General features: G+C 65.1%; 55 protein-coding genes (1 of these 55 cut by a window edge). 21 read left to right on the top strand and 34 right to left on the bottom strand.

Annotated elements, in window-relative coordinates:
* A protein-coding gene (locus C7402_RS38730) for a LysR family transcriptional regulator (RefSeq protein WP_279635600.1) crosses the window boundary here: on the bottom strand, positions 1-766 show its 5' portion. 212 nt of this gene lie to the left of the window's left edge; the window shows 766 of its 978 coding nt (coding positions 1-766); the start codon lies at positions 764-766; the stop codon falls past the left edge of the window.
* Entirely contained in the window at positions 763-1842 is a 1080-nt protein-coding gene (locus C7402_RS38725) for a tartrate dehydrogenase (RefSeq protein WP_116614297.1), read from the bottom strand. Before C7402_RS38725 ends, C7402_RS38730 begins: the two co-directional genes overlap by 4 nt.
* Before the next feature lie 372 nt (positions 1843-2214).
* Here C7402_RS38725 and C7402_RS38720 point away from each other — a divergent pair, with 372 nt between their 5' ends.
* Positions 2215-2712, top strand: a complete 498-nt coding sequence (locus C7402_RS38720) for a GAF domain-containing protein (protein WP_112172162.1) — start codon at positions 2215-2217, stop codon at positions 2710-2712.
* Between the two features lie 61 nt (positions 2713-2773).
* Here the strand turns inward: C7402_RS38720 and C7402_RS38715 are convergent, their stop codons facing one another.
* Together C7402_RS38715 and C7402_RS38710 are read right to left on the bottom strand one after the other, a co-directional pair.
* On the bottom strand, positions 2774-3508 hold the full coding sequence (locus C7402_RS38715) for a glycosyltransferase family 9 protein (protein WP_116614296.1): 735 nt from the start codon (positions 3506-3508) through the stop codon (positions 2774-2776).
* On the bottom strand, positions 3478-4431 hold the full coding sequence (locus tag C7402_RS38710; RefSeq protein WP_116614295.1) for a tetratricopeptide repeat protein: 954 nt from the start codon (positions 4429-4431) through the stop codon (positions 3478-3480). The genes C7402_RS38715 and C7402_RS38710 overlap by 31 nt, the downstream gene beginning before the upstream one ends.
* Before the next feature lie 179 nt (positions 4432-4610).
* Here C7402_RS38710 and C7402_RS38705 point away from each other — a divergent pair, with 179 nt between their 5' ends.
* Positions 4611-5021, top strand: a complete 411-nt coding sequence (locus C7402_RS38705; RefSeq protein ID WP_208949070.1) for a GFA family protein — start codon at positions 4611-4613, stop codon at positions 5019-5021.
* Positions 5022-5068: 47 nt separating this feature from the next.
* On the opposite strand, the gene C7402_RS38700 is transcribed toward C7402_RS38705, so the two are convergent.
* Entirely contained in the window at positions 5069-5983 is a 915-nt protein-coding gene (locus C7402_RS38700; protein ID WP_116614323.1) for a LysR substrate-binding domain-containing protein, read from the bottom strand.
* Between the two features lie 149 nt (positions 5984-6132).
* On the opposite strand from C7402_RS38700, the gene C7402_RS38695 reads away from it, so the two are divergent.
* Positions 6133-7041 (top strand): aldo/keto reductase family oxidoreductase, encoded by a 909-nt coding sequence (locus tag C7402_RS38695; protein WP_116614293.1) that lies wholly within the window; start codon positions 6133-6135, stop codon positions 7039-7041.
* Positions 7042-7044: 3 nt separating this feature from the next.
* On the opposite strand, the gene C7402_RS38690 is transcribed toward C7402_RS38695, so the two are convergent.
* A complete protein-coding gene (locus tag C7402_RS38690) occupies positions 7045-7950 on the bottom strand; it encodes a LysR family transcriptional regulator (RefSeq protein ID WP_116614292.1) in 906 nt (301 codons plus the stop codon).
* 94 nt (positions 7951-8044) lie between these two features.
* On the opposite strand from C7402_RS38690, the gene C7402_RS38685 reads away from it, so the two are divergent.
* Positions 8045-9325: an MFS transporter gene (locus C7402_RS38685; protein WP_116614291.1), complete on the top strand. Its 1281-nt coding sequence runs from the start codon at positions 8045-8047 to the stop codon at positions 9323-9325.
* 161 nt (positions 9326-9486) lie between these two features.
* Here the strand turns inward: C7402_RS38685 and C7402_RS38680 are convergent, their stop codons facing one another.
* Positions 9487-9711 (bottom strand): hypothetical protein, encoded by a 225-nt coding sequence (locus C7402_RS38680; RefSeq protein WP_112172168.1) that lies wholly within the window; start codon positions 9709-9711, stop codon positions 9487-9489.
* Between the two features lie 376 nt (positions 9712-10087).
* On the opposite strand from C7402_RS38680, the gene C7402_RS38675 reads away from it, so the two are divergent.
* The 3 genes from C7402_RS38675 to C7402_RS38665 all read left to right on the top strand — a co-directional run bounded on the left by C7402_RS38675 (position 10088) and on the right by C7402_RS38665 (position 12449).
* Positions 10088-10744 carry a LysE family translocator gene (locus C7402_RS38675; RefSeq protein WP_112172169.1) on the top strand — a complete coding sequence of 219 codons (657 nt, stop codon included), beginning with the start codon at positions 10088-10090 and terminating at the stop codon, positions 10742-10744.
* 107 nt (positions 10745-10851) lie between these two features.
* Positions 10852-11913, top strand: a complete 1062-nt coding sequence (locus C7402_RS38670; RefSeq protein ID WP_116614290.1) for a DMT family transporter — start codon at positions 10852-10854, stop codon at positions 11911-11913.
* A 143-nt stretch (positions 11914-12056) separates the two neighbouring features.
* Positions 12057-12449 carry an SRPBCC family protein gene (locus C7402_RS38665; RefSeq protein WP_116614289.1) on the top strand — a complete coding sequence of 131 codons (393 nt, stop codon included), beginning with the start codon at positions 12057-12059 and terminating at the stop codon, positions 12447-12449.
* Between the two features lie 36 nt (positions 12450-12485).
* Here the strand turns inward: C7402_RS38665 and C7402_RS38660 are convergent, their stop codons facing one another.
* Complete coding sequence (locus C7402_RS38660; RefSeq protein WP_112172172.1) at positions 12486-12701, bottom strand: DUF3079 domain-containing protein; 216 nt, start codon at positions 12699-12701, stop codon at positions 12486-12488.
* A gap of 301 nt (positions 12702-13002) precedes the next feature.
* Here C7402_RS38660 and C7402_RS38655 point away from each other — a divergent pair, with 301 nt between their 5' ends.
* Positions 13003-13434 carry a hypothetical protein gene (locus tag C7402_RS38655; RefSeq protein ID WP_116614288.1) on the top strand — a complete coding sequence of 144 codons (432 nt, stop codon included), beginning with the start codon at positions 13003-13005 and terminating at the stop codon, positions 13432-13434.
* A gap of 174 nt (positions 13435-13608) precedes the next feature.
* On the opposite strand, the gene C7402_RS38650 is transcribed toward C7402_RS38655, so the two are convergent.
* Positions 13609-13920, bottom strand: coding sequence for a hypothetical protein (locus C7402_RS38650; protein WP_116614287.1), 312 nt, complete (start codon positions 13918-13920; stop codon positions 13609-13611).
* Positions 13921-14180: 260 nt separating this feature from the next.
* On the opposite strand from C7402_RS38650, the gene C7402_RS38645 reads away from it, so the two are divergent.
* The 5 genes from C7402_RS38645 to C7402_RS38625 all read left to right on the top strand — a co-directional run bounded on the left by C7402_RS38645 (position 14181) and on the right by C7402_RS38625 (position 17588).
* Positions 14181-14813: a TetR/AcrR family transcriptional regulator gene (locus C7402_RS38645; protein WP_116614286.1), complete on the top strand. Its 633-nt coding sequence runs from the start codon at positions 14181-14183 to the stop codon at positions 14811-14813.
* Between the two features lie 46 nt (positions 14814-14859).
* On the top strand, positions 14860-15579 hold the full coding sequence (locus tag C7402_RS38640; RefSeq protein WP_116614285.1) for a Pr6Pr family membrane protein: 720 nt from the start codon (positions 14860-14862) through the stop codon (positions 15577-15579).
* 62 nt (positions 15580-15641) lie between these two features.
* A complete protein-coding gene (locus tag C7402_RS38635) occupies positions 15642-16652 on the top strand; it encodes a helix-turn-helix domain-containing protein (protein ID WP_244315037.1) in 1011 nt (336 codons plus the stop codon).
* Between the two features lie 33 nt (positions 16653-16685).
* Positions 16686-17195: a DUF1697 domain-containing protein gene (locus tag C7402_RS38630; RefSeq protein ID WP_116614283.1), complete on the top strand. Its 510-nt coding sequence runs from the start codon at positions 16686-16688 to the stop codon at positions 17193-17195.
* An 87-nt stretch (positions 17196-17282) separates the two neighbouring features.
* Entirely contained in the window at positions 17283-17588 is a 306-nt protein-coding gene (locus tag C7402_RS38625; protein ID WP_116614282.1) for an NIPSNAP family protein, read from the top strand.
* Here the strand turns inward: C7402_RS38625 and C7402_RS38620 are convergent.
* Positions 17569-18606 carry an alpha/beta hydrolase family protein gene (locus C7402_RS38620; RefSeq protein ID WP_116614281.1) on the bottom strand — a complete coding sequence of 346 codons (1038 nt, stop codon included), beginning with the start codon at positions 18604-18606 and terminating at the stop codon, positions 17569-17571. The two genes, C7402_RS38625 and C7402_RS38620, sit on opposite strands and share 20 nt — an antisense overlap.
* A gap of 100 nt (positions 18607-18706) precedes the next feature.
* Here C7402_RS38620 and C7402_RS38615 point away from each other — a divergent pair, with 100 nt between their 5' ends.
* Both C7402_RS38615 and C7402_RS38610 read left to right on the top strand, forming a co-directional pair.
* A complete protein-coding gene (locus C7402_RS38615; protein ID WP_116614280.1) occupies positions 18707-19633 on the top strand; it encodes a LysR substrate-binding domain-containing protein in 927 nt (308 codons plus the stop codon).
* 205 nt (positions 19634-19838) lie between these two features.
* The gene (locus tag C7402_RS38610; RefSeq protein WP_116614322.1) at positions 19839-21128 is read left to right on the top strand and encodes an MFS transporter; all 1290 of its coding nucleotides are present in this window, start codon (positions 19839-19841) and stop codon (positions 21126-21128) included.
* A 159-nt stretch (positions 21129-21287) separates the two neighbouring features.
* Here the strand turns inward: C7402_RS38610 and C7402_RS38605 are convergent, their stop codons facing one another.
* The 3 genes from C7402_RS38605 to C7402_RS38595 form a co-directional block, all read right to left on the bottom strand.
* Positions 21288-22484 carry an NnrS family protein gene (locus C7402_RS38605; RefSeq protein WP_116614279.1) on the bottom strand — a complete coding sequence of 399 codons (1197 nt, stop codon included), beginning with the start codon at positions 22482-22484 and terminating at the stop codon, positions 21288-21290.
* Between the two features lie 96 nt (positions 22485-22580).
* Positions 22581-23366 (bottom strand): SDR family oxidoreductase, encoded by a 786-nt coding sequence (locus tag C7402_RS38600; RefSeq protein WP_208949069.1) that lies wholly within the window; start codon positions 23364-23366, stop codon positions 22581-22583.
* 80 nt (positions 23367-23446) lie between these two features.
* Positions 23447-24832 (bottom strand): MmgE/PrpD family protein, encoded by a 1386-nt coding sequence (locus C7402_RS38595; protein ID WP_116614278.1) that lies wholly within the window; start codon positions 24830-24832, stop codon positions 23447-23449.
* Positions 24833-25309: 477 nt separating this feature from the next.
* Between C7402_RS38595 and C7402_RS38590 the strand changes: the two genes are divergently transcribed.
* From C7402_RS38590 to C7402_RS38580, 3 genes are all read left to right on the top strand, one after another.
* Complete coding sequence (locus C7402_RS38590; RefSeq protein ID WP_244315036.1) at positions 25310-26611, top strand: MFS transporter; 1302 nt, start codon at positions 25310-25312, stop codon at positions 26609-26611.
* Positions 26612-26833: 222 nt separating this feature from the next.
* A complete protein-coding gene (locus C7402_RS38585) occupies positions 26834-28015 on the top strand; it encodes a porin (protein ID WP_116614276.1) in 1182 nt (393 codons plus the stop codon).
* A gap of 113 nt (positions 28016-28128) precedes the next feature.
* A complete protein-coding gene (locus tag C7402_RS38580; protein ID WP_116614275.1) occupies positions 28129-28893 on the top strand; it encodes an SDR family NAD(P)-dependent oxidoreductase in 765 nt (254 codons plus the stop codon).
* 69 nt (positions 28894-28962) lie between these two features.
* Here C7402_RS38580 and C7402_RS38575 read toward each other — a convergent pair whose 3' ends face one another.
* The 17 genes from C7402_RS38575 to C7402_RS38485 form a co-directional block, all read right to left on the bottom strand.
* A complete protein-coding gene (locus C7402_RS38575) occupies positions 28963-29505 on the bottom strand; it encodes a nuclear transport factor 2 family protein (protein ID WP_116614274.1) in 543 nt (180 codons plus the stop codon).
* A gap of 107 nt (positions 29506-29612) precedes the next feature.
* Positions 29613-31004 carry an MFS transporter gene (locus C7402_RS38570; RefSeq protein ID WP_116614273.1) on the bottom strand — a complete coding sequence of 464 codons (1392 nt, stop codon included), beginning with the start codon at positions 31002-31004 and terminating at the stop codon, positions 29613-29615.
* A gap of 126 nt (positions 31005-31130) precedes the next feature.
* Positions 31131-32705 carry an MDR family MFS transporter gene (locus C7402_RS38565; RefSeq protein ID WP_116614272.1) on the bottom strand — a complete coding sequence of 525 codons (1575 nt, stop codon included), beginning with the start codon at positions 32703-32705 and terminating at the stop codon, positions 31131-31133.
* Positions 32706-32782: 77 nt separating this feature from the next.
* The gene (locus C7402_RS38560; protein ID WP_116614271.1) at positions 32783-33532 is read right to left on the bottom strand and encodes an SDR family NAD(P)-dependent oxidoreductase; all 750 of its coding nucleotides are present in this window, start codon (positions 33530-33532) and stop codon (positions 32783-32785) included.
* On the bottom strand, positions 33529-35190 hold the full coding sequence (locus C7402_RS38555) for an acyl-CoA dehydrogenase family protein (RefSeq protein ID WP_116614270.1): 1662 nt from the start codon (positions 35188-35190) through the stop codon (positions 33529-33531). The genes C7402_RS38560 and C7402_RS38555 overlap by 4 nt, the downstream gene beginning before the upstream one ends.
* A gap of 41 nt (positions 35191-35231) precedes the next feature.
* On the bottom strand, positions 35232-36455 hold the full coding sequence (locus C7402_RS38550) for a CoA transferase (protein ID WP_116614269.1): 1224 nt from the start codon (positions 36453-36455) through the stop codon (positions 35232-35234).
* Positions 36456-36489: 34 nt separating this feature from the next.
* Positions 36490-37905, bottom strand: coding sequence for an acetate--CoA ligase family protein (locus C7402_RS46570; RefSeq protein ID WP_165842098.1), 1416 nt, complete (start codon positions 37903-37905; stop codon positions 36490-36492).
* A 23-nt stretch (positions 37906-37928) separates the two neighbouring features.
* Complete coding sequence (locus tag C7402_RS38530) at positions 37929-38717, bottom strand: enoyl-CoA hydratase/isomerase family protein (RefSeq protein WP_116614266.1); 789 nt, start codon at positions 38715-38717, stop codon at positions 37929-37931.
* Positions 38718-38742: 25 nt separating this feature from the next.
* Positions 38743-39954 (bottom strand): acetyl-CoA C-acetyltransferase, encoded by a 1212-nt coding sequence (locus C7402_RS38525; protein WP_116614265.1) that lies wholly within the window; start codon positions 39952-39954, stop codon positions 38743-38745.
* Positions 39955-39965: 11 nt separating this feature from the next.
* Positions 39966-41123 carry an acyl-CoA dehydrogenase family protein gene (locus C7402_RS38520; protein WP_116614264.1) on the bottom strand — a complete coding sequence of 386 codons (1158 nt, stop codon included), beginning with the start codon at positions 41121-41123 and terminating at the stop codon, positions 39966-39968.
* Positions 41124-41167: 44 nt separating this feature from the next.
* Positions 41168-43123 (bottom strand): AMP-binding protein, encoded by a 1956-nt coding sequence (locus C7402_RS38515; protein ID WP_116614263.1) that lies wholly within the window; start codon positions 43121-43123, stop codon positions 41168-41170.
* Between the two features lie 3 nt (positions 43124-43126).
* Positions 43127-43603, bottom strand: a complete 477-nt coding sequence (locus C7402_RS38510) for a MaoC family dehydratase (RefSeq protein WP_116614262.1) — start codon at positions 43601-43603, stop codon at positions 43127-43129.
* A 29-nt stretch (positions 43604-43632) separates the two neighbouring features.
* Positions 43633-44529 (bottom strand): HpcH/HpaI aldolase/citrate lyase family protein, encoded by an 897-nt coding sequence (locus C7402_RS38505; protein ID WP_116614261.1) that lies wholly within the window; start codon positions 44527-44529, stop codon positions 43633-43635.
* Positions 44530-44636: 107 nt separating this feature from the next.
* Positions 44637-45440, bottom strand: coding sequence for an SDR family NAD(P)-dependent oxidoreductase (locus C7402_RS38500; RefSeq protein ID WP_116614260.1), 804 nt, complete (start codon positions 45438-45440; stop codon positions 44637-44639).
* Positions 45441-45527: 87 nt separating this feature from the next.
* The gene (locus tag C7402_RS38495) at positions 45528-46253 is read right to left on the bottom strand and encodes a GntR family transcriptional regulator (protein WP_224045335.1); all 726 of its coding nucleotides are present in this window, start codon (positions 46251-46253) and stop codon (positions 45528-45530) included.
* 40 nt (positions 46254-46293) lie between these two features.
* Complete coding sequence (locus C7402_RS38490; RefSeq protein WP_116614258.1) at positions 46294-47226, bottom strand: electron transfer flavoprotein subunit alpha/FixB family protein; 933 nt, start codon at positions 47224-47226, stop codon at positions 46294-46296.
* Positions 47227-47231: 5 nt separating this feature from the next.
* A complete protein-coding gene (locus C7402_RS38485) occupies positions 47232-47987 on the bottom strand; it encodes an electron transfer flavoprotein subunit beta/FixA family protein (protein WP_116614257.1) in 756 nt (251 codons plus the stop codon).
* 161 nt (positions 47988-48148) lie between these two features.
* On the opposite strand from C7402_RS38485, the gene C7402_RS38480 reads away from it, so the two are divergent.
* Positions 48149-48937 (top strand): SDR family NAD(P)-dependent oxidoreductase, encoded by a 789-nt coding sequence (locus tag C7402_RS38480; protein ID WP_224045334.1) that lies wholly within the window; start codon positions 48149-48151, stop codon positions 48935-48937.
* Between the two features lie 83 nt (positions 48938-49020).
* Here the strand turns inward: C7402_RS38480 and C7402_RS38475 are convergent, their stop codons facing one another.
* Complete coding sequence (locus C7402_RS38475; protein WP_116614256.1) at positions 49021-50202, bottom strand: CaiB/BaiF CoA transferase family protein; 1182 nt, start codon at positions 50200-50202, stop codon at positions 49021-49023.
* Between the two features lie 292 nt (positions 50203-50494).
* Here C7402_RS38475 and C7402_RS38470 point away from each other — a divergent pair, with 292 nt between their 5' ends.
* Entirely contained in the window at positions 50495-51409 is a 915-nt protein-coding gene (locus C7402_RS38470; protein WP_116614255.1) for an alpha/beta fold hydrolase, read from the top strand.
* On the opposite strand, the gene C7402_RS38465 is transcribed toward C7402_RS38470, so the two are convergent.
* A complete protein-coding gene (locus C7402_RS38465) occupies positions 51406-51969 on the bottom strand; it encodes a nuclear transport factor 2 family protein (protein WP_165842097.1) in 564 nt (187 codons plus the stop codon). The two genes, C7402_RS38470 and C7402_RS38465, sit on opposite strands and share 4 nt — an antisense overlap.
* A gap of 284 nt (positions 51970-52253) precedes the next feature.
* Here C7402_RS38465 and C7402_RS38460 point away from each other — a divergent pair, with 284 nt between their 5' ends.
* On the top strand, positions 52254-52988 hold the full coding sequence (locus tag C7402_RS38460; protein WP_116614253.1) for a GntR family transcriptional regulator: 735 nt from the start codon (positions 52254-52256) through the stop codon (positions 52986-52988).
* A 70-nt stretch (positions 52989-53058) separates the two neighbouring features.
* Here C7402_RS38460 and C7402_RS38455 read toward each other — a convergent pair whose 3' ends face one another.
* The gene (locus C7402_RS38455) at positions 53059-54189 is read right to left on the bottom strand and encodes a CaiB/BaiF CoA transferase family protein (RefSeq protein WP_308012647.1); all 1131 of its coding nucleotides are present in this window, start codon (positions 54187-54189) and stop codon (positions 53059-53061) included.
* 133 nt (positions 54190-54322) lie between these two features.
* On the bottom strand, positions 54323-55450 hold a 1128-nt coding region (locus C7402_RS38450; protein WP_133254628.1), incomplete at its 5' end, for an electron transfer flavoprotein-ubiquinone oxidoreductase.

Genomic DNA, 55450 nt, shown 5'->3' with positions numbered 1-55450 from the left:
CGATGCCGCGCCCCGCCAGCGCCCATTGCACCGCCACCTCGCCATGATTGGTCGAAAGCGGCCCCGCCACCTTCACCGAAACCGCCTCGCCGCGTGCGTCGAGCCGCCAGACGCCGAACGGATGGTCGCGCTCCTTGATCGCGAGACACGCGTGAGCGGCGAGATCGGCGACCTGCTGCGGCGCGCCCTTGCGCGCGAGATACGCGGGCGCCGCACAGAGCACGCGATAGTTCGTGGCGAGACGCCGCGCGATGAGATGACCCGCGATCTCGTCGCCGATGCGCACGTCGAGATCGAAGCCCTCGCCCGCCACGTCGACGAGCCGGTCGAACAGTTCGAGGCGCACGCCCAGTTGCGGGTAGCGCTCGGAGAGATCCGCGAGCGCGGGCGCGACGAAATTGCGTCCGAAGCCGAAGCTGCTCGACACGCGCAACGTGCCGCGCGGAATGCGCCGCGTGGTGGAGAGGTCTTCGACGAGCCGCTCGACGTCGTCGAGGATCTTGCCCGCCGACGCGTAGACGCGCTCGCCCGCCTCGGTCATCGCCACGCGCCGCGTCGAGCGGTGCAGCAAGCGCGTGCCGAGGCGCGCTTCGAGCACGCCCACGCGCTTGCTCACATACGCGGGCGACGCCGAAAGCGCCTCGGCCGCCGCGCTGAAGCTCGCCTTGCGCGCGACCATGCAGAACACGCGCAAGTCGTCGAGTTCGGGCGACGCCGTGGATTTCGGCGCTTTCGGTGCGCCCGCCTCTGCCGGCGCTTTCGTCACAGCGCGGCGGCGACCGCGGCGCCCAGCGCCTCGGTGTTCGCCGTGCCGCCCATGTCGGGCGTGCGCGGGCCTTCCACCAGCACCTTCTCGATGGCCTGCATGATCGCGTCGTGCGCGGCCTTGTATTTCGCGTCGCCGTTGCCGAGGAAGTCGAGCATCATCGCGCCCGACCAGATCATCGCGACGGGGTTGGCGATCTTCTTGCCGAAGATGTCGGGGGCGGAGCCGTGCACCGGCTCGAACAGCGACGGGAACTTGCGCTCGGGGTTCAGGTTCGCCGACGCCGCGAGACCGATCGTGCCCGTGCAGGCGGGGCCGAGATCCGAAAGAATGTCGCCGAACAGGTTCGAGGCCACGACCACGTCGAAGCGATCGGGTTGCAGCACGAAGCGCGCGCACAGAATGTCGATGTGTTGCTTGTCCCATGCGACGTCCGGATACGCCTGCGCCATGGCCGCCACGCGCTCGTCCCAGTACGGCATGCTGATCGAGATGCCGTTGGACTTCGTGGCCGCCGTGAGTTTCTTGCGCCCGCGCTGGTTCGCCAGTTCGAACGCGTACTTGAGAATGCGGTCCACGCCCTGGCGCGTGAACACCGACTCCTGGAGCACGAACTCGCGCTCCGTGCCTTCGAACATCTTGCCGCCCACCGAGCTGTATTCGCCCTCGGTGTTCTCGCGCACCACGAGAAAGTCGATGTCGCCGGGCTTGCGGTTGGCGAGCGGGCACGGCACGCCGGGCAGGAGGCGCACCGGGCGCAGGTTCACGTACTGGTCGAATTCGCGGCGGAACCTCAGGAGCGAGCCCCACAGCGAAATATGGTCGGGCACCTTGTCGGGCCAGCCCACCGCGCCGAAATAGATCGCATCGAATTCCTTGAGCGTGGCGAACCAGTCGTCGGGCATCATCTTGCCGTGCTGGAGGTAGTAGTCGCAGCTAGCCCAGTCGAAGTGCGTGAATTCGAGGTTCAGGCCGAACTTCGCGGCGGCCGCCTCGACCACGCGCACGCCTTCCGGCATCACTTCCTGGCCGATGCCGTCGCCGGGAATCGCGGCGATTCTGAATGTCTTGCTCATGTCCCGCTCTCCATTTCTCTGTGGGTTGTCGATCCGCGGCGCAAGCCTTGACCGGCCCGCGCCTCACGAGCGTGAGCATGCCCGAAAACGGGGCCGCGGCCAGCCCCGCGAGCGTGGATCGATTCAACACGAAACGTGAATAATCGCACGAGTGGGCGCTACGGTCCATGCACGGGCAGCCGTGCGGGGCAATGCAAAAAGCCGGTGGCGAGCATAATGGAAGCGCGCGAATCCGGATCGATTTGCGCGAGGCAAAACCCGCGAAGCGCGATCTCGCCTACACTCACGCCTGGCTACGGCTGGCCTCGCCTGGCCACGCTTGTCTCTTGCGCGCCGGCTTTCGAACCGGCGCATACCCTGATCGACTGAATTATGTTCTCCCTCTCCGACACCCTCCCCACCGACAAGCCCGCCCTCTACGAAACGCTCGCCGCGCAGGCGCGTTCGCTGATCGAAGGCGAAACCGACGTCATCGCGAACGCGGCGAATTTCGCCTCGCTCGTGTTCCACTCGCTCGAAGGCCTGAACTGGGCGGGCTTCTACTCGTTCGACGGCACCGAGCTCGTGGTCGGGCCGTTCCAGGGCAAGCCCGCCTGCGTGCGCATCGCAATCGGCAAGGGCGTGTGCGGCACGGCGGCGGCCACGCGCCAGACCCAGGTCGTGCCCGACGTGCATGCGTTCCCCGGCCATATCGCGTGCGACTCGGCCTCGCAGTCGGAGATCGTCGTGCCGCTCGTCACGCCCGACGGCGAACTGATTGGCGTGTGGGACGTGGACAGCCCGCTGCTCGCGCGCTTCGACGAAGAAGACGCGAAGGGCATGGAATTGCTGTGCCGCACGTTCATCCAGTACGGCTGGAAGCACGCCTGAGCACGATATGAAAGCCGCCTTGCGTCGTCGATAAAACACGCCAGGCGGCACGCCGAAACAGCTAGATGGCGAGGATCGCCTGCTCCACGCGCTGCAAGACGTCGCCCCACGCGTCGCGCGTGTTCTGGCGGAAGATCCTGGCCGTCGGATACCACGGCGAGTCGTCGCGGTCGGTGAGCCAGCGCCAGCAGGCCGCGTAGCGCGACAGCACCCACACCGGCTTGCCGAGCGCGCCGGCCAGATGCGCCATCGACGTATCGACGGTAATCACGAGATCGAGGTTCGCGACGATCGCCGCGGTGTCGGCGAAATCGCGCACGTCGTCCATCGGGTCGAACGGGCGCGCTTCGGCGGGCAGATCGGCGATCTGCGGGCGCGTGGTCGCGCCCAGTTGCAGGCTGACGAACGTCACGCCCGGCGTGCGCAGCAACGGCGCGAACGAGCGAGCGTCGAGCGAGCGGCGCTGGTCGATGGCGTTCGAGGCCGCCTGGTCCTCGCGCGGATGTCCCGCCCACACCAGACCGACCTTCAACGCGCCCGCAGGCAGGCGCGCGCGCCACGCCTGGACCTCATCGTCGCGCGCATGCAGATACGGCGCGCGCGCCGGAATCGTGGCGAGTGTCGTGCCGAAACGCATCGGCAGGCTCATCGTGAGGCACCAGTAGTCGTGGCCCTCGATGCGTCCCTCGCCGTTCAGCGGAATCACGCGGTCGGCGCCCGCCAGGGTTTCAAAGAGCCGCGCCAGCGCCGGCGCGCACGCCACGCTCACCTGCGCCGCGCCCAATGCCTTGAGCATCGGCACGTAGCGGCAGAATTGCAGGCTGTCGCCCAGGCCCTGCTCGGGCCAGACCAGGATCGACTTGCCCGCGAGCGATTCGCCCCGCCATTGCGGATACGGCACCGGCGGGCGAGCCACGCCGCCCTCGCCGATCGAGGGTTCGTGCGCGCTTCATACAACGGCCAGGCCTCCTCATACGCGCCGAGACACAGCAGCGGCAGCGCCAGATTCGCGCGCGCCGCCGCGTAGTCGGGGCGCAGCGCGAGCGCGCGCCGGTAAGCCTCGATCGACGCCTCGACACGCCCCAGTTGCCACAACGCATTGCCGAGGTTGTTATGGACTTCGGCAATGCCGTCGTCGAACGCCAGGGCGCGGCGACACGCGGCCTCGGAATCGGGCAGGCGGTTCATGTCCTTGTAGAGCAGGCCCAGGTTGTTCCATGCCGCGACATGATCCTGCCAACGGTCCAGCAGCGTGCGATACGCGGCCTCGGCCGCCGCGAGACGGCCAAGCCGCCACATCAGCACGCCCTGGTTGAGGAGCGCGCCGACGTCATGCGGATCGAGCGCTAGCGCACGGGCGAGCGTGGCCTCCGCTTCGTCCGTGCGCGCCTCGCGCATGAGCGTGAGCGCCAGACTGGAGAGCGCGCTCACGTCGTCGGGGCGTATCGACAGCACACGCCGGTAAGCGTGGCCGGCCGCCGCGAAGCGTCCGCGGCGGTACAGCCAGGCGGCGAGATGGTGGTGTGCGTCGGCGAGCGCCTCGGTGTCGCCCGCAAGCGTGCGGGCCGCGAGTTCAAGCGCCTTCGCGTTGGCGGGCTGGGCGTCCAGCACGCGCAGAAGCGCTTCGAGCGCCGCGTCGTGCCGCCCTTCGGCGTGCGCGGCCAAGGCGTCGCGCCATGCGTCGTCGGCTGGCCGTGCGGAATCAGGCGTAGGGGTCATGGGGAATCTGGAATCGAGGCGCGCTCGGCGCGAAACCCGCAAACTTATCGCCGTCTCAAATGCACGGCCATCGCCCGACTCTGAAAGTGCGGGAGCACGCCCTTATACTGGCCGATCTCGTTCTCGTTCGCGCCAGACCTGCGCGAACCCATCCCCCCGTTACCGTTCGCGAGGTTGTCATGCCGCTCGAAGGAAGCTGCCTGTGTGGCGCCGTTCGCTACGAAGCCGCACGGCTTTCGTCGCCGATTGGACACTGCCATTGCGTCACCTGCCGCAAGGCCCAGGGCAGCGCCTATGCGAGCACCGCGCGCGTGATGCGCGAAGACTTCCGCTGGCTTGCGGGCGAGGATCGGCTTACGCGCTACGAGTCGTCGGAGGGCAAGTTCCGCTACTTCTGCTCGACCTGCGGCAGTCATCTCATGGCCGAGCGCCCCGCGCAGCCGCACGTGATCCTGCGCGTGGCCACGCTGGACGACGACCCGGGCGCGCGCCCCGCCTTCCATATCTGGACCTCGCACGACGTGCCGTGGCTCACCGACGAAGGCGATACGCCGCACTACGCCGAATGGCCGACACCGCCCGCCACCTGATGCCCGCCACCTGATGCCCGCGACCCGAAACCCGCCAGCCGGTTCGCTCAGGATGCCGAATCATCCTCGTGCGCATTCGCCTTGACGAAATCCACGAACGCGCGCAACGGCGCGGGCAGGTGCCGCCGTCCCGGATAGTAGAGAAACGGCCCCGGAAACGACACCGCCCAGGTTTCGAACAAGGGCACGAGCGCGCCACGCTCGAAATACGGCGCCAGCATCTCCTCGTACAGGTGCACGATGCCGACGCCGTCGACCGCCATGCCTATCAGCAAGTCGAGCGCCGCGCCCGGGCGCACCACGAGCGGCGAGGGCGGATCGAGCCGCAGCATCTCGCCGTCGCGCTCGAAATACCAGAGCGGCATCGCGCCGCCCGCGAACTGCACGCGCAGGCACGCGTGCCCGAGCAGCTCGCGCGGATGCTCGGGCCGCCCGCGCGCCGCGAGATACGCGGGCGAGGCGCCGGTCGCGATGCGCTCCACGCGCGGGCCGATGGGAATCGCGATCATGTCCTGCTCCAGCCGCTCGTCGTAGCGGATGCCCGCGTCGCAGCCGATCGCCAGCACGTCGACGAAGCCGTCCTCCACCACCACTTCCACGCGAATCTCGGGATAGGCTCGGTGAAACGGCGCGAGCACGCCCGGCAGGATGGTGCGCGCCGCGCTCGCAGGCACGTTGAGCTTGAGCGTGCCGGCCGGCTTCTCGCGATAGCCGTTGAGCACGTCGAGCGCGGCTTCCATCTCGCTAAAAAGCGGCGTGATCGATTCGAGCAGCCGCTGCCCCGCCTCGGTCGGCGCCACGCTGCGCGTGGTGCGATTCAGCAGCCGCAAGCCGAGCTTCGCCTCGAGCCGCCGCACGGCCGTGCTCAAGCTCGACGCCGAGACGCCGCCTGCGCGCGCGGCGTCGCGAAACCCGCCCGCCCGAGCCACCGAAACGAAAGCGGCCAGATCGTTCATTTCCATCGCCATCAGTCACCTGCTCCCGTTACACGCGCCCGTCGGCCGCACTGTGCAATATTTCGCACAGCCTGTTCGAATCAGATGGGATTATCGGACAATTCGAACGCGCCCATACTGCGGTCATTCGTCGATTCGCCAACCAGGAGAACGCAATGCCGAACCGCAAACCCGCCCCCACGTACGAACTGGCCGGCCGCCAGGTGAACCGCATGGGCTACGGCGCCATGCAACTGGCCGGTCCCGGCGTGTTCGGGCCGCCCAGGGACCGCGCGCAGGCCGTTGCGGTGCTGCGCGAAGCCATGACGCTGGGCGTGGACCACATCGACACGAGCGACTTCTACGGCCCGCACGTGACGAACCAGATCATCCGCGAGGCGCTGCATCCGTACGCGGAGAACCTCACGATCGTCACGAAAGTGGGCGCCGTGCGCGACGACAAGGGCGCGTGGCTGCCCGCGCTCGAACCCGCCGACATCGAGCGCGCCGTGCAGGACAACCTGCGCAACCTCGGGCTCGATGCGCTCGACGTGGTGAACCTGCGCATCATGGGCGACGTGCACAAGCCCGCCGAGGGGCCGGTCGAAAAGCAGGTCGAGACCCTGGCCCGCTTGCGCGAACGCGGACTCGTGCGCAACGTCGGCATCTCGAACGCCACGGCCGCGCAGATCGCGGCGGCGCAGCGCATCGTGCCGATCGTGTGCGTGCAGAACCACTACAACCTCGTTCACCGCGCCGACGACGCGCTCATCGACGCGCTGGCCGCGCAGTGCATCGCCTACGTGCCGTTCTTTCCGCTGGGCGGTTTCTCGCCAATCCAGTCGTCGGCGCTATCGTCGCTGGCCGCACGCCTCGAAGTCACGCCGATGGCGCTTGCGCTCGCCTGGCTGCTGCGCCGCTCGCCCAATATCCTGCTGATTCCGGGCACGTCAACGCTCGCGCACCTGCGCGAGAACGTGGCGGCCGCCCGGCTCGATCTCACGGACGCGGTGCTGGCCGAGCTGGACGCGATTGGCCGCGAATCGGGCGACACCGGCGCAGGCAGCGCGAACGCGCACGCCTGAGCGTCACGCCGCCTCGGCCGGGACGAGCTTCGCCGCCAGCGCGTCGCGAATGAGCGCGACGGGCCGCACGAGGCGCCCCGGCAGCGCCCCGTGCACGAGCCACACGTTGAGCCCCGAGCGGAAGTCGGTCGCATCGACGACCTGCAACTGCTCGCGCAGCGGGCTGCGCGCGAGCGCCTGCGGAGCGGCAAGGCCGATGCCCATGCCGCGCGCGACCAGCGAAAGCTGCAACTCCGAGCCGAACGCCTCCACCGCGACGTTGAACGGCAGGCCCGCCATGCCCATCGCGCGGCTCAGCGCCGAGCGCATCCCGCAGCCGTCCTGATTGAGCACCCACGGATGATGCGCGAGCGCGGCGAGCGTCGTGGGTTCCTCGGGCAAGCCGAACGAGCGCGCCACGACCACGAGGGTCGGCGTGTAGCCCAGTTGCGTCGCCACGACGCCTTCGGGCGGTCCGAGCGCGGCGGGCAGCAGCACGACGGCGGCGTCGAGCCGCGCACGCGCGACTTCGTCGAGCAGCCCCGGCGACCAGCCCGCACGCACGCGCAACGTGAGCTTCGGATACTCGCTGCGCAACTGGTCCACGGGCTGCTCGAGCGCCAGTTCCGAGAGAAACGGCGGCACGCCGAGCTTGAGCTCGCCCGCCGGTTCGCTTTCCGGCGAGGCCACGGCCAGCAGATCGTCCACCGCGCTCAGGACCGTGCGCGCGAGGCCATACACCTCGTTGCCGGCGGCCGTGGGCTTGAGCGGTTTGCTCTGCCGGTCGAGCAGTTCGATGCCGAGCGTCGTCTCCAGGTTCTGCACGCGGCGCGTGAGGCCCGGCTGCGTGAGGAACAGCTTCTCCGAAGCCCGCACGAGCGACCCGCTCTCGACCACCGCCACAAACGCTTCCAGATCTCGCGTGTTCAAAACAACTCCGCATAAAGATTATCGCGATAATTCAATTGTCGCATAACGTGACGCTGCCTACGATAACCGGAACGCCACAATCCGGAGCCCTTCGATGGAGCAGCCCGCCGAGACCTGCACGCGCGTTTTGACACGCACCGATGTATCCGCCAGCCCCGCCACCCAAGCCACGCTCACGCTGCCGATGACGCTTTTCTTCGCGGCGGCCGTCGGCGTGATCGTCGTGAATCTGTCGGCGGCGCAACCGCTCGCGGGGCTGGTGAGCCATACGCTGAACCTGCCGCCCGGCTTCGTCGGCGCGGTTGCCATGCTGCCGCAGTTGGGGTACGCGGCGGGCTTGCTGCTGCTCGTGCCGCTGTGCGACCTGCTGGAAAACCGCCGGTTGATCTTCCGCACGCTCATGGCCTGCGCAGCGTTTCTCGCACTTGCGGCGCTCGCCCACTCGGGAGCGCTTTTTCTCGCCGCCGTGTTTTTCGCGGGCGCGACGTCGAGCGTGATCCAGATGCTCGTGCCGATGGCCGCGTCCATGGCGCCCGAAAGCCAGCGCGGGCGGGCGGTGGGCAACGTGATGAGCGGCCTGATGCTGGGCATTCTGCTGTCGCGGCCGCTCGCGAGCCTGATTGCCGGGTCGCTCGGCTGGCGCGCGTTCTACGGCATCGAAGCGGGCGCGGACGCCCTGCTTGCCCTCGTCCTCGTGCTGCGCATGCCGCGCCGCACGCCGGCCGTCACCGCGCGCTACGCCGACCTGCTTTATTCACTCTGGACGCTCCTGCGCACCGAGCCCGTCCTGCGGCGCAGCGCGTTTCTCGCGGCGCTGGCGCTCGGCGCGTTCTCGGCGTTCTGGACGGCGATCGCCCTGCGCCTCGCCCAGCCGCCGTTTTCGCTCGGCATGAGCGGCATTGCGGCGTTCGCGCTGGCCGGGGCGAGCGGCGCGATCGTCACGCCCGTGGCGGGCCGGCTCGGCGATCGCAACGCGGAACGCGCCACCCAGTACGCCGCTCACGCGACCATGCTCGCCGCCGTACTGCTGCTGGGCGTGGCGGGCGCCGGTTGGGGCGGATTTTCTCCCGCCGCGCATCCCACGCTCGCGCTCGGCCTGCTCGTGGCCGGCGCCGCGGCGCTCGACGCGGGCGTCATCGCCGACCAGACGCTCGGGCGGCGCGCGGTCAACCTGCTCAACCCCGCCGCGCGAGGCCGGTTGAACGCGATTTTCGTGGGGATGTTCTTTATCGGCGGCGCGGCCGGGGCGCTCGTGGCGGGCGCGGCGTGGGCTTGGGCGCGCTGGAGCGGCGTGTGCGCCGTCGCGCTCGGGTTCACGCTCGCGCTGATCGCGCTCGGCTGCGTTTATCGCGCTGCGCCGCTCGCAAGGGAATAGCGGCTCGCTCGGGGAACCGGACGGTTCGCGAAGCGCGCAAACGAAAAAGCCGCGGCTGATTTCAGCCGCGGCTCTTGTATTGGTCACGCATTACCATCCGGACACGAACCAAAGCGCCTGACGAACTCCCTGGAGAATCCGTCAAACGGGCAGCGAGGCGCTCACGCCTGCTGATCCGATCCGTCCGCAGGTTGCGCGGTGTTGTCGTCGGCGGGCTTTTCGTCTTCCTTCTTCTCGACGAGTTGCTCCACCTCTTTCGCGCCTTCGAAGCCCGCGACCGCCGCAGCCGCTTTCGTCAGGAAGCCCGCGTTCGGATCGAGCTTCTCAGCCCCTTCGACAGCCGCCACTGCGCCGGCGATTTCACCCACCTTGTCCAGAATGCCCATTTGACCCCTCCAGTTGAACCCGGCTTGCGGGCTGACGAGGCGATGGCTCGCCTCCCGTGCGCCGCACATCCGATCCAGCGAGCGCGCCGCTTCATTGTGTGCCTGCGCAATGACAGCGGCAACCACCAACTCATTAATCTGACAATGATTAACGATACAGAGACCGTTGATTTGTTGCGACGCGTCAATCGTTTGACTATACTGAATTCGTCTCCTCCATGTCTCCCTGGCATGGTTCAAGCCCGCTTCGGTTGCGGGCTTTTCTTTACCCGCCTCCCCACCGTTCAGCCGCTGCTTCCCCAAGCGCCGGACCCAGGCCCGTGCCCGCCACTGGCATAATCGCGGCTTCCCCTGTCTCTTATTCCTGGCTGCTGCAATGAGTCTGCATACTTGGTGGCTCTTTCTCGTCACCGTCTTCGTCGTCTGCGCCATCCCCGGTCCGAATATGTTGCTCATCATGTCGCACGGCGCGCAGTACGGACTGCGCCGTTCGAGCGCGACCATGGCCGGCTGCCTTTCCGCGCTTGTCCTGATGCTGGCCGTCTCCGCCGCCGGGCTCGGCGTGTTCCTGCAAGCGTGGCCGGCCATGTTCAACGCGCTGCGTTTCATCGGCGCCGCCTATCTCGTGTATCTGGGCGTCAAGGCGTGGGGCGCCCCCGTGCCCGAGTCCACTGCCGATGTGGTGTCGAACGCAACAACCGCGGCGATGCAAGACGCCGCGCGCCCCATGCGCTCGCCGCTGGCGCTTTATCGCAACGGCTTTTTCGTGGGCGCCAGCAACCCGAAGGCGATCCTCTTCGCAGCGGCGCTCCTGCCGCAGTTCATCGACGCGAGCCGCCCCGTGCTGCCCCAGTTCGGCGTGCTCGTCGCGACTTTCGCCGTTTGCGAAGTGAGCTGGTATCTCGTGTACGCGGGCTTCGGCGCGCGCATCGGTGCCACGCTCAAGAGCCGCCGCGTGGCCCGCGCGTTCAACCGCGTGACGGGCGGCGTATTCGTCGGCTTCGGTGCGATGATGGCGTTGCTGCGCCAGTAAGCGCGCTAGCGCGGCTCGAAGCCCGGCGCTTGCGCGCCCGCGCCGGGTCTCCTACGCTTTTTTCGTCGTTACCGTCGTAATCGTCGCTATTGCGCTTCGAGCCACCCATGAAGTCCCATCGACACACCATCCTCACAGCCCTGCTCGCGGCCGCCCTGTTCGGCATTACGACGCCGCTGGCCAAGGCGCTGCTCGGCAGCGTCTCGCCGTTCATGCTCGCGGGGCTGTTCTATCTCGGCAGCGGCTCGGGGCTCGCGATCGTGCTGTTGCTGCGGCGCTTCGCGGCACGCGCAACCCGCGCCGCCGTGCACGACCCATTGCGCGTTGCCGAGCTGCCCTGGCTCGCCGGCGCGATCGCGGCGGGCGGCGTGGCCGCGCCAGCGCTCCTCATGCTCGGCCTGAACACCGCGCCCGCCGCCACGAGCGCGCTGCTGCTGAACCTGGAAGGCGTGCTGACGGCGGTCATCGCCTGGGTCTGCTTTCGCGAGAACTTCGACGGGCAGATCGCGCTCGGCATGGCGGCGATCGTCGCGGGCGGCGTGCTGCTTTCGTGGCCGGGCGCGCATGCGGACGTCGCTCCCGGCGCGCTGCTCGTGGCGGCGGCGTGCCTGTGCTGGGCCATCGACAACAATCTCACCCGCAAGGTCTCGACCAACGATGCGATGGTCGTCGCCTGTACGAAAGGCCTCGTGGCCGGGCCCGTGAATATCGGCGTCGCGCTTCTGGCAGGCGCGCACTGGCCCGCCTGGCACGTGAGCGGCGGCGCGATGGCCGTGGGTTTCGCGGGGTACGGCGTGAGCCTCGTGTTGTTCGTCGTCGCGCTGCGCCATCTCGGCACGGCGCGCACCGGCGCGTACTTCTCCGTCGCCCCGCTGTTCGGCGTGGCGCTCTCACTGGTGCTGTGGCCCGAGCGGCCGGCGCTCACCTTCTGGCTTGCGCTTGCGCTGATGGCATTCGGCGTCTGGCTGCACGTGCGCGAGCGCCACGAACACGCACATACGCACGAGCCGCTCGAGCACACGCATGCGCACCGGCACGACGAGCACCACCAGCACGAGCACGACTTCGCATGGGATGGCACGGAACCGCACACGCACGGGCACCGTCACGCGCCGATCACGCACAGCCACGCGCATTACCCCGACGTCCATCACCGGCACGCGCATTGACGGCGGCTCCCGGCGGCGACGCGTTGTCGGGCCAACGGCGCTAACCGCTGTCACGGCTGCAATCGACGTCAATATTTCCCAGGACCGGTGCCCGGCACGCGCGCACGATGCACGCGTCACACCAACCCGAGGAGACACGTGCGATGGCTACCCTTTACCGCGACATTCCCGTGGAAACCGCCGCTGAAGACGCATGGGCCGCATTGCGCGACCCCGCCAACGTCGCTCGCGTGTTCGCTGGCGTGCTGATCGATGTGCGCACGGAAAACGAGCTGCGATGGGTGACGTTCGCCGACGGCACCGTGATCGAGGAACGCATGATCGCCGTGGATGATGCGCACATGCGCATCGCCTATACGGTGGTCGGCGGGCGCTTCGAGCATCATCACGCGACGGTGCAGGTCGTGGCGCAGACGCCGCAGCAATGCCGGGTGGTCTGGATCAGCGATTTCAAGCCCGATGAGCGTGCCAGTGCGGTCGAACCGCTCATGGATGCCGGTTGCGCGGCCCTGAAGCGCAACCTCGCGCGCCAATGACGGCACGCCCGCCAAGCGGGCGCATCGGAGGGAAGATTAGCGGGGAGTGGACTGCGCAGCGGCCGTTGTGTCGGTTTGCGCGTCGAAGCCCCAGTCGCCGTATTCGAGCCAGTCTTCGCCGAGCATTTCGATGGGATGCGGCGTGCGGTCCGATCCGTTGCCGCAACTAAGCGATCCGGCCTGGCAATAACGGTCGCAGCCCCAGCAAACACGTTCGGGATGCTTCGGATAGAGCGGGATCTTCTTGGCCATGATGGGCAGCGTTGAGCAGTGAGCGATAGAACCAATATAGCCCTCGCCACACGCCGGACCAGAGACGCGTTGCCGCATCCGCGATCCGGCCGCACGCCATCCTGGAGGCGGTTTGATCAGCGGTAAGCACGGATACCTGGCGAACGCGCTCGCCAAATTGGCGTACGTCGCGCGGGATTGGCCGTTAGTTGCGTATCATGACAATGAATCCGGCGGCAGCAAGGCGCACTGTGCGACGCCGTCCACACCGGCACGCCACTTGCCCTCACAATGGCGCCAGATCCCAAGCGAAGGAGCCTCGATGGGCGTAAGCAAATTGACGTTGATCGCGCGATGCGCCACTGCCTGCGCAAGCCTCGCCGGCGCGCCGTCCGCCCATGCCGAAGGGACCTTCGACGGCGGCTGGAACGTGACGCTCACCTGCCCGGCAAGCGCGCAAGGCGCAAGAGGCTACACGTACCGGTTCCCTGTCGAGATTCAGGAAAGCGTGCTGCACGGTGAGCACGGCGTGAGGGAAACAGGCGGCTGGCTCACGCTGGACGGCAGCATCGAGCCCGACGGGTCGGCCACGCTCATCGCGCAAGGTCTCGCTAACGCTCCGGCCTCCGCCAAGGGGCGCACGAGCGGGAGCACGCCCTATAGGTATACGGTCAACGTCCAACTGGATGCGACATCCGGCAGCGGCACGCGCGCAAGCGCCCGCAAGTGCGAATATGCGTTCGTGAGGGACTGACGATGGGATGCGTGGTGGCCCACGCGATCGGGAGCCGGAAAAGAAAAAGCCCGCCTAAGTGGGCGGGCCGAATCCATATCAGGAGGAGACATGGAGGAGACGAGTGAAGTATAGGGTTTTCACCTAGGTCTTGCAACTGTTTTTTCGCGACTCTGCGAAAAAAATCGTCGGCGCTCATTCCGCACGCTTCTCGCGCTGCACCTTGCCGAAGTGCGCGGCCAGAAAGAGCCCGATCGCGAGCCCGCCCGCCAGCGCGGCCAGCGCGCCTTCGACCGTCCCGATCCGGGCAGGATCGCGCATGGCGAACACCAGCGCGATCACGAGATTCACAAATCCCCACACGACGTTCACAACCGGCGACGAATCGCCCCTGCCCCGCGGCCGCGCGAACGGCGTGGGAAACGGCAGCCCCTGAAGGCCGGAAGCCAGATGGGGAAGCGCATTGCAGAAAAACACTCCGGCGAAAAAGAGCCAGATGGCATGCATGTCGTTACCTCAAGTCAAGCGTGGAAGCGGGAAGCGCGCTAGATCCGCGCACAGCGATGTTGTGATGTCCGCTGGGCACGCGCCCCGCTGAAATGCGAGGATACCCTCTCAAACAATAGTAGAGAACACCCTCGCATAAGTCAATTCATCTATCCTTTCAAGCATCAAAACACGCCACTTTCACCGGATAACGCCCCATGATTCACGCATGGTAATATGCGAGGAATTCCTCTCAAATCCTCGCATTTTCAGGTACCCGCATGCGTTCACCTTCCTCCTCCACGGAACCCGCGCGCGCCACCGAGCCCAAGCGGGAAAGAGGTCGTCAGCGCGTGGCGGCGATCATGGACGCGGCCGTCGCTGTTTTCAGCGAAAAGGGCTATGACGCGGCCACCATGACCGAAATCGCGGCGCGCTCCGCAACGGCCATCGGCTCGCTGTATCGCTTCTTTCCCACCAAGGAGGCGCTGGCCGAGGCGCTGTTGCAGCGTTACGCGCAGCAAGCAAGCAACGGTCTGACCGACCTCCAGCAGCAGGTGCCGGAAATGACGCTGGAAGCGGTTGCCGATGCGCTCGTCGACTTCGTGCTGCTGTTGCAGTCGCAACGCAGCTATGCGAGCGCGCTCATCGATGCGCGCAGCGGCGGCAGCGAGCAGCGCCAGCGCTTTCGCGAAGTCATGCGCGCAGGCGTCGCCGGCATCCTGGGCAGCGCGATTGCGGGCCTCAAGCCGGCCAGGGCCAAGGTCATGGCCGTCGTGCTGATTCACATGCTCAAGGGCGTGACCGGCGCCGCAAACGAAGAGCCGGCGGCGCGCGCCATGTTGCTCGCCGAGCTTCGCGAACTCGTGCGTTTGTACCTCGTTTCGGCTTCGCAGCGCGCAGGCGGGAAATAGCCGGCGGCGTCCAACGCGCCGCAGCTTTGTGCGCTACCATCCGTGGATGTCCGAACGCCCCCTGTCCGCCGCCGCCGCGCAGCCACCTGGCCTCCAGGCCATGGCCATGGCGGGCGCCATCGCGCTGCTCGCGTGGGTCGCGCTCGGCGTGCAGACCGACATCACGATCCATCGCATGGAATCGCGCGGCTTCGACACGCTGGAGGCCATCGGCCGGCTCGCCGCGTACCTCACCAATCTCACGGTGCTGCTGGTCGCGCTCACGTTCTCCTGCGTCGCGCTGCGCGTGCGCACGTGGCCGGGGCGCTTGCTTGCCAGGCCGGCGGCCGTGAGCGCGATCACGGTGTACATCGTATTCGTCGGCATTGCTTACAACTTGCTGCTGCGCCACATATGGACGCCGCACGGGTATCGCGGCCTGCTCAACGAAAGCCTGCACAGCCTCATTCCGTTGCTGTGCGCCGCATACTGGCTGATGTTCGTGCCGCGTTTCGCGCTCTGCGCGCGCGAATGCCTCGCCTGGCTCGTCTACCCGCTCGGCTATCTCGTCGTCACGCTCTGGCGCGGCAGCGAGACTGACTTCTACCCCTATCCATTCATCGACGTCAGCCAGCTCGGCTATGCGCACGTGATCGTCAACAGCGCGCTGCTGTTCGCCGCCTTCATCGTGTTGATGGCGATCTTCATGGCGATCAACGCGCGGCGGCGGCCTGCGATGATCGCCGTTCACGAACGCCCGGCACCGGACTTGCCGCGCCCCGATTAACTCGCCATACTCCGGCGAGAAAGTACCTGGCTCCCACCCACCCTGACACGCTTGCCGAAATCTTGACGACGGATTTCCCTGCCGGCGCAACAGCGCCACCATACTGTGTCCAAGACCGGTTCAGCACGAACCGCGAAGCGCCGCTGCGGCAACTGCTCGCGTGGCGCGATCGTCTTTCCCATTTCCTCGACGTGCCGGTTACGCGCGCGCAAATCGCGCGCGGCTTTTACGGCACCATCGAAAGCTACCGCAGCGGCGACCTGACCTTCATGGACTGCCGCACCGACGCCGTGAGCCAGACGCGCACGGCCGCGCGTATTTCCACCGACGCTTTGCGCAACTACGTCTTCCACGTGGTGATGGAAGGCACGCTCGAAACCTCCACGGGCCTCTATCCAAAGCGCATAGCCACGCAAACGCAGCCCAGCATCATCGCCCTCGATCTTGCGCAACCCATGCACATGTCGCGCACGGACTGCCGCGTGCTCGCCCTGTTCGCGCCGCGCGCGCTCATCGAGACGGTGCTGCCGGAACCCGAAGCGGTGCACGGCAAGCTGCTCCACGATCACACGCCCCTCGCCCGCCTGATTCCGGGGCACCTCGCGCATCTTTGCCGCGCGCTGCCGCGCATGAGCGCCGCCGAGGGGCACGATGCGATCCGCACCTGCACGCTGCTCATTGCCGCGGCGTTCGGTCAGCAGGCACGCCTGCACGGCAACGCGCGCGCCGCCGCTCGGGCCGCGGCGTTTGCGAGCGCGCGCCGCTTCATCGACGAGAACCTGCACGAAGCCGGGCTCTCGCCCGAGCGCGTGCTGGTCGCTTCGCCGCTTTCGCGCCCGACGCTCTATCGCATGTTCGAGTACGAGGGCGGCCTCGCGGCCTATATCCGCAACCGGCGGCTCGCCCAGGCCGCCGAAGATTTGCGCGGCTTCCCGAACAAGCCTGTTGTCGAAATTGCGTATGGGCTGGGATTCGCCAGCGCGTCCGACTTCAATCGTGCGTTCAAGCGGGCGTTCGACATGTCGCCGCTGGAATTCCGCCACTTTTCTTTCGCCGCGCCGGTTTTTCCCTGAACGGGCGCACGCTGTCACTCCTGGTTCCCATCCATGCCTGTTTACATCGCCCTGCTACGCGCCGTGAATGTCGGCGGCACCGGAAAACTGCCCATGCCGGAGCTTCGCGCGATGTGCGAAGCGCTCGGATTCACGCGCGTGCGCACCTATATCGCGAGCGGCAATGTCGTGTTCGAAAGCCGGCTTGGTGAAGCCGCCGTAAAGAAGAAACTCGAACAAAGCCTCGACGCCTATGCGGGCGAGCCCGTCGGCGTGCTGGTGCGCTCGGGCGCCGAGCTTGCCGGCGTGCTGGAGAGCAACCCATTTGCGGCCGCCGCGCCCGATCGCACCGTCGCGATCTTTCTTGACACCCCGCCGCCCGCCGACGCACTCGACAGCGCGACTGGCAAGCAGTCCGAAGAAATGGCGCGAGGCGTGCGGGAAATCTATGTGCATTACAAGGACGGCATTGGCCGCTCGAAGCTAAAGATCGCGGCAGCAAAGAACGGCACGGCGCGCAACATGAATACGGTGGCGAAGCTTCTGGAGATGGCGCAGGACTAAGCGCCTCATGGCCTCATGGCCCTTGACGCGCGCCACGCCTTGCAACACAGTACAGGGCCCGTTTTCCAACCACTCGAAGAACAGACCATGATTACCTGCTATCTGCGTTACGTGATCGATCCATACCGTCTCGAAGAATTCGAAACCTACGCGAAGATGTGGATTCCGCTCGTGGAGAAGTTCGGCGGCACGCATCATGGCTACTTCCTGCCTTCCGAGGGCGCCAACAATATCGCGCTCGCGCTGTTTTCGTTTCCGAGCCTCGCGGCCTATGAAACGTATCGCGCCGATTCGATGAAAGACGCCGAATGCCAGGCGGCGTTTCGCTACGCGGTCGATACGCGTTGCATCGTGAGTTACGAGCGCAGCTTTTTCAGGCCGGTTTTGTCGTAGGCTCATGAGCGCGCCGTAGCGGCACGCACGACTCGCCCTCGGTCTCGTCGAGCCCGCTGCGCGACGACACGATGCGCCCCGGCGCGCCCGGCGCAATCGCGCCATTGACGAGCCAATGCAACGCAACCGGCCAAAGGCTCGCCTCGAAACGGCTGTGAAAGAACGCGAAATGGCCGATGCGCTCCACGCCGATATCGGCGGGCGCGATGCGGAGATGCGCAACCCTGCTATGCACGAAGTAACGCAGGAGCCGTTCGATGGCCGGCACGGTGCCGAACGCGTCGTCGGTCGTGCTCACGGCGAGCAGCGGCACGCGCATGGCCGCGAAGCGTCGAACGAGCGCGTCGCGCTGCTCGCGTGCGCGCGCGATTGGCCTGCGCCGGTATGTGTCCTCGAAATTGCGCTCGCTGCGGCTCCATGAAAGCGCCACACCGCGCGGCGTGTCCTCCATCCAGCCGAGCCGCCGCGCAGGGAAATAGCCGCACAGCGCGGCGAGCACCGGCATGACGACGTGCCACTTCCACAGCATCGCGGGCTTGCTGCGTGTCGCATAGTCGCGCCAGTGCGCGTATTGCGCCCCCACCGTGAACACCCTTCGAATATGCCCATTCGAAGCAGCGAGCCCCACGACGAACCCGCCAATGCTATGCGCGACGACATCGACGGGCTGCCCCGGAAACCCCTCGCCCACGTAGCGCAGCACCGCCTCGAAGTCGCGCTCGCCCCAGTCGAGCCAGCTTGCCGAAAACCGCGCGAGATCGGCCGGACGCGACTCGCCGATGCCACGGTAGTCGTAGACGATCGCATCGTAGCCGTGCTCATGCAGCCAGGCGGCAAAGCGAAAGTAGTACCGGCAGCGCACCGACGTCGCTGCGTTCACGATGACGACGGGACGCGGCACGCCGTGGCGCCACGCGAATCCACGGATGGGGTAACCGTCGGCCGCAATCGCCGTGAACGGCTCCGGTTCGCGTCTCTCTTGCTGCCTCGTATCGTGATACGTATCCGCCTCGCTCATGCGACATCTCCCCGCGCCAGTAAAGTGCGATACGCCATTTCACTTGACTGCGCCCGCTCGCTCAATCAATCTTCCTGCATTCTTCGCATGAGGAGCACGCATGGCAGTCCCGCTCGTCCGGCTCGCTTCGCTCGACCTGATACGCGGCTTCGTCGCGGTCGGGCGGCGCATGAGCATCACGCTCGCGGCTCAGGACCTCTGTCTCACGCAATCGGCCGTGAGCCGCCAGATCGCAGCGCTCGAAGAGACCCTGGACCTGAGCCTGTTTCATCGCGGCTATCGCTCCATCGCCTTCACGCCGGAGGGCGAGCGGCTGTTCCGCACCGCCGACAGTGCCGTCCAGCAGCTACAGGAAGCGCTGGAGGCGCTCACGCAGGGCGCGGCGCGCCAGCCCGTAACGATCACGGCCAGCATCGGCGTGGCTGCGCTTTGGCTGCTGCCGCGCCTGGGCGCGCTCCAGCAACGACATCCCGACATCGATCTGCGCGTGGCGGCCACGGACAAGGTGCTCGACCTGCGCGCCGAAGGCATCGACCTCGCCATTCGCTACGCGAGCGCGCGCAGCGCCTCACCGGCGTCGATACGGCTGTTCGATGAAGCCATCGTGCCGGTCGCGCACCCGTCGCTGCGCATCGCGAAGCTGGACGCGGCGACGCTCGCCCGGCACGTCCTGCTCGAATTCGACGGGCCCAGGCGGCCGATGCTGCGCTGGGCCGATCATCTCGGCGCGCTGGGCCTTGCCGACGCGCGGCCGCGTGGCGTACTGCGCTTCAATCAGTATGACCAGGTGGTCCAGGCCGCGCTCGCGGGCCGTGGCCTGGCACTCGGCCGCCACGCGCTCGTCGAGCCGATGCTCGCGGACGGGCGGCTCGCCACCATCGGCAAAAACGGCGCGAGCCGCGCGTCCGGTTATGCCTACTTCCTCGATCAGGCGGACGACGTCCCGCGCGACGACGTGCGTGCGGTGATCGACTGGATCTGCGAAGAATGCGGCGCTGCCGCGCCCGGCGAGCCAGGCCTGTCCTGATCACCTCAAACCGGTTCGCATGCGTTGTACGCATGCGAACCGCGCCAAATACTCGCTTGAGCACCAGCGCCGCACGAGCTTAAATGGCCTCGCGGCGAATGCGCCTGGGTGCGCCTTCTGCACGCCCCTTACACGACACACGCGGCGCACGCGCCAGGAAGCGAACATGAGCGTACCGGTCGAAACAGGCCAAACACGCGAGCCGATGCAGCAGCAAACCCGGCAGCAGCAAACCCGGCAGTGGCAAACCCGCTGGCTGCCCGTGATTGCAGGCGGCATCGTGATGGGCGCGGCGCTTGGCGCGCGCAACGTGCAGGGGTTGTTCCTGCTGCCCGTCACGCTCGATCGCGGCTGGTCGCGCGAAGTGTTTGGGCTTGCGCTCGCGTTGCAGAACCTGCTGTGGGGCGTCGCCCAGCCGCTCACGGGCATGATCGCCGACCGCTTCGGCTCGGCGCGCGTGATTCTCGTGGGCGCGGTGCTCTATGCGCTCGGCTTGCTCGTGATGGCGCATGCGACGACAACGGGGCTCTATACGCTCGGCGTGGGGCTCATGGTTGGCATCGCGTTGTCGGGCACCGCATTCGGCGCGGTCTACGGCGCGCTTTCACGCCTCTATCCGGCGGAGCAGCGCGGCTGGGCGCTCGGCGTCGCGGGCACGATAGGCGGGCTCGGGCAATTCTGCATGGTGCCGCTCGCGCAGGACATGATCGGCCATTTCGGCTGGGCCGCGGCCATCGTCGTGCTCGCCGCCATCGTGGCCGCCACCGCGCCGCTCGCGCACTGGCTGCGCGACACGCCCACGCCGCATCCACACGGCGCGGCCCATGCGGACAACGCACGAAGCGCCGTGCTCGATGACGCGCCGAGTGACGCACAACCGATGCGCGCCGCCATCACGGAAGCGCTCTCGCATCGCGGCTTCTGGCTGCTCAATCTCGGCTTTTTCGCGTGCGGATTCCAGCTTGCCTTTATCACCGCGCATCTGCCCGCGTGGCTGCTCGATCGCGGCCTCGGCGCGCGCGAAGCCGGCATCGCGCTCGCGACCATCGCCCTCGCCAACACGGCGGGCACGTTCCTGTGCGGCTACGCGGGCGGCTTCCTGCGGCGCAAGTATCTGCTTTCCGCGATCTATTTCGTGCGGGCGGGCGCCATGGCGCTTTTCATCGCGCTGCCGCTCACGCCCGTGAGCCTCTATGTCTTCTCGTTTGTGATGGGCCTCATCTGGCTTGGCACGGTGCCGCTCACGAACGGTGTCGTCTCTCAGGTGTTCGGCGTGCGCTATATCACGACGCTATTCGGCTTCGTGTTTTTCGGGCATCAACTCGGCAGCTTTTTCGGCGTGTGGCTGGGCGGCGTGGTGTTCGACGCCACGCATTCGTATGACTTGCTGTGGTATGGATCGATCGCGCTCGGCGTGATTGCCGGCGTGCTGCATCTGCCGATCGACGATCAGCGTGTTGCGCGTATGAACAGTACGGCTTTGCAGGCGGCATGAGCATGCAAGCGCATCGTGTCGGGCGGTTCGCCAGTATCACCGCGATCGTGCTTGGCATCGGGGTGATCACAGTGTGGACGTTCGCGAACTGGTTGAAGCCGTCCACACTGTTTGCCTTGCTCGCGGGCTTTTCATTCTGCGGATAGCGAACCTGAAAACTCAGCCTTCCTTACCATCCGCGCGTGGCGTCATGAGCCAGCCCGCGTAGCGATAGCAGTACGCCATGAAGGCGACAACCCAGCAGGCGCCCGAGGCTTCGATCCAGAACGTGAGCCACTGCGGCGCGAGCCAGGGCCCGATCACGCGGATGAGCGCGGCGAGCACGAGCAATCCGTAACAGCCCACCTCGATACCGCCCGCCACGAGCTTGCGCCCCGTGTGTCCGCGCGCCGTGCGCGTGATCATCGCCATGATCGCGCAGCCAATCGCGCCCACTGTGAACGCGTGGATGGCGAGCGTATGCGCGACGAGCCCCAGGGCGGATAGCGCGAGCAGCGCGAAGCCTACGGGTATCCAGGCATAGGCGATGTGCAGGATGGAGAGAATCGGCCGGTTGCCGACCCGCCACGGCCGCCAGCCCCAAAGGCGCGCGCCCTGCGCACACGCCGCCGCACAGGCGACCAGCGCGACCAGCACGCCGGAGCCGAGCGCGGCGTCGAGCACGAACGCCAGCGCGCTCACGGGCATCACCGCGCGCTCGATCGCGTCCCAGCGGCGAAACGCGTAACCCGGCACGGCGTTGGCAGTGAATGAAGGAATGATACGGCCGCCGATGATCGTGATGAAGAGCACGAGCATGCCCACGGCGAGGTAGGCGCTGTGCAGCGCCAGGTCCGCGCGCCCTTCCAGCATCGAGAGATGAAACGTGACGTTCAGCGCGGCAAGCAGGCCGAGTGCAACGGGCAGGAAGATGTTGTGACGGTTTTTCGCGTGGATCAGCACGCGCAGCAGCACGAGCGCACACACCGGCAGGAACAGGCTGTCGACCACGGCCGCGACAGGCGGCGAGCCATACGCGACGGCAACGCGCCCGGCGAGCCACAGCAACCACAGCCCGGCGAGGGATTTCCCCTGCGCGGGCGTGATGGAGGTCCAGGCGCGCACGGCGGTGAGCAGAAAGCCCGCCACGATCGCCGCGCCAAAGCCGAAAATCATCTCGTGAACGTGCCAGAACACGCCGGGCAGATACGAACTGAAGCCAGGCAGCGGATGACCGGAATAAGCAGCCATCCACGCGAGCACGGCCGCGATGCCGAACAGCGCGCCACCCAGGTAGAACGGCCGGAACCCCAGCGCCCACAGCGCGAAACCGCCCCGTGACTTCGGGGCGGGCTCTTCGATTCGATAGACGTTCATGGCCGCTCCATGAAAAGATTCATTTTTAATGCATCTTATATGGTTCGGCACGAAGTTGGGGCGACTGCGGCATTTTGCTCCGAGTGGCGCGGGAGCCTACAGCGTGGTCGCCATCCCGCCGTCCACCGGAATGACCGCTCCGGTGACATACGCGCCCGCCTTCGAAGCAAGATAGATCGCGGCGCCGGCCATGTCCGAATCGCCAGTGAGGCGTTTGAGCGGAACCGGCTCGACCATCGCGTCCATGCCCTTGGTCTCCAGCGTCGCCGCGAGCATCTTGCTCGGAAACACCCCCGGGGCAATGATGTTCGCCGTAACATGCCGCGCCGCCAACTGGGATGCGAAGTGGCGAGTCAAATGGTGAAGCGCCGCCTTCGAGCTCGAATACGCATAGGTTTCGTGGCCGGGAACATGGAAGCCGTCGATCGAGCCGACATTGATGATGCGCGCCGGATCTTCCGCGCTGCCGCCCGCGCTCAGAAGCGCAACGAGATCCTTGACGAGAAAAAACGTCCCCTTCACGTTCAGATCGAAAACCTTGTCCCAGCCCGACTCCGGATACTCCTCCAGTGGCGCCGCCCAGATCGCGCCGGCGTTGTTGATCAGCACGTTGAGCGCCGTTTCATGCTCCTTCAACTGCCGCACCAGCCTCTGCCGGTCTTCGGCGGAGGCAATATTGCACGGGAGCGACACGCACGTGCCGAATTGCTGAAGATCCCTCGCCGCCGCGTCGCATTTTTCCGCGTCGCGCGAACAGATATACACGCGCGCACCCGCCTTGACGAAGGCCTCGGCAATCGCCTTGCCGATACCTCGACTGCCACCCGTGACCAGCACGCTTTTCCCCGCCACACCAAACAACTGCTCGATAACACTCTGCATGAGTCGTCCCTCTGTTTCCGATTGCTTGCCGCCGCATGGTTCGGCGGACCAGATCCGCGCGTTGCTCCGCGCGGTCTTCGTTAGCGCTGCAATAGCGCGGCAATGTCGCCCACCGGCTGCGTCGGCTCCCAGGCGTCGACCAGGCCGAACAGTTTGTCCGCTTGAGGCTTGCCAATGATCTCGTTCGTCAATTCATCGAGCTTGGCCTGAAACTGCTCGGGCGGATAAGGCCTCAACACGCTGCCCGTCGCACGCTCCTGGAACAGATGCACCGATGATCCGTCCTTGAAATGGACCGTCGCGTCAGCGACGAAGTGGCGCGGGTACTCGCGATCGAGCGCTTCGGACACATGCAGGCGAATCTTGCGGGCAAATTCGATCACATCCGAGTCGGCGGTCAACGCGAGCCGTCCCTCGAGGAAGTCACGATGGGTCCGATAGCCGTTGCCCTTGCCCAGCACCGAAAGCGCCATCTGCACCGGCAACGCGTATTGCAGCTCTTCGATATTGCGCGGCCCGTAAATGTGCGCGTTGCGCGTGCCGACAATCGCGTCGGTCATGGTCTGAATATTTGCGTCGATGCCGGTAATCTCGTGCGCGCGCTCGCGAACATTGGCCAACACCTCAATATAGGCGTGATTGGCGGCGCAGCAGCAGTAGGCCTTGAACGACATCTGGAGAAGCTGCAAGGGCGCGTCCGTGCGGAAATCGTCGATCGCCTCCGCGCCCACCGACTTGCGAACAAACGTCCGATAAAACCCCCGGTCGCCCGTGAGGAAACGCAGCGGCCCGGTAATGCCCGCACGCGCGAGATCCACGGACTCGATACCGTTGCGCACCGCCATGCCCGCATGCGCACGCTTGACCGAACCGCCTGTCGATGCGTACTCGGTCGTGCCGCTCGCATGGCTCAACGCAATGGCGAGGGCGTGCAGCGTCTGCTCTTCATCGAGCCCGTATAGCTTCGCCGCGACGGCCGCGGCGCCGAAGTTCGCCAGCACCGAATGCGGCTGCCAGCCCGCATTGAGCAGATCCGGCGACGCGAGGCGGCCGATTCGCACATACGTCTCATAGCCCACGATGAGCGCCGTGGCGACCTGCTCCAGGTTCGCGCCGATTTCCTCCCCGATGGCAAACGCCGCCGGCACGACGCAGCAGCCCGGATGCGCGTTGCCCGCAAAGTCGTCGTACTCGAATCCGTGACCGTAGGCCGCGTTCAGATAAGCCGCATCGGCCGGCGTGGCCTTGAATCCCTCCGCGACGATCGTTGCTCCGCCGGCGCGCGGGTTGCGGAAAGTGCGGACCTGCTTCGACCACGGCAGTTGCGACGACCCGATCTGGATCGCGAACTGATCCTTGACGAGCCGTTTCATGGCCGCGAGCCCGGCCTCGCCGATATCGCGGGGACTGAAATCGACCACAAACTTCGCGACGGCGCGCTCCAGCGTTTGGCTTTCGTCATCCATGTCTCACTTCCTCCTTGTTATGGAACAACCGGTAGAATCTGACGGAATCGGTTCAAACGTTGCTTGTATGCATAATATATTATGCGCGAGTAAAAAGCCAATCCTTCGATGCAGGCCGGATTCGACATCTACAACGCCTGCTTCCCGCTGCCGCGGCCCAATTTTTCACCCAATCACCAGCAGAAAGGCCGTCTGGCTTGACGAGCGCCCGTCCGCGTCGAACCTGGTTGCACTGCAACAATGCACATGCCATGATGCATCGAAGCACTAGACGCTAGCGTAAACGCCAATGATCGAATTCAAATAATGCATTATGCTTTCTTCGATGGTGGCGTAACCCTATTGCAGATGCGCGGCCCAGACAACTCACGCACGAAGTCAGCGCACTCCTTGCCGAACATGGCCGATTTGCTGGGCCACGCGCGAACGGCAGCCACGCCGAGATCTTAAGAATCACCAAAACGAAATGGAGACGAGATGTCGACACAGGTAATGACAGCAGATGGCGCAGTGAGCATGAACAAGAAGGCCATCTTTTTCACCGTGCTTGGGAACGCACTGGAGTGGATCGACTTCGCGAGTTATGCATACTTCGCGACTGTGATCGCCCACCAGTTTTTCCCGACTCAGGACCGGTCGATGGCCTTGATCAGCACGTTCGCGGTATTCGGCGTCGGGCTCATCGCACGTCCGCTCGGGGCGATTTTCTTCGGACGCCTCGGTGATGCGCGCGGTCGCAAGTGGGCGCTGATGATCGCCATGCCGATGATGGGCCTCGGCACCCTCCTCATCGGGCTCATGCCGACCTACGAGCAAATCGGCATTGCGGCGCCCATCTGCCTCGTGATTTGCCGGCTTCTACAAGGCTTTTCCGCCGGCGGCGAAGCGGGCAACGCCATCACGTTTCTGATCGAGTGGGCGCCAGCCAGGCGCCGCGCGCTCTACGCCTGCCTTCAGCAAGCCAGCGGCGTGGCCGGCACGGTGTTCGGATCGGGCGTCGCCGCACTGCTCTCCACCGTGTTGAGCCACGACGCGCTCGAATCGTACGGCTGGCGCATCCTGTTCATCATCGGCGGCGCCGTCATCGCCCCGATCGGCTTTTACCTGCGCGCGAAGATCGACGAAACGCCCGCGTTTCTCGAACACCAGAGCATCGAACGCACGCATCCCGACAAGGCCGCTACCAATACGCAATCCGTCTGGCTGGCATGCTTCCGCTCGATTGGCATGACGATGATCTGGATTGCGTCGTACTACGTTTTCCTCTCCTATCTTCCCGCTTTCCTCGCCTCGCACGCACACATTCCGAGCAGCGTCGCGCTCTGGGTGAACACCATCGGATTGCTTACCATGGCCACCTCGATCATCGTCTCGGCGATGATATCCGACGCCATCGGCCGCAAACCGCTGCTTGTCGCGTCCAGCATTGCGTTTATTGTCGTGCCCTACCCGTTGTTCGCGTTCTTCCTTGGCGGTGCAGCCACACCCTGGCTCGTGGTCGCCGTCATGGCGGTCGGCGCGCTCGTGGGCGTCTTTGCCGGCATCTTCCCGGCGACGATGGCGGAGATGTTTCCCACCCGCCTGCGCTCCGGAAGCGTTTCGCTGGCGTTCGGCCTCGCCACCGCGATCTTCGGCGGATTCGGCTCGCTGATTTCGGAAGCCTTGATCAAAATTACGGGCTCGCATCTTTCGCCAAGCTATTACGTCATTTTCGCGGCTCTCGTCTCCTTGCCGATCATCCTCTCGCTGAAAGAGACGGCACACGATCCGCTCAAGTAATTTTCACGAAAATCCCCACGCTTCAACCCCGACCGGATTGCCGTCTCAGTTGATGACCTGACGACATCCGGTCTGCTATCGGCAACCGGACCCGATGGCTCGAAGAACGATTTTCTTATTTCGTATTACTAATTGTATTATCGCCCCCCGCGTCGGCCGCGATCGCCCAAAACAAGATCACCTCGCGTTCGATTTAAACCTATAAATACTGGAGATTGATTCATGAAGAAGTCGCTTTATGCAGGACTGGTTCTCGGCATGACGAGCGGAGTCGCGCTTGCGCAGAGCAGCGTCACGCTTTATGGCATTGTCGATGAAGGCTTGAACTTCAATAACAACGCGGGCGGCAATCGGCAGTATTACCTCGCGAGCGGCGTGTTGCAGGGCAGCCGCTTCGGCTTGCGCGCCGTCGAGGATCTCGGCGGCGGGCTGTCGGCAATCGCGACCATCGAAAACGGCTTCGACGTCAATACGGGCAAACTGGGCCAAGGCGGCCTCATGTTCGGGCGGCAGGCCTACGTCGGCTTGTCGAGCCATTACGGCACCGTGACCATGGGCCGTCAATACGACTCCGTCGTCGACTATGTCGGTCCGCTTGGCGCCGGCGAACAGTGGGGCGGCACCTACGTGGCCCACCCTAGCGACATCGACAATCTGAACAACACGGCGCGCACCAACAACGCCATCAAGTACACGAGCGTCGATTTTGCGGGTCTGAAGTTCGGCGGTGTTTATGCGCTGGGCGGCACGGCGGGCAATGTCACCCACAACCAGATCTGGTCACTCGGCGCAGGTTACGTGAACGGCCCGCTGCAACTCGGCGTCGGCTACCTCAATGTGCGCAATCCGAATACGTCGTTCTATGGCGCCGGGGGCACCGTCGCCGCGACCGTGGACGGCGTGCCGGGTTCCAACTTCGGGAGTTCGCCGATTATCTCCGCTTATTCCTCGGCGCACACCCAGCAAGTGATCGCGGCCGGCGTAGCCTACGGGCTGGGCGCCGCCACGCTGGGCGCCGTTTACACCAACGCAAAATTCATGGCGCTCGGCGACAGGTCGTCCGGCCCTGTGCCCGCGGGTGGCATTAGCGGCACGGCCACCTTCAACACGGGCGAACTGAGCTTCAAATATCAGATCACCCCTGCTCTGCTGGCCGCCGCGTCGTACGTCTACACGCACAATAGCGGCGCAGCCGGCATGGAAAGCGCAACCTACAACCAGGGGGCGATCGGCATGGACTACTTCCTCTCGAAGCGCACCGACCTCTACGCCACCGCCACCTTCCAGAAAGCAAGCGGCACCGATTCGACCGGCAAGTCGGCCGTCGCTTCGATCAACGGCGTCACGCCTTCCAGCACCGATCGCCAGGTCATGGTTCGCCTCGCGATTCGACACAAGTTCTAAACGCTATCCGAATTGACGTCGCCCCTGCCGCGCGTTGGCCAGTTCGATGCGGCCGGGGCGGCCGCTTTCGGCAAGCCGCCCGCAGCGATTCACTTGATTGCAACGGAGAAACAATGGCAAGACTCGGTGGCAAAACCGTTTTGATCACAGGCGCCGCGCGCGGGATCGGCGCGGCGGCGGCACGTCTGTTCGTGCAAGAAGGCGCCCAGGTCATGCTTGTCGATGTCCTCGAGGACCCGCTTCGCTCGCTCGCGCAAGAGCTCGGCACCTGCGCCGCTTTCGTGAGCGCGGATATCTCTGATGAAGCGTCTTGCGCCAACGCCGTGAACGCCACCGTCGAACGCTTCGGCCGGATCGACGCTGCCTTGCTCAACGCGGGCATCGCCGGCGACCTCAAACCGCTGGTCGACTACAGCGCCGAGACCTTCGACAAAGTCGTGGCGGTCAACGTGCGAGGGACATGGCTCGGCCTCAAACACGTGATGAGAGCGATGCAGCCATCGGGCGGCAGCATCGTCGTCACGGCCTCGACGTCGTCGGTGCGCGCGACGCCGAACATGGTCGCCTACGTCGCCTCCAAGCATGCCGTGGTGGGCCTCATGCGCGCCGCGGCGATGGAAGGCGCCGCGCACGGCATCCGTGTCAACAGCGTGAATCCCGCCACGGTCGACACCCCCATGGTGCGAGACCTGGAAGCCGGCGCGCACTCCACGGCCAACAAGGTGCAGACCAAGGCGCGGCTGATTCCGCTCCAGCGGCAAGGGACCGTGGAAGAAGTCGCGCAATTGATGCTTTTCCTCGCTAGCGACGAGTCCAGCTTCTGCACCGGCGCGGTCTATATGGTGGACGGCGGCGTGACCGCCGGCCGCGCGGCTTGATACGCCCGCTTCCCGCACGCCTGTCGCACTGATAAAGCGGGCGCTCATCGCGCCCGCCCGCGCACCTCCTTAATCGAGCCGCTCCCTCGCCACCCGCCCCGCGCGAATCGCATAGACGGGGTCTCGCCTGTCCTTGCTCGAATACCGGAACAGATGTGTCCCGTCCTGATGCTCGATAATCGCGTCGAGGCGGTTCCACTCGTCCACGGCCACGCGCTCGCTAATACGCCAGACGCCTTCCCGACGCTCGTGACGATCCACGAAACGCAGCGCCCGCGTGCGCGTACAGGCCTGGCCGTCGCGCTCGAAGGAACGGTATGCGAGCACATAGGCTTCCGAATAGGCGATATCCCCTTCGATTTCGATGAGGACGTTGCCCATGAAATGCATCGCCCGGGCAGCGCCAGGCTTGACGAGTCCGACGATATGCCCCGCCACGCCGTCGCCACGTGCGAGCCAGTTGCCGTGATCGTCGCAGGCATCGGGATGAAAGCAGCTGGCGATCAGTTCGGTGTCGCAACGATCCACACCCCGGCAATATCGGGCAAGCAACTCGCGTATGGACTGTTCGTCCAGCAGGCGCTGCAACTTCGCTTCAAGCTGTTCATTCATGACCACACTCCTTGCATTCTGCGAATGGTGGCGAGACTGGCGTCACCGGTCCGTGATTCGCGACACGAGACGCCAGCCCGCATTCATTAACCCGCGTGATACGCCCGTTACTTCACCGCCGATTCCGCCAGCATGCGTCGATAGCGCGGCAACAGCGTCAACAGAATCACGACACCAACGAGCGACGCCACTCCGCACACGATCGCAATGGAATAGCCCACCATGCGCGGGTTACCGAATACCTTGTCGGTAATCATCGCGATCGCGGTTGGTCCGAGCCCGTAGCCAACCAGTTGGGAAAACGCGGTATGAAACGCGGCGGTAATGCCCCGCAGACGGTTCGGCGTCGGGAATTGCAGGATCACGACCAGCAGGCCGATAGGAATGCCAAACGAGAAAATCGCGCCGCCAATGGCGCAGAATGCGCCGAACGCACCCGGCGCAAAGGGAATCGCCACGCAACAGGCGCCCATCCCGAGCATGCCGATGATCACCACGCGCACATCGGTTTCGCGAAACCCGCGCCGTTCCAGCAACCTCGAAAGCCACGGGCCCGCCAGCACGCCGGTGGCCCCGCAGATCACCGCGATGGCGCCGAGCCGGTATCCGACGACGGCCGGCGAAACGCCATGAAAGCGGATCAGAAACGCGGGCAACCAGGCCGGCATGCCGAGCACGACGATGCCTTGCATGCTGACTGCCCCCCACACGCGCAGATAGAAGCCACGCCTTTGCCACAGAAAGCGGAACGTCTCGCGTATCGAAAACGCGCGCTCGTCCGCCGCACCGCGCAACAGCGAACGCCGCGCAGGCTCTCGCACCGTCGCAAGCACGAGGAGACTGAACGCCACGCCCGGCAAGCCGACGACAATGAAGGCCATTTGCCACGGCTCAAGCGTGGCGAGCGGCGGAATAATATCGCGCAGCCCCGCGGCGGACGCGATCACCCAGCCGCCCGCTACAAGCGAGAAACCTGCGCCGAACCACTGGCTTGCCATGAAAACGCTCACCGCGCGCGGTGCACGGCGCTGGGAGAAGTAGTCGGTAATGAGCGAGCAGCCAATGGGAAACACGCAAGCCTCGCTCACGCCCACGCCGAAGCGCGCCCAGAACAGCGCACTGTACGAATGCGCCATGCCGCAAAGCGCCGTACAAAGGCTCCAGATAGCAATCGCGGCCACCAGCACGTTGCGCCGGTTGGCAACGTCGGCGAGACGCCCGACGAACGGAATGGCGATCAAATAGGCCGATACGAACGCGGTGCCCTGAATAAAGCTGAAGTCGGTATCGGAAAGCAGCAGAGAGCGTTTGATCGGGTCGACAATGAGATTCAACAATTGACGGTCGATATACGCCAGCGCATAGGCGAGCGCCAGGATGCCGAGTGCGTACCAGGCCTGGCCGGTGTCGGCGATCTGCGCACCGCGTTCGAGGCCCGGCTCGAGTGGCGAGCGCGCTTCGACATCACGCGTCGCGGTAATCGATGTTTCCTTGCTCATGCTGTCTCCAATATAGTTTGATTGAATATTGACCAGCCACTTCTTTGCACCTTCCTGCAAATACGCTTTGAAACAAGGCCATTCGACCGGCGCGCGATATCGCGCTGGGTTCCGAACCGGTAATCCTCAGCGCCGTCTCTCCAGTTCGAACGAGGGCAAACTACGGCTTCGCCACAACGCATAAGCCGCCGCCAATACAGTCGGAATCAGGCCGATATGAATCGCGGCGACGAGCGCCGACCTGCTGAACTCGATCAGAAGCGCACCGTTATGCCCGCTCTTCGTCATTTCGCCCACGATGGTGTTCTGCACGAGCGGGTCGATCAGCGCACGCGGATCGGATAGCCGTTCGTGCCACGCCATCGCGTGATCGGCTTCGAGCTTGCGGCGTATCGCCGACACATAAAGCTGGTTGACGAGCGTGCCGGTCATGGCGGTCCCCAGCATCGCGCCCACCATGCGCAGGGACTGCACGAGTGCCGTCGCAATACCGAGGCGTGCGGGTCCCGCCATTTGCTGGACGAAGATCGTCAGGTTCGGCAGCACGAAGCCGAGCCCCAGGCCGCCCACGGCCATCGCCAGCATCAACAGCCATGGCGGCGTTGAGCGCGTCGCCAGCACGACGCCAAGGCATGCGCACGCGAACATCGCGAAGCCGAGATGCAGCATGGCATTCGGCTTGCGCAAGCGCGGCATGATCCGCCCATTCAGGATGCTGCCTATCGTGCTCGCGACGACGAGCGGCGTAATCGCAATGCCGGCGTCTTTCGGCGACATGCCAAAGCCGCCCTGGAACATGAGCGGCGCATAGAAAAGAAGCGAGAACATCGCGAAACCAGCAAGCGTGGCAAGCGCGAACAGCATGCCGAGCGTGCGATTGCCGAACATGTCGAGGGGCACGAGCGGGTTGCCGTGTCTCTGCTCCCATTTCCAGAGCACCGTACCGGCCATTGCGGCCAGGACGAGCAGGAGCAGCGTCGAGCCGCCGAGCCCGGCCTGCGGCAACCTCTCCACAAGCAATTGCAGCGTCCCCAGCAGCAGCGCAAGCAGCACGGCCCCGAGCCAGTCGATGCGACCCGCCCCGGCGCGTTCCTCGCGCCGCAAATGCGGCAGATACTTGCAGACGAAGATCAGCGAAACGAGGCCGATCGGCACGTTGACGTCGAAGGTCGAGCGCCAGCCGAGATATTCGGTCATCACGCCGCCGAGCGTGGGGCCCACTGCATTCGCGATGCCGAAGGCGGAACTGGCCATGGCCTGCCAGCGCAGCCGCACCACCGGGTCCGGAAACAAGTCAGGAATGCACGCGAAGACCGTGCCGATCAGCATGCCGCCGCCCACGCCCTGCAAGGCGCGCGCGAGCACGAGATAGAGCATGTTTCCGGCCATGCCGCACAGCGCGGACGCGGCGGTGAACACGACAATCGATGCAATAAGGAACGGCTTGCGGCCGTAGGAGTCGCCAAGGCGCCCGAAGATCGGAACCGTGACGACGGAGCTAAGGAGATACGCGGTCGCGACCCACGCATAGAGATCGAATCCCTTCAGTTCCGCGACGATGGTGGGCAAGGTCGTGCCCACCACCGTTTGATCGAGGCCCACGAGCATGATGACAAACGAAATGCCGATCATGGCGAGCAGCGACTCGCGAAACGGGCGTTCCCGCGGCTTCTGGTCGAGCGAGGAAGTGCTTACATCCATGGTGTCACTGCGCCTCCATGAGGCGGGCGCGACAGCCAGAAAACGCATCGCGCCCGCATGGGTGAAATGCGCGGGTGTCAGCCGAAGCGGCCACCGGTCACGTGCAAGACTTCACCGGTGATGAAGCTCGCGCGTTCGCTGGCGAGAAAGGCGACGGCGTCGGCGACATCGTCGGGGCTTCCCGGGCGCTTGATGGACTGCATCTTCACCGCACGTTCCTTGATGACCTCGTAGGTATCGAGCGCGCGGATCATCTCCGTTTCCATGAATCCCGGCGCGACGCAGTTGGCGGTGATGCCGTAGCGCCCTTCCTCGATGGCGAGCGATTTGGCCAGACCGATCAGCCCCGCCTTAGCGGTCGAATAGTTCGCCTGGGTCGGGTTGCCGAAATGCGCGCGCGAGCTGATGTTGATCACCCGCCCCCAGCCCTGTTCGATCATGTGAGGCATGACCGCCTTCGAAGCGAGAAACGCGCCCTTGAGCATGACGTTCATGACGAAGTCCCAGTCGTCCTCGCTCATCTTCACGAGGTATTTGTCGCGCGGCGCGCCTGCGTTGTTGACGAGGATATGCACGGCGCCGAAGGTGGCCAGGGTCTCGTCCACGAGCCGCTGGACGTCCTCCGCGCGCGTGATGTCGCCGACTACGCAGTGCGCGCTCAACCCCTCGGCGCGCAAGGACGCCGCCGTCGCCTCAGCGCGCTCGCGCATGATGTCGGTGATCACGACCTTCGCGCCCTCGATCGCGAGGCGGCGCGCCGTTGCGGCGCCCAGTCCGCGCGCCGAGCCGGTCACGATCGCCACCTTGTTTTCCAGATCCAGATTCATTTGCCTGTTCCTTTGCCAATGAGGCCGCGACCAATCACCTGCGCCTGAATTTCGGCCGCGCCTTCGAAGATGTTCAAAATACGTGCGTCGCACAGCACGCGGCTGATTTCGAATTCGAGCGCGTAGCCGTTGCCACCGTGAATCTGCAAGCCGGTGTCGGCATTGCTCCACGCAACGCGCGCCGCCAGCAGCTTCGCCATGCCCGCTTCGATATCGCAACGACGGCCCTTCTCTTTTTCTGTCGCTGCGAAATAGGTCAATTCGCGCGCCATGACGATTTCGGCGATCATCATCGCGAGCTTGTCGGCCACGCGCGGGAATTCGACGATGGGCCGCCCAAACTGCTTGCGTTCGCCCGCGTAGCGCCATGCGAGATCGAAGCCGCGCCAGGCCACGCCCACGGCACGCGCCGCGGTCTGAATGCGCGCGCCTTCGAAGGTCTGCATGAGCTGCCGGAAACCTTGCCCGCGCGTGCCGCCCAGCACGGCGTCTTCCTGCACTTCGAAGCCTTCGAACGCAATTTCGTATTCCTTCATGCCGCGATAGCCGAGCACGGGAATCTCGCCGCCGCTCATGCCGGGCGTGGGGAAGGGTTCGGCGTCCGTTCCACGGCGCTTCGGCGCGAGGAACATCGACAGTCCCGCATAGCCGCGCACGTCGGGTTCCGAGCGCGCGAGCACGGTCATCAGATCGCTGCGCGCGGCGTGCGTGATCCAGGTCTTGTTGCCTTCGATGCGCCAGCCGCCGTCGGCCATGCGCGTCGCGCGGGTGCGCAGCGAAGCCAGATCCGAGCCCGTATCGGGTTCCGTGAACACCGCCGTGGGCAGCACTTCGCCCGACGCGATCTTCGGCAGCCAGTGGGCCTTTTGCTCGGGCGTGCCCGCGCTGGCGATCAGTTCGCCCGCGATCTCCGAGCGCGTGCCGAGCGAGCCCGCCGCAATCCACGCGCGGCTCAACTCCTCCGTCACAATGCACATGGCATGCTTGCCGAGCCCCAAACCGCCGAATTCGGCGGGAATGCAAACGCCGAACGTGCCCAGTTCCGCGAGTTTCGCGACCACAGCGTCGGGAATGAGCGAGTCGGCAAGGTGCCAGCCTTGTGCGTGCGGCGTAATTTCCCGTTCGGCAAAGCGGCGGAACTGCTCGCGAATCAGGTCCAGTTCTTCGTCGAATACCGTTTCGGATACCGAACCACCTTCGCGATAGCATTCGATGAGCGCATGGCGGGCTTCGGGCGAAGCGCCCAAGGCAACGATCGCTCTCACGTCGAGCTGTGTCGAAAGTTCGAGTGCCGCCTGTTCGAGCTGGAGTTCCTGCGGGCGAAAGATCTCGTTTTGCGTCATCGGAATGCCCGACGCGAGTTGCGCGAGATATTCGGCCACGCCGATCTGCAACGCCCGCGCCTCGACCTCGCCGAGACGGCCTTGCGCGCTTAGGCGCTGCGCCCAACCGGCTGCGCTCGCGATGGCCGCAACAGTCGTGGCGACCCAGGCGAGTCCGTGCACGGCGCGCTGATGGCGGTGCAGCCGTTCGGCGTCGGGCCGGCCATCCACGCAGCAGAGCGCTTCGACGGCGCAGCGCGCCGCCTCGCCATACTTGCGAGCGGCCGGAACGACACCTTCCAGATGTTCAATGAGAGTTTGGGATGGGGAAGCCATGAATGATTCCGTCCTGGATTCGATGCTGGGTTTTGGGTGTGCTAGACGCGGCGGCTGGCGACGATGCCCGCATCGTGCAGTTCGCCGATCTGCGAGGCGCTCAGCGAGAGCACTTGCGCGAGCACCTCGTCCGTGTGCTCACCGAGATGCGGCGCGCGCACCTGCGCCTCGCGCTGCACGCCACGGAACGTGGCGGCGGAGCCGGGAGCGGGATAGCGATGGCCGCTCGGATGATCGAGCGTCTGAAACAGCGGCGCGTCGGTCGAGAAGCGCGGCTCGTCGGCAAGCGCGGATTGCAACGTGCGATACGGCGACCAGCAGACGCCCTTCGCTGCGAACTTGTCCTTGAGGTCGGCAAGCGTGCGGCCTGCAATGGCGCGCTCGAATATCGGAAAGAGCAGTTCGCGATGGTGAAAGCGCAGCCCTTCGTCGCGCGCGAACGACACCTGAAGCGACGCTTCGAGTTGTGCCACGGCCGATTCGAGCTCCAGCACGGCAACGAGGCCCGACCACTGCCGCGCGGTGATCGCGACGATCATGAGGCGCTGGCCGTCGGCGGTCACGAAATCGCGGCCGAACGCGCCAAAGAGTGCATTGCCCATGCGCGGGCGGTCGCCGCCCGTCATCACTTCCGCGATCTGCCCCATGTGGCCCAACGAGGCGATCGCCATGTCCGAGAGCGGCACCAGGACTTCCTGGCCTTGCCCGGTCGCGCGACGATGACGTTCGGCCGCGAGCAGCGCGAAAGCCGCATAGGCGCCCGTCATCAGATCCCACGCGGGCAGCACGTGATTCACGGGCTTCTCGCCGTTCTCCGCGGCGCCCGTCATGGCCGGTACGCCAATCGCGGCATTGACCGTGTAGTCCACGGCCGGCTCGCCGTCGCTCCAGCCCATCACGCGCACCGTCACGAGGTCGTCGCGCCGTTCGCGCAACGCGTCGTGAGCGAGGAATCCGCGCTGCGGGAAGTTCGTCACGAAAAGTCCGCCTTCCTCGCCGGGCCCGGTGATGAGCCGCGTAGCCAGTTCGCGCCCCTCAGGCCGCGAGAGGTCGATCGCAATCGACTTCTTGCCCTTGTTGAGGCCTTCCCAATAGAAACTGCTGCCGCTCTCCGCTACCGGCCAGCGCCCAAAATCCGGGCCGCCGCCAATCGGGTCGATACGAATGACCTGCGCGCCGAGTTGCTGCAAATGGAGCGCGCAGGAAGGGGCGGCAATGAAAGACGCGCATTCGACAACGCGCATGCCGTAAAGCAACTGATACATGGTTCAGGACTCCGCAATCGCGACACAAGGCCATTCACGCCTTGCGCGCGTTGAGACTGAAATCGGCGAGACGTTTGAGCGCGCGCACGGCGCGCTGCGGTTCCGCATAGGTGGGAATGCGGCGTTGTTGCAGCCATTGGCGCGGGCGGCCCGTGCTGCCCGACCACGCCACCGCGAACGGCTTGTGCGTGGCTGCGCATGCGGCCGCGATGCCTTCGACGAGCGCCTCGCCGCCACGGTCGGCGTTGCCGAGCACGATCAGGATCATGTCGACGCGCGCGTCGGCCACCACACGCTCCAGCACGCGGTGAATCAGCGAAGGATCGGTCAGCAGCGCGCCCGTGAGATCGACGGGATTCGCCACCGAACCGTAGGCCGGCAGCATCGGGCGAATCGCTTCGCGCACATCGGGCGAAAGCGCGTCGACGGCTAGACCGGCCTGCACCGCGGCGTCGGTGGTGAGCGCCGAAGCGCCGCCGCTCGACGTGACGATGGCAATGCGATGTCCTGTGGCGCGCCGGCCTTGCCGGAACAGCATGGCGGTATCCGCCGCCGCTTCCATGCTCTCCACGCGGATCGCGCCGTAACGCTCGACGATCGCGTTGAACTCGTCGTCCGAACCCGGCTGCGAGCCCGTGTGGAAGCCGACGGCCCGAGCGCCTTCCGGCGTCGCGCCCGACTTGAGCAGCAGCAGCGGCTTGCCGCGCGCCTGCGCGGTCGCGGCGGCTTCGGCAAGCAGCGGCAGGCGCCTCGCGTCTTCGAGATACCCCATGAGGATCGACACGTCGTCGGCACGCGCGAAGCGCCCGAGCACTTCGGCCACGCAGACATCGGCTTCGTTGCCGGTGTTGGCGTAGTAGCGCACGCCCACGCCGAGCGCGGCCATCGAGGCGAAGATGAACGTGCCGACCGCGCCGCTCTGGCTGGCCAGCGCAATGGGGTCGTCGGGCATGTCGATCTGCTCGTCGAAGGCCGAAGAGAACGTCGCGAACGTGCGGCTCGGCAACGCGAAGGTGCCGAGGCAGTTCGGGCCGATCACGCGCAGACCGGTGCTGCTACAGAGCGCTTCGATCTCATCCTGAAGCGCCGTGCCCTCCCCGCCCATTTCGGCGAAACCGGAGGCGAACACGATGGCCGCCTTCACGCCGCCGTCCGCGCAATCGCGCAGGGCCTGCACCACGGAAGTGGAAGGCACGACGACGATGGCGAGATCGACGGGGCCCGGTGCGTCGGCGAGCGAGCGATAGCTGCGCACGCCCTGCACTTCGGCGCGCCTCGGATTGACCGGCACGATCGTGCCGCGATAGCCAAGACGCAGCAGATAGTCGAGCGGGCGGCCCGAGAGCTTGGCCGGATCGTTCGAGGCGCCGATGATGGCGACCCCTCGCGGACGAAAGAGGGCCTCTTCGAGCGAGACGGACTCAGTGGATTCAGTGGACACGGTGGACACGGCGTCGGATCTCCTGAATGGGCTCAGACAAACTTCGGCGCACGGCGCTCGCGGTGCGAGCGCACGCCTTCCTTCACTTCGGGGCCGCCGAAGCCGAGGAATTCGAGGGCGAGCGAAGCGTCGAACAGCGGCATCTGCTGGCGATACCAGCCGTTGAGCGAGTACTTGGTCAGCGCGATGGCTTCCTGCGCGCCGTGTGCGAGTCGGTGCGCCACGTCGCGTGCGGTGTCGAGCAGCTTGTCGTCGTCCACGCAGCGCGAGACCAGGTTGATGCGCTCGGCCTCCTCGCCCGACATCGCCTCGCAGGTCAGCAGGTAGTACTTCGCCTTCGACATGCCGCACAGCAGCGGCCAGACCATCGACGCGTGATCGCCTGCCGCCACGCCAAGGCGCGTGTGCCCGTCGACGATCTTCGCCGTGCGCGCGGCGATCGAGATATCGGCCATCATCGCGACGATCAGGCCCGCGCCGACCGCCGGCCCATGAATGGCCGAGACGATGGGCTTGTTGCAGTTGATCATGTTGGACACCAGATCGCGCGTTTCGCGGTACACACGCATGCGCACGGCGTAGCTCTCGATCTGCGCGTCGATCAGGTCGAAGCTGCCTCCCGCCGAGAAAGCGCGGCCCTCGCCGCGCACCAGCACGACGCGCGTTTCGGGGTCGGCATCGATCACGGGCCATACCTTGGGCAGTTCGGCATGCACGCGCTCGTCGACCGCGTTGAGGTTGGGGCCGTCGAAGATCATTTCGAGCACGCCGTCTTCGTGACGCTCGAAGCGCATCGGAAATTGCTTGTATCGTTCCAGCATGAGTGATGTCTCCAGTCTTGATTGATTACGCAACGCGCTCGAACACGGCCGCGAGCCCCTGGCCGCCGCCGATGCACATCGTTTCAAGGGCGTAACGGCCCTTGCGCCGGTCGAGTTCGCGCAGCATCGTCGAGAGAATGCGCACGCCCGTCGCGCCAACCGGGTGGCCGAGCGAAATGCCCGAGCCGTTCACATTGAGGCGCTCGAAATCACCTGGCTCGAAGTTCAGACCCGCGGTGCAGGCGAGCACCTGGGCGGCAAACGCTTCGTTCAACTCAATGAGATCCAAGTCCTTGAGCGCGAGGCCGCTGCGACGCAGCACGGCCTGAACCGCGGGCACCGGACCGATGCCCATGCGTTCGGGCTCCACGCCCACTGCCGCCCAGCTCACGAGGCGGCCGAACGGCTTGAGGCCGAGCGACGCCGCTTTCTCGGGCGTCGTCACGATGCACGCCGCCGCGCCGTCGTTCTGCCCGCTCGCGTTGCCGGCGGTCACGGTCGATTCCTCGTCGACGCTGCGGCGCACGGCCTTCAGCGCGCTCAGGCTTTCCATCGTCACGTCGGCGCGCGGGTGTTCGTCCACCGTCACCTGCTGCACGCCCTTGCGGCTCGCGACCGGCACCGGCACGATCTCGTCCGCGAAGCGTCCTTCCTGCTGCGCACGCACCGCGCGTTCGTGCGAACGCATGGCAAGTTCGTCCTGCGCCCCGCGTGAAATGCGATAGTCCCGCCGCAGGTTCTCCGCCGTTTCGAGCATGCCCCCCGGCACGGGATGGAACCGGCCGCCCGAGGTGATGCGCCCGCGCGCAATGCGATCCCAGAACGGCGTGGAATCGCCGCGCACGCCAAAGCGCGAGCCCAGCACGTAGTGCTCCGCCTGGCTCATGCTTTCCGCGCCGCCCGCGATCACGAGATCGGCCACGCCCGTTTGCACGCGCATTGCCGCGTCGATCACGGCCTGCAAGCCGGAGCCGCAGCGCCGGTCGATCTGGAGGCCCGGAATGCGCACGCCGAGCCCGGCGTCGAGCGCGGCCACGCGGCCGATCGCGGGCGCCTCGCCGTTCGGATAGCACTGGCCGAAAATCACGTCGTCGATATCGCCTTCGTGCAGGAAGGTGCGGCGCACCAGCTCGCGCAGCACCGTTTCGGCGAGCTGCACGGCCGGAATGTCGCGGAACACGCCGCCATAGCGGCCTACGGGCGTGCGAACCGGTTCACAGATGACGGCTTCTCTCATCGCATCGCTCCTCAATAGGACTTGGGCAGGCCAAGCACCTTTTCCGACACGTAGTTCAGCACCATCTCCTGCGAGACCGGGGCGATCTTCAGCAAACGCGCCTCACGCCACAGGCGCTCGATGTGATACTCGCGTGCGTAGCAGAAGCCGCCGTGCGTTTGCATCGCGCGGTCGCACACCTCGAAGGCCGCTTCGGTGGCGAGGAACTTCGCGGCGTTGGCCTCGGGGCCGCAGGGCTTTTCCGCGTCGTACAAATGCGCGGCCTGCTCGGCCATCATCTGCGACGCCTGGAGGCGCATCCACGAATCCGCGAGCGGGTGCGCCACGGCCTGGTTCTTGCCGATCGGGCGGTTGAACACGACGCGCGTGTTCGCATAGTCCACGGCGAGATCGAGCGCGCGGCGGCCAAGGCCGATCTGCTCCCATGCCACGACGATGCGCTCGGGGTTCAGGCCATCGAGCAGATACTTGAAGCCCTTGCCGACTTCGCCAACCACTTCGTCATCGCCCACTTCGAGGTTCTCGATGAACAGCTCGTTGGTGTCGATGGCGTTGCGCGCCAGCTTCTCGATCGGCGTGGCCGTGATCGCCTTGCGGTCCATCTTCGTGAAGAACAGCGTCATGCCGTCGTACGGGCGCTCGTCGTTGCGCGGCGAAGTGCGCGCGAGCAGCAGGATGCGGTCGGCGTTCTGCGCATTCGTGATCCACACCTTCTGGCCGTTGATGACCCAGCGGCCATCGCGGCGCTCGGCGCGCGTCGTGATGCGCGAGGTATCCACGCCCGCCGTCGGCTCGGTCACGCCGAAGCACATGAGGCTCTTGCCCGAAGCGATGTCCGGCAGATACTTGCGCTTGAGCGCTTCCGACGCGTGGCGAATCACCGGGCCCGGCGGGAAAATATAGAAGTGAATGGCCGAGGCGCCGTTCGAGCCGCCAAAATACGCGGCCTCCTGCAACATCGTGGCGGCGGCCGTCAGGCCGAGGCCCATTCCACCGTACTCCTCAGGAATCATCGAACCCAGCCAGCCGCCTTCGGCAAATGCCTGAATGAAGTCGCTGGGATACTTGCCCTGCGTGTCGTGCTCGCGCCAGTAGTCGAGGTCGAAGCGCGAAGCCAGCGCACGCGCCGATTCGCGGATCATTTGCAGGTCGTTACTATCGGTAGTCATATGGATTCCTGATTATGCTGTTTAAATTCAATGCGCTGTGATCACTAACGCGCGGAAATGTATTCAAGCGGCGTCAGCGCGTCGTGCGCCGACATGTCGCCCACCGGCTGCCCGAGATAGCGGGCCCGGATCGCGCGCCGCATGATCTTGCCGTTCTTCGTTTTCGGCAGACCCTGCACCACCACCACCTCGGCGGGGGCCATTGCCTTGCCGAGCTTGCGCGTGACGGCCGCGACCAGTTCCCCGGGTGAAGGCTCGGGTGCGCCGGGCCGGCCGACCACGAAGGCAACGACCTGCTGGCCCTTGATCTCATCGGGCACGCCGATCACGGCGGCCTCGGCCACGTCGGGCTGCGCGACCAGCGCCGACTCGATCTCCGCCGGACCGACACGGCGACCGCCGATCTTGAGCGTGTCGTCGGAACGGCCGTGGATATGCCAGTAACCGCTGGCGTCCACACTGGCGAGATCGCCGTGCACCCACACGTTGTCCCAGCGCGACCAGTACGTCTCCAGATAGCGGTCGTTATCGCGCCAGAAGCCATGCGCCATGCCCGGCCACGTGTTGAGCATCACGAGCTCGCCGATCTCCGCCGTGGGTGCGCCTTCGCCGCCGAACACGTCCACGTCCATGCCGGGCAGCGGACCGCTGAACGACGCGGGCGATTGCGGCGTGATCGTGTAGCACGAGAGAATGCCGCCGCCGGTTTCCGTGCCCCCCGTGTAGTTGAGGATCGGCAGACGCGAAGCGCCGACTGTCTCGAACAGCCAGTGCCACGTCGGCTCATCCCAGGCTTCGCCCGTGGACGCGAACGCCCGCAACGTGCCGAGTTCCGCTTGCGGCCGCGCGCCTGCCGTGATGGCCCGCAAGCCGCGCGCCGCCGTGGGCGAAATGCCGAACACCGTCACGCGATTGCGCTCGACAAGACGCCAGAGCCGGTCGACCGCGGGATAGTCGGGAAGCCCTTCGGTCATCACGATCGTCGTGCCGCAGTGCAAGCCGGCTACGATCATCAGCGGACCGAGCATCCATCCCATATCGCAGATCCAGCCCAGCACATCGTCTTCCTGCAAATCGAACGCGTAGCCGAAGTCGATGGTGGACTTCAGCAGATAGCCCAGATGCGAGTGAACAATGCCCTTGGGCGCGCCTGTCGTGCCCGACGTATAGATGATGAAGAGGGGATGATTGGGATCGAGCGCCTGCGGCGCGGCGGCTTCGCGCGTGAGTGGAGCCGCGACGTCTTCCCACCAGTGATCGCGTCCTGACTGCATCGCGACCGGCACGCCGGTCGAGCGGATCACCACGACGTGGCGAACCGTGGGCGACATCTCCACGGCGCCGTCGGCGATGGACTTCATTGCGATCGGCTTGCCCCGGCGGGTCGTCGTATCGACGGTGACGAGCACGCTCGCCTGCGCGGCTTGCAGGCGCGTCGCCAGCGATTCGCTGCCGTAGCCGGAGAACGCCGGCACCACGATCGCGCCGATCTTCGCGCAGCCCATGACGGCCACCGCGGCCTCGGGCACGGGCGGCATGAACAGCGCCACGCGATCGCCCTTGCCCACGCCAAGACGCTCGAGGCCGGCCGCGAACCGGTCGACTTCGCGCTTAAGTGCGGCGAAAGTGAGGCTGCGCCGCTGTCCGGAATCGCCTTCGTAGACCACGGCCTCGCGTTGCGCCTGAGCCGGATTGAGCGCATGCCGGTCGACGCAGCTTTCCACGATGTTCAGCGTCGCACCGGAAAACCAGCGCGGAAACACACGGCCTTCCGATTCGTCGCGCACCGACTTCGTATCGCCGCGCAGCGGAATGCCAAGGTTCTCGGCTGCCGCGGCCCAGAACCATTCAGGACGCTCGACCGAGGCGCGGTGAAAGTCCTCGATAGTCTCGAAGCCCCACTGCTTCATGGCCGAAGCGAGTCTGCTGCGTTTCAGATGTTCGGCTCCCGGCCGCCAGACGGCGGCCTGCGTTTTCCCGAAACTATTGCGGCTCGCCATGGCTCAGGCCTGCTTGCGTTGGCTTTCGACCCAGGCGCGCTTGAGCATCAAACCGGCGCGCTTCATTTCGCACACGATTTCGTCGCGCTGGTTATAGGCCACGTGCTTGAAGAACACGATGCCGGAGTCCTCGCGCTTTTTCGACTCGCGGCGATCGAGGATTTCCGTGGTCACGCGAATGGTGTCGCCATGAAACACGGGCTTCGGAAACTTGATCTCTTCGAAGCCGAGATTGCCGAGCGTGGTGCCGATCGTCGTATCGATCACCGTGACGCCGGTCACGAGGCCGAGCAGGAACATGCTGTTCACGATGCGCTGGCCGAAGATGCTGTCCTTGCTGTACTCGGCGTCGATATGCAGCGGCGCGCAGTTGTACGTGAGCGCGGAATAGAGCGTGTTGTCCATCTCCGTCACGGTTCTGCGAATTGCATGCTCGACAACGAGACCGGGTTCGAGCTGTTCGTAATAGAGGCCTGCCATGGTGCTTTCCTTAAACGTTGAGAGACGGATCAATGCGCGCGTTCGGTGAGCGCCTTGTGCAGCGCGAGGACTTCGCGTGCGGTTTTGATATGCGCGTAGTCGATGTGCTGCCCTTCGTACACCACGGCGGCAATCCCCTTCGCTTCGGCCTGCTCGAACGCTTCGACCATGCCCGAGTAGAAAATGACGTCTTGCGCCGAAGGCGAGAAAACCTCATTGGCCACGGCGATATGCGACGGGTGAATCAGCACCTGGCCGCGGAACCCCAACTGACGGTTTTGCTCGGAGAAGCGGCGCGCCCCTTCCGGATCCTTCAGATCCTGGAAGACGCCGACGATGGGAAACTGAAGGCCGGCGGCGCGCGTGGCGAGCACGGCGCGGCTGCGCAAATACACGGTTTCGAGACCGTCCGGCGTGAACTGGAAACCGAGCGAGCGGGACACATCGGCATCCTTGGCGGTGCCCGCGAAAAGCGTCGCCACCCGTGGGGAAGCCGCGATCATCTGCTCGCATTCGGCGTAGGCCTGCGCGGTTTCCAGCGAGAGCAGGAATTCGATGGAGCCCGCCTTCACGCCATTGCGGCGCTCGAAGTAGGTCACCAGCGCGTCGAATGCCACGATGTCGCGTGCGCCATACGTCTTGGGAAGCACGAAGCCGTCGAGGCCCTCGATCGCGACGCTCGCAATGTCGTCGCCGGACATGCCGGTCTCCAGCGCATTCAGACGGACATACACGCCCACCTTGCGGCTGCCCTTCGCAAGCGTGCGAATGGATGCGGCGACCACGCGCCGCGCCTCCTCCTTGAGGTCGAGCGGGACGGAATCTTCGAGATCGAGAATGACCCCGTCCGCTCCCGCCGCCACGGCCTTTTCTGCCCACCCTTCGCGATGTCCGGGAACGAACAGTATGGAACGCATGAACTGCATGCTGCCTCCTTCGTCATGTTTTTTGCATTATACACAATGCATGATTTGTGCAAAACGCCGAAATCCGCCCTTCGGCGTCGCCTTGCCCGGGGCTGGCCCGGTCGCTTCTACATATATTTCGCGGTCACACCACCATCGACGACGATGGTTTCGCCCGTCACATAGCTCGCCATATCGGAGAGCAGGAACAACACGACATCCGCAACTTCCGCCGGGCGCCCCGCGCGCGCCAGCGGCGCTCGCCCCTGAACGCGCTGGTTCAGCGCCTCCTCGCTCATCTGCTGGATGGGCGTCTGGATGATGCCGGGCGCAACGCCGTTCACGCGCACACCGTATTCGCCGAGGTCGATGGCAAGCGCACGCGTGAGATTGATCACCGCCGCCTTCGAGGACGCGTAGGCAGCGCGGCGCTCCCTCGCGCACATCCCCGCAATCGACGCCAGCGTGACGATGCTGCCCGCCTTCGCCGCCGCCAGCTGGCGTGCGACGGCGCGACAAAAATAGAGCACGCCATTGAGATTCACATCGATCACGCGCCGCCAGTCGTCGTCCTGCAATTCCAGCACGTGCGCGGCATGGCTGATGCCGGCGTTCGCGACCGCGTGAGTCACCGGGCCGTGCTCGCGCTTGATCCGCTCCAGACAAGCATCGACCGCCTTCGAATCCGTGACGTCGAGCAGATACGCGAAATCCGGGGCGACACCCTCCGACGCATAGACCTCCCGCGCTGCGGCAGCGAGGTGTCGCTCGTCGAAATCGAGGAGCAGCGGCGTTGCGCCGGCTTCACGCAGACGCTTACAGATGGCAAGCCCGATACCGGAAGCCGCACCGGTGACCGGCACGATCGCCCCCCTCAATCCTGGCGCAAGCCAGGACGCCGCCTGGCTTTCCCCATCTTCGCGATAAGTCATTGATTACCCTCCGAGCCCACGTCAAGCCACTTTCACGACTCGCTTTCATGCTACGTCGAGTCACTTACACGTCAAATGTATAATATATTATTTGAATTGTATAGCCAGGACATTTCCCGGCTCCTGCCCGGCGTCCCACGCGTTCTGCCGGTCGAGCATCGAAATGAGATGCTCGCCGCCGCTCAGCACATGGCTGTACATGCTCGCGCGCGCGGCATTGGCGTCGCGCGCGCGAATCGCCGCGATGATGACGGGATGACTTTCCACCGCCTCGTTCAACTGACCTTCGATGCGCGTATAGAAGCGATTCGGCAGTTGCTTGACGAGGCTCCCCTGCAACAAGGCCAGACGCGGCGATTGCGCGGCGAGATTGATCTGCCGGTGAAACGCGTGCCCTAGCCGCGTGACCCTGGCGCCCTCGTTCGCCGCAATCGCGGCGCGATGCTCGTCCTCCAGCGCCTCCAGACGATCGACTTCGTCCGCGGGCATCATCAGCGCCGCGCGCGCCGCGAGTTCCGCGCCCACGGTCGCCTGCGCCCAGAAGATGTCACGCACGTCGTCCTTGCTGAAGCTGTTGACGACGAAGCCCCTGCGCGGCAGCAGGCGGACAAAGGATTCGCTCTGAAGCTTCAGCAAGCCTTCGCGAACCGGTGTCGTGCTGATGCCAAGCGCCCTCGCTATCGCCTCGATGCGGAGGAATTCGCCTTTGGCGAGCTTCCCCGAAAAGATCTGCTCGCGCAGATGCGAAGCGACGGACTCCGACAACTGAAGCCCACCGGTATAGTCGGCGAGTGATTCCGATCTGGATTCCAAGGCCCGCTCCCGTTGATTCATCGTGAGGCAATGCGCGCGACTAGAGCGCCGCCGCCAGTTCCGGCACGGCTTCGAAGAGATCCGCCACGAGCCCGTAGTCGGCAACCGAAAAAATCGGCGCCTCGGGATCCTTGTTGATCGCAACGATGACCTTGCTGTCCTTCATGCCGGCCAGGTGCTGGATCGCACCGGAGATGCCCACGGCCACATAGAGTTGCGGCGCGACGATCTTGCCCGTCTGTCCCACCTGATAGTCGTTGGTCACATAACCCGCGTCGACGGCGGCGCGGCTCGCGCCCAATGCCGCGCCCAGTTTGCCCGCAAGCGGCTCGAGCACGCTCGCGTAGTTTTCCCCGCTGCCAAGACCGCGCCCGCCCGACACCACGATCTTCGCGGCCGCGAGTTCCGGCCGGTCGAGCTTCGTGGTGGCGCGGCTCACGAAGCGAGTGCGGCCGAACCCCGCGCCTGGCGGCAGCGCCTCGATCGGCGCAGTCGCGTTGCCCTCAGCCTGCGCCTCGAACGCCGTTGCGCGCACGGTCATCACCTTGATGGGATCGGCGCTGCGCACCGTCGCGATCACGTTCCCCGCGTACATGGGACGCTCGAACGTGTCGGGGCTCACCACCTTGGTGATTTCGGAAATCTGCGCGACATCGAGCAACGCGGCGAGGCGAGGCGCCACGCTTTTGCCGAACGCGCTGGCCGGCGCAAGAATGTGGCTGTAGTCTCTCGCGAGATCGACCACCTGCGCGGCAACGCTTTCCGGCAGCGATTCGCGCAATGCCTCGCCATCTGCCAGCAGCACCTTGGCGACACCCGTCACCTTCGCAGCCTGCCCGGCGACAGCCGCACAGTCCGCGCCAGCCACGATCACATGCACGTCTGGCCCGCATGCGCATGCCGCGCGAATCACGTTCAACGTAACGGGTTTCAATGCAGCGCCGTCGTGCTCGGCGATAACCAGAATACTCATGACGCTCAGCCCTCCAGAACTTTCGCTTCGTTTTTGAGTTTGTCGATCAGCGCGGCGACGTCCGGCACGCGCACCCCGCCACCGCGCCGTGCGGGCTCGGCATAGTGCAGCGTGGTCAACCGAGGGGAAATATCGACGCCGAGATCCGCGGGCGTCACGACATCCAGAGGCTTTTTCTTCGCCTTCATGATGCTCGGCAAAGTGACATAGCGCGGCTCGTTCAGACGCAGATCGGTCGTGACGACGGCAGGCAAATCCAGCGAGAGCGTCTCGAGCCCGCCGTCGATCTCGCGCGTGACGACAAGTGCGCCGCCTTCGACCTTGAGCGCCGAAGCGAATGTGGCCTGCGGAAGGTCCGCCAGCGCCGCCAGCATCTGGCCGGTCTGATTGCAGTCGTCGTCGATCGCCTGCTTGCCCAGAATGACCAGTTGCGGCTGCTCCCGGTCGCACACGGCCTTCAGCAGCTTCGCCACCGCGAGCGGCTCCACGCTGTCGCCCGACTCCACGAGGAGCGCGCGGTCCGCGCCCATGGCGAGCGCCGTGCGCAAGGTTTCCTGACTCGCGGCCGACCCGCAGCTCACGGCAAGCACTTCCGAAACCACGCCGGCCTCGCGCAGGCGCACGGCCTCCTCCACGGCGATCTCGTCGAACGGGTTCATGCTCATCTTCACGCTGGCGAGATCCACCGCGCTGCCGTCGCTCTTCACGCGGACTTTCACGTTGAAGTCCACCACCCGCTTTACCGCCACCAGTACCTTCATTGATCGCACTCCCTAAAACGGTGAACCCGGCGCAACGACGACTCTCAAGACGATTTTCGTAGTCACGCGGCACATGTAAATATATTATGCATTATGCGCGCGGCTTGTCAACGAGCAAACGCGTATTCCTGTAGATCGACTTACTGTGAGGAACTCCCGCAATGATGCGTTTCAAGGATCAAATCGTCGTAGTCACCGGCGCGGCACGAGGAATCGGGCTCGCCGCCGCCCAGCAGTTCGCGCGCGAAGGCGCGCATGTGTTCGTCAACGACCTGGACGGCGACGCACTCGAGGAAGCCGTCAGCATGGTCAGAAGCGAGGGCGGCAGCGCACAAGGCCTGCCCGCGGACGCGAGCGACGAAGCGAACGTGAGCGCTCAGGTCGAGAAGGTCGTGGCCACTCATGGTCACATCGACGTGCTGGTCAATAACGCCGGCATCATGATGCGCCACGCCGCGCACGAGCTCACGCCGCAGACCTGGCGCCGCGCGATGTCGATCAATCTCGACGGCTGCTTTTACTGGGCGCATGCCGTTGCGCGCGCATCGATGATCCCGCGCCGGCGTGGCGCGATCGTCAATGTCGCCTCGCTTGCCGGCCTCGTCGCGATTCCCAACGGCGCGGCCTACGTGGCGTCGAAGCATGGCGTGGTGGGCCTCACGAAGGCCCTCGCCATCGACTGGGGCCGTTACAACATTCGCGTCAATGCCGTGTGCCCGGGCATGACGTGGACCGATCTGTTCAAGGCGGACCGCGAACGCAACCCGGCGATGTTCGTCGAACGGGAACGCCGCATTCCGTTGGGCCACGCCGCGCAGCCGGAGGAACAGGCGCACGCCATCGCGTTTCTCGCTTCGCCGCAGGCATCCTCGGTGCACGGCCTGATCATGAACGTGGACGGCGGCAATCTTGCCTTCGCTTCGGGCTCGTCCCTCCCCGCGCATTCATGAACGCGCCTGGGCGGTAAACGCCAATCAGCCTCGACCCGTTGCGGATCGAGGCTGAGAGCCGGCACGCGGCCGGCAATGCTGCACTAACCCGCGCTCGCCACCGTACCGTTCGCGATCAGCGCTTCGACTTCGGATTCGGACAGAATCTCGCGAAGCACCTGGCGCGTGTGCTCGCCGACATGCGCCGTCGGTTCGCCCCGCTGCGGGCGCTGTCCGTCGAAGCGCCATGGCGGTCGCACGAGTGTCTGCCCGTCCGGCGACGCGCCCATCAACTCCAGCCAACGGACCTGCGGATGCGCAGCAAGCTCGCTCAAGCTCAACACCGGCGCATAAGGGACATCGGCTTCGGCAAGGCGACGCTCCCATTCGTCGCGCGAGCGCGTGGCGAAAGCCTCCTCCAGAATCGCGACCAGCGCCCGATAGTTCTCCGGAACCACGCGGTCGGAGTAACGCCGAAAACGCGGATCGTCGAACAGATCGGGACGCTCGATCGCACGCGTGAGCGCCGCCCAGAACTTCTCGGAACCCGAGAGATGCAGCGTAACGGCGCCGCCCGACGCCGTGTTCAGGCAGAAGTTCTGCGCTTGCGGGTGCCGCGACTCGCGTGTCGGATCCTGGCTGGTTTCCGAGCGCTGCGTGATCGCGTCGATCGTCAGCAGCGAGATAGCTTCGAGCAGCGAAGTCTCGACCAGCGCACCCGTGCCCTCGCGCGAACGCTCACGCCCCAGCAGCGCCGCGAGTATGCCCATGGTCGCGCTCACGCCGGTAATCAGGTCTGCCAGGCAAGTGCCAGTCAAACGCGCATGCCCCTCGTCGTTCATCATGTGGTAGAAGCCGCCGTAGCTCTGACCGATGGTGTCATAAGCCGGCCGGTCCGAGAGCGGCCCCCCGCTGCCGAACCCCGACACCGACGCATAGACGAGACGCGGATTGATCTCGCGGCAAACCTCCACACCCAGGCCGAGCTTCTCCATCTTGCCGGGGCGCATGTTCTCCGTTAGCACATCGAACTGGGGAAGCAGCGTCTTGATGAGCCTCACGCCTTCGGGCGACTTGAGATCCACGGCCACGCTTCTCTTGCCTGCGTTGTACTGGACAAAGTAGTGGCTGGCGTTGCCGATGCCCCGGCGGAAGGCCTCGCCGTCGAGCGGTTCGATCTTCACGACATCCGCACCCAGCGCGGACAACAACATGCCCGCATAGGGGGCGGAAATATAGGCTCCGACTTCCAGCACTCTGACGCCTGCCAGCGGCTTACTGCTCATATCAACGTCTCCTCCTTATCGGCTCAAGGCTGAATATGCGACATTCCACGTGCGCTTGCAGGATCACCGCACGTCGCGCCATTCAGGATTCAGAAGTGCACCTTAACTTCTGCATAATGTATAATTATAGGCGCTTACTCAGCGAGTTCCTTCCGGGTAAACACTGAATACCGCCTGAAACAGTCGATGCGAGACGAAGTTAGCGATGCCAACCCGGAAATCTCACGATCAATTTCATGCATTATTTTCGCTAAGTCGGTCATAGTTTCCGGCCTGCATAGCATACTGAGCGATGCAAAACCTTCAAAATCCTTTCGATATCGCACGCACCCGACTGCCGGGCACTCCTGAGCCCATGCATGTCTGGACCGGCGCAAACAGCGTACGCATTGCCGGCGATGTATGGGGCGCGGAGTCCGCCCCACTTGTGGTCCTGCTCCATGGCGGCGGGCAAACCCGCCACTCGTGGCGTGGCACCGGACAGGAACTCGCCGGGCACGGCTACCGGGTCGTCGCCTTCGACGCACGGGGGCACGGAGATTCGGCCTGGGCAGCGGACGCAGACTACAGCCAGGATGCTTTCGTTCGCGATCTCGCGTGCGTGGTCGATGCGCTCGGCGACCCGCACCCCGCGATCATCGGCGCCTCGCTAGGCGGCAACACCGGCCTTGCGGCCGTGGGCGAAGGTGCACTGGATGCGAGCGCCCTGGTCCTCGTCGACGTCGTGCCCAAAACGACGCGCACGGGTTTCGAGCGCATCCAGGCGTTCATGAAACAGAAGCCCGAGGGATTCGCCTCGCTCGACGAAGTCGCCGATGCGGTGGCCCAATATCGCGCCGACGGGAAGCGGCCCCGTCACAACGCAGGCCTGGCGAAAAACGTTCGCAAGAGTGCAAGCGGGCGTTATTTCTGGCACTGGGATCCGCAATTTCTGGCGACACGCGAAGCCGACCTGGCATTGCGCCACGCCCGCCTCTCGCGCGCCGCACGACGGCTGCGGGCACCGACCCTGCTGGTGCGTGGCGCGAGTTCGGATGTGGTCACGGATGAAGGCGTTGCCGAGTTTCTCGACCTGTGCCCCCACGCCGAGTACGTCAATATCGAAGCGGCCGGGCATATGGTCGCCGGCGACGACAACGACGTGTTTGGCCACGCGACCGCCGCCTTCCTCGAACGTCACCTCGCGAACGCCCGGCGAGCCAGCTAGCCGCCGGACGCGCCAAAGAGCGCCTGCTTCGCGGCGTAGAGCGCGTCCGTCTTGTCGCGCGTTCCCCACGTGAGCGGCGCGCTGCGCATGCCGCCCTCCGCCACCGACGTGAACGCCGCATCGACCACCACCACGCGATGCGCGACCTTCCACTCGCCGTCGCGACGCTCGAAGCGGTCGACATAGCGCCCCCAGGCCTGACGGCACAACTGGTCCTGCGGACCCAGATCTTCCCGCTCGCCCGCAACCGGCTTGCGCAGGCGCCGACTCGCGAAGTATGTCTCGACCAGCGCTACGTCTGGCCCCGCGAACTCGATCAGACAGTTGCCGAGAAAGTGGATCGAGTTGTCCACGCCGGCAAAGCGCAGATCGAGCCATTCGACCAGACCGTCGATTCCCCCCTTGTATTCGCCATGATCGTCGTAGGCATCGGAATGATAGGCGCTGCGCAGGGCGTCCCAATCGCCCCGGTCGACGCCACGCGCGTAACGGCACATCGCATCGGAAATCTCGATTCGATCCGAAATCCGTTGAATGGCAAGCACTGCGTTATCTGACATATGGACCTTCTCCCATAGAGTTGACGAGCCACCGCATCGACAGTGCGGCCGATGCTCTATCGATACTATATTATGCATTATTTAAGTGATGGCGAACCACCCTTGTTTCACCCGACTTAAGGTCAAAATACCCGCTGAAGGCCGATCCAGCCGACCAGACAAACGCGGATCGCCTGGTTCGCAATATGATATATTATGCAAACGGGCATTATTTTTGCGACTTGAATCGTACTGAGAGAAAAAGAGCCATGGCACGCACGGCAGCGATGGACAAAAAAAGCGGAATGGATACCGATCCCGACATGGGGTCACAGGGTGCGCAACCCCTCAAGGGCGGCGCGGGCCGGCTGCAACTTTCCGAAGCAGTCGCGATGCATCTGCGCGAGCAAATCATATCGGGCAAACTCAGCCCCGGCGAATTTCTGCGCATCGATGCAATCGCGAGCGAACTTGGTGTGAGTTCCACCCCGGTCCGCGAGGGACTGCTCCTGCTGCAAAGCGAGTCGATCGTCCGGCTGATTCCCCGTCGCGGTTTCGTCGTGGTGGGACTGCGCGCCGACGACCTGCTGGATCTGTTCTGGGCGCAGGCCACGATCGGCGCGGAGCTTGCCGCGCGCGCCGCCGTCGTCATGACGAGCGAGGACATCGCCGTGCTACAGGACCTTGACGAGCAACACCAGCAGGCCGTGGCCAACGGCGAACATGCGCTCGCGGCGCGCCTCGGGCATCTGTTTCACCGCAAGATCAATCTTTCGGCGCAATCTCCGCGCCTCGCGCAGTTGCTCGGCAATCTCACGCGGCAATTGCCCAATCGCTTCTATGCGAGCATCGAAGGGCAACTCCAGGGTGCGGTGGACTACCACCCCATCATCGTGAACGCCATTCGCGTGCAGGACGCCGAGTCGGCCCGCTCGCTGATGTTCCGCCACATACTCAACGGCGGCAAGCAACTGGTCGCAACGCTCGAGCGCAACGAAGCCTCGAACCAAAGCGAAGCAAGCAGCGATAACGACGAGTGAGCCAACTCCGGAGGTCCCGGCTGCTCAGGCAGCCGGGACGTCCGCATCGCTTGCGTGCGCAACCAGCACCTCAAATCACACTCGCTGTCCGCAGACGCTCGATCTCGTCGTCACTCAACCCGCTCTCCCTCAGAATTTCGACGGTATGCTCGCCGACGCCCGGAGCAGGCGTCGGACAATCCGCCGTTGTGCGGCTGAATTTCGGCGCGGGGGCGGGTTGCATGACGCCCCCGCATTCCACGAAATTGCCGCGCGCGATCTGCTGAGGATCGTTGGGCGCCTCTGCCAGCGACAGCACGGGTGAAAAGCAGGTATCGGTGCCGTCGAACGCGGCACACCATTCGTCACGCGTGCGGGTTTTGAATACCTCCGAGAAAAGCGCCTTCAGTGCAGGCCAGCTTGTTTTGTCGTGCTGATCCGGCAGTCGTTCGACGTCGAGCCCCAGCACGTTCAGCGTCGCTTTGTAAAACCGTGCCTCATTGGATCCCAAGGCCACGTAGCGCCCGTCCTTCGTCTCATAGACGCCATAGAACGGCGCCCCCGAGTCGAGCCGGTTCGAGCCGCGTTCATCGGTCCAGTAGCCGGCCGCAAACAGCCCATAGATCATGGTCATGAGGGACGTCGCGCCGTCGATCATGCCCGCATCGACAATCTGCCCCTTGCCCGATATGCGCGCCTCATGCAGCGCGCACATGACACCGAACGCCAGATACATCGCGCCACCGCCGAAGTCGCCCACGAGATTCAACGGGACTTCCGGCACGCCGTTCTTCTGGCCTATCGCATGCAGCGCGCCCGTCAAGGCGATGTAGTTGATGTCGTGGCCAGGCGCTTGCGCCATGGGGCCCGTTTGGCCCCAGCCCGTCATGCGTCCGTAAATCAGCTTCGGATTGTGCGCCATGCAGACATCGGGACCAAGCCCAAGGCGCTCCATGACGCCAGGGCGAAAGCCCTCGATCAAAATGTCCGACCGCCGCACGAGCCGCATGAAGATATCGGCGGCCTCGGGGCGCTTGAGGTCCAGCACAAGCGAGCGCCGGTTGCGAAACATGATCTCGTAACGGCGATCCACAGGCAAACCGCTTTCAGAGGAATCCTTTCTATCGATGCGGATAACGTCCGCGCCCAGATCCGCCATCAACATGGCGCAAAATGGAGCAGGACCTACGCCACCCGCTTCGAGCACCGTCAGCCCGCTCAACGGCCCACGACGGCCAGTTTTGCTATTCATTGCGATTCTCCGAACTCATCTTTTGTCAATTCGTCATTCACGCGCACGGAGCGCGTTGTACGACCAGGTTGTGCTTCCCTCTTGAACTGCGCTTGCCTGCTTGCTACATGTTCGGATAGTTCGGGCCGCCACCGCCTTCCGGCGTGACCCACACGATGTTCTGCGTCGGGTCCTTGATGTCGCAGGTCTTGCAGTGCACGCAGTTCTGCGCGTTGATCTGGAGGCGATCGCCGCCGTCGTCTTCCTTCACGAACTCGTAGACCGCCGCCGGGCAGAAGCGCGATTCCGGGCCCGCGTAGCTGCGCAGGTTCACGTTCACGGGCACGTTCGCGTCCTTGAGCGTCAGGTGCGCGGGCTGGTTTTCCTCGTGGTTCGTGTTGGAGATGAACACGGAGGAAAGCCGGTCGAACGTGAGCTTGCCGTCAGGTTTCGGATACTCGATCGGCTTGCACTGCGAGGCCGGCTTCAGCATCTCGTGATCGCGATGCTGGTGATGCAGCGTCCACGGCACGTTTCCGCCCAGCAGCTTCTGCTCGATGCCGACCATAAACGTGCCTAGGTACAGGCCCTTGCTCATCCACTGCTTGAAGTTGCGCGCCTTGTAGAGCTCCGTGTAGAGCCACGACTGCTTGAAACCTTCGGGGTACTGCGTGAGTTCGTCGCTCTGACGGCCCGCCTGCACGGCTTCGAATGCCGCATCGGCGGCCAGCATGCCGGTCTTGATCGCCGCGTGGCTGCCCTTGATGCGCGAGGCGTTCAGGAAGCCCGCATCGTCGCCCACGAGCGCGCCGCCGGGGAACACGAGCTTCGGCAGCGACATCAGGCCGCCCGCCGTGATCGCACGCGCGCCATACGAGACGCGCTTGCCGCCTTCGAGGTACTTGCGGATTTCCGGGTGCGTCTTGTAGCGCTGGAATTCCTCGAACGGCGAGAGGTACGGGTTCTGGTATGCGAGACCGACGACAAAACCCACCATCACCTGGTTGTTGTCGATGTGATACAGGAACGAGCCGCCGTAGGTATCGGACTCAAGCGGCCAGCCGGCCGTGTGGATCACGAGGCCGGGCTTGTGCTTGGAGGGATCGATCTCCCACAGTTCCTTGATGCCGATACCGTAGACCTGCGGGTCCGAGTCACGGCCGAGCTTGAACTTCTCGTTCAGCTGACGGCCCAGATGCCCGCGGCAGCCTTCGCAGAACAGCGTGTACTTGGCATGCAGTTCCATGCCGAG

This window comes from Paraburkholderia unamae (assembly GCF_003096875.1).
In the GTDB taxonomy this organism is placed as follows: domain Bacteria; phylum Pseudomonadota; class Gammaproteobacteria; order Burkholderiales; family Burkholderiaceae; genus Paraburkholderia; species Paraburkholderia unamae.
The sequence above is the reverse complement of the archived record's forward strand: the minus strand, read 5'-3'. Positions and strand labels throughout refer to the sequence as shown.

Coding starts and splice junctions, on each gene's coding strand:
- C7402_RS38715 (WP_116614296.1), bottom strand. CDS start 3,508: ATGCTCAAGGCATTGGGCGCGGCGCAGGTGAGCGTGGCGTGCGCGCCG.
- C7402_RS38570 (WP_116614273.1), bottom strand. CDS start 31,004: ATGAGCAAGGAAACATCGATTACCGCGACGCGTGATGTCGAAGCGCGC.
- C7402_RS38605 (WP_116614279.1), bottom strand. CDS start 22,484: ATGAACGTCTATCGAATCGAAGAGCCCGCCCCGAAGTCACGGGGCGGT.
- C7402_RS38640 (WP_116614285.1), top strand. CDS start 14,860: ATGTCCGAACGCCCCCTGTCCGCCGCCGCCGCGCAGCCACCTGGCCTC.
- C7402_RS38515 (WP_116614263.1), bottom strand. CDS start 43,123: ATGGCGAGCCGCAATAGTTTCGGGAAAACGCAGGCCGCCGTCTGGCGG.
- C7402_RS38590 (WP_244315036.1), top strand. CDS start 25,310: ATGTCGACACAGGTAATGACAGCAGATGGCGCAGTGAGCATGAACAAG.
- C7402_RS38615 (WP_116614280.1), top strand. CDS start 18,707: ATGGCAGTCCCGCTCGTCCGGCTCGCTTCGCTCGACCTGATACGCGGC.
- C7402_RS38695 (WP_116614293.1), top strand. CDS start 6,133: ATGCCGAACCGCAAACCCGCCCCCACGTACGAACTGGCCGGCCGCCAG.
- C7402_RS38550 (WP_116614269.1), bottom strand. CDS start 36,455: ATGTATCAGTTGCTTTACGGCATGCGCGTTGTCGAATGCGCGTCTTTC.
- C7402_RS38625 (WP_116614282.1), top strand. CDS start 17,283: ATGATTACCTGCTATCTGCGTTACGTGATCGATCCATACCGTCTCGAA.
- C7402_RS38475 (WP_116614256.1), bottom strand. CDS start 50,202: ATGAGCAGTAAGCCGCTGGCAGGCGTCAGAGTGCTGGAAGTCGGAGCC.
- C7402_RS38460 (WP_116614253.1), top strand. CDS start 52,254: ATGGATACCGATCCCGACATGGGGTCACAGGGTGCGCAACCCCTCAAG.
- C7402_RS38630 (WP_116614283.1), top strand. CDS start 16,686: ATGCCTGTTTACATCGCCCTGCTACGCGCCGTGAATGTCGGCGGCACC.
- C7402_RS38610 (WP_116614322.1), top strand. CDS start 19,839: ATGCAGCAGCAAACCCGGCAGCAGCAAACCCGGCAGTGGCAAACCCGC.
- C7402_RS38465 (WP_165842097.1), bottom strand. CDS start 51,969: ATGTCAGATAACGCAGTGCTTGCCATTCAACGGATTTCGGATCGAATC.
- C7402_RS38520 (WP_116614264.1), bottom strand. CDS start 41,123: ATGACTACCGATAGTAACGACCTGCAAATGATCCGCGAATCGGCGCGT.
- C7402_RS38710 (WP_116614295.1), bottom strand. CDS start 4,431: ATGACCCCTACGCCTGATTCCGCACGGCCAGCCGACGACGCATGGCGC.
- C7402_RS38490 (WP_116614258.1), bottom strand. CDS start 47,226: ATGAGTATTCTGGTTATCGCCGAGCACGACGGCGCTGCATTGAAACCC.
- C7402_RS38685 (WP_116614291.1), top strand. CDS start 8,045: ATGGAGCAGCCCGCCGAGACCTGCACGCGCGTTTTGACACGCACCGAT.
- C7402_RS38600 (WP_208949069.1), bottom strand. CDS start 23,366: ATGCAGAGTGTTATCGAGCAGTTGTTTGGTGTGGCGGGGAAAAGCGTG.
- C7402_RS38680 (WP_112172168.1), bottom strand. CDS start 9,711: ATGGGCATTCTGGACAAGGTGGGTGAAATCGCCGGCGCAGTGGCGGCT.
- C7402_RS38580 (WP_116614275.1), top strand. CDS start 28,129: ATGGCAAGACTCGGTGGCAAAACCGTTTTGATCACAGGCGCCGCGCGC.
- C7402_RS38585 (WP_116614276.1), top strand. CDS start 26,834: ATGAAGAAGTCGCTTTATGCAGGACTGGTTCTCGGCATGACGAGCGGA.
- C7402_RS38645 (WP_116614286.1), top strand. CDS start 14,181: ATGCGTTCACCTTCCTCCTCCACGGAACCCGCGCGCGCCACCGAGCCC.
- C7402_RS38655 (WP_116614288.1), top strand. CDS start 13,003: ATGGGCGTAAGCAAATTGACGTTGATCGCGCGATGCGCCACTGCCTGC.
- C7402_RS38670 (WP_116614290.1), top strand. CDS start 10,852: ATGAAGTCCCATCGACACACCATCCTCACAGCCCTGCTCGCGGCCGCC.
- C7402_RS38485 (WP_116614257.1), bottom strand. CDS start 47,987: ATGAAGGTACTGGTGGCGGTAAAGCGGGTGGTGGACTTCAACGTGAAA.
- C7402_RS38505 (WP_116614261.1), bottom strand. CDS start 44,529: ATGCAGTTCATGCGTTCCATACTGTTCGTTCCCGGACATCGCGAAGGG.
- C7402_RS38500 (WP_116614260.1), bottom strand. CDS start 45,440: ATGACTTATCGCGAAGATGGGGAAAGCCAGGCGGCGTCCTGGCTTGCG.
- C7402_RS38470 (WP_116614255.1), top strand. CDS start 50,495: ATGCAAAACCTTCAAAATCCTTTCGATATCGCACGCACCCGACTGCCG.
- C7402_RS38720 (WP_112172162.1), top strand. CDS start 2,215: ATGTTCTCCCTCTCCGACACCCTCCCCACCGACAAGCCCGCCCTCTAC.
- C7402_RS38665 (WP_116614289.1), top strand. CDS start 12,057: ATGGCTACCCTTTACCGCGACATTCCCGTGGAAACCGCCGCTGAAGAC.
- C7402_RS38560 (WP_116614271.1), bottom strand. CDS start 33,532: ATGAATCTGGATCTGGAAAACAAGGTGGCGATCGTGACCGGCTCGGCG.
- C7402_RS38660 (WP_112172172.1), bottom strand. CDS start 12,701: ATGGCCAAGAAGATCCCGCTCTATCCGAAGCATCCCGAACGTGTTTGC.
- C7402_RS38700 (WP_116614323.1), bottom strand. CDS start 5,983: ATGGAAATGAACGATCTGGCCGCTTTCGTTTCGGTGGCTCGGGCGGGC.
- C7402_RS38650 (WP_116614287.1), bottom strand. CDS start 13,920: ATGCATGCCATCTGGCTCTTTTTCGCCGGAGTGTTTTTCTGCAATGCG.
- C7402_RS38565 (WP_116614272.1), bottom strand. CDS start 32,705: ATGGATGTAAGCACTTCCTCGCTCGACCAGAAGCCGCGGGAACGCCCG.
- C7402_RS38510 (WP_116614262.1), bottom strand. CDS start 43,603: ATGGCAGGCCTCTATTACGAACAGCTCGAACCCGGTCTCGTTGTCGAG.
- C7402_RS38480 (WP_224045334.1), top strand. CDS start 48,149: ATGATGCGTTTCAAGGATCAAATCGTCGTAGTCACCGGCGCGGCACGA.
- C7402_RS38575 (WP_116614274.1), bottom strand. CDS start 29,505: ATGAATGAACAGCTTGAAGCGAAGTTGCAGCGCCTGCTGGACGAACAG.
- C7402_RS38555 (WP_116614270.1), bottom strand. CDS start 35,190: ATGGCTTCCCCATCCCAAACTCTCATTGAACATCTGGAAGGTGTCGTT.
- C7402_RS38530 (WP_116614266.1), bottom strand. CDS start 38,717: ATGCTGGAACGATACAAGCAATTTCCGATGCGCTTCGAGCGTCACGAA.
- C7402_RS38525 (WP_116614265.1), bottom strand. CDS start 39,954: ATGAGAGAAGCCGTCATCTGTGAACCGGTTCGCACGCCCGTAGGCCGC.
- C7402_RS38725 (WP_116614297.1), bottom strand. CDS start 1,842: ATGAGCAAGACATTCAGAATCGCCGCGATTCCCGGCGACGGCATCGGC.
- C7402_RS38675 (WP_112172169.1), top strand. CDS start 10,088: ATGAGTCTGCATACTTGGTGGCTCTTTCTCGTCACCGTCTTCGTCGTC.
- C7402_RS38705 (WP_208949070.1), top strand. CDS start 4,611: ATGCCGCTCGAAGGAAGCTGCCTGTGTGGCGCCGTTCGCTACGAAGCC.
- C7402_RS38620 (WP_116614281.1), bottom strand. CDS start 18,606: ATGAGCGAGGCGGATACGTATCACGATACGAGGCAGCAAGAGAGACGC.
- C7402_RS38595 (WP_116614278.1), bottom strand. CDS start 24,832: ATGGATGACGAAAGCCAAACGCTGGAGCGCGCCGTCGCGAAGTTTGTG.